At 71.7% G+C, this 57,671-nt stretch carries 48 protein-coding genes (1 of these 48 running past the window's edge); 32 read left to right on the top strand and 16 right to left on the bottom strand.

The features are described from left to right. Positions 1-42 precede the first annotated feature (42 nt). Together HHX31_RS22690 and HHX31_RS22685 are read right to left on the bottom strand one after the other, a co-directional pair. Positions 43-1,641: a GMC family oxidoreductase gene (locus HHX31_RS22690; protein ID WP_169950342.1), complete on the bottom strand. Its 1,599-nt coding sequence runs from the start codon at positions 1,639-1,641 to the stop codon at positions 43-45. A gap of 39 nt (positions 1,642-1,680) precedes the next feature. Beyond that, positions 1,681-2,160 carry a hypothetical protein gene (locus HHX31_RS22685; protein WP_169950341.1) on the bottom strand — a complete coding sequence of 160 codons (480 nt, stop codon included), beginning with the start codon at positions 2,158-2,160 and terminating at the stop codon, positions 1,681-1,683. 146 nt (positions 2,161-2,306) lie between these two features. Between HHX31_RS22685 and HHX31_RS22680 the strand changes: the two genes are divergently transcribed. From HHX31_RS22680 to HHX31_RS22650, 7 genes are all read left to right on the top strand, one after another. After that, on the top strand, positions 2,307-4,301 hold the full coding sequence (locus HHX31_RS22680) for an N-6 DNA methylase (protein WP_311932171.1): 1,995 nt from the start codon (positions 2,307-2,309) through the stop codon (positions 4,299-4,301). A gap of 11 nt (positions 4,302-4,312) precedes the next feature. After that, positions 4,313-4,672, top strand: a complete 360-nt coding sequence (locus HHX31_RS22675) for a nucleotide pyrophosphohydrolase (protein WP_311932170.1) — start codon at positions 4,313-4,315, stop codon at positions 4,670-4,672. A gap of 94 nt (positions 4,673-4,766) precedes the next feature. After that, on the top strand, positions 4,767-6,071 hold the full coding sequence (locus HHX31_RS22670; protein WP_169950339.1) for a YibE/F family protein: 1,305 nt from the start codon (positions 4,767-4,769) through the stop codon (positions 6,069-6,071). Positions 6,072-6,302: 231 nt separating this feature from the next. Further along, positions 6,303-7,079, top strand: a complete 777-nt coding sequence (gene erm / locus HHX31_RS22665; RefSeq protein WP_169950338.1) for a 23S ribosomal RNA methyltransferase Erm — start codon at positions 6,303-6,305, stop codon at positions 7,077-7,079. A gap of 268 nt (positions 7,080-7,347) precedes the next feature. Further along, the gene (locus HHX31_RS22660; protein WP_169950337.1) at positions 7,348-8,406 is read left to right on the top strand and encodes a hypothetical protein; all 1,059 of its coding nucleotides are present in this window, start codon (positions 7,348-7,350) and stop codon (positions 8,404-8,406) included. Between the two features lie 102 nt (positions 8,407-8,508). Then, entirely contained in the window at positions 8,509-9,450 is a 942-nt protein-coding gene (locus HHX31_RS22655; RefSeq protein ID WP_169950336.1) for a hypothetical protein, read from the top strand. 143 nt (positions 9,451-9,593) lie between these two features. After that, positions 9,594-10,136 (top strand): MOSC domain-containing protein, encoded by a 543-nt coding sequence (locus HHX31_RS22650; RefSeq protein ID WP_169950335.1) that lies wholly within the window; start codon positions 9,594-9,596, stop codon positions 10,134-10,136. 184 nt (positions 10,137-10,320) lie between these two features. Here the strand turns inward: HHX31_RS22650 and HHX31_RS22645 are convergent, their stop codons facing one another. The 6 genes from HHX31_RS22645 to HHX31_RS22620 all read right to left on the bottom strand — a co-directional run bounded on the left by HHX31_RS22645 (position 10,321) and on the right by HHX31_RS22620 (position 16,703). Further along, entirely contained in the window at positions 10,321-10,671 is a 351-nt protein-coding gene (locus HHX31_RS22645; protein ID WP_169950334.1) for a hypothetical protein, read from the bottom strand. A gap of 24 nt (positions 10,672-10,695) precedes the next feature. Beyond that, a complete protein-coding gene (locus HHX31_RS22640) occupies positions 10,696-11,376 on the bottom strand; it encodes a uracil-DNA glycosylase (protein ID WP_169950333.1) in 681 nt (226 codons plus the stop codon). A gap of 187 nt (positions 11,377-11,563) precedes the next feature. Continuing rightward, positions 11,564-12,451, bottom strand: coding sequence for a carbohydrate ABC transporter permease (locus tag HHX31_RS22635; protein WP_169950332.1), 888 nt, complete (start codon positions 12,449-12,451; stop codon positions 11,564-11,566). Next, positions 12,448-14,094, bottom strand: a complete 1,647-nt coding sequence (locus HHX31_RS22630) for an ABC transporter permease subunit (RefSeq protein WP_311932169.1) — start codon at positions 14,092-14,094, stop codon at positions 12,448-12,450. Before HHX31_RS22630 ends, HHX31_RS22635 begins: the two co-directional genes overlap by 4 nt. 12 nt (positions 14,095-14,106) lie before the next feature. Continuing rightward, complete coding sequence (locus tag HHX31_RS22625; protein ID WP_169950331.1) at positions 14,107-15,438, bottom strand: ABC transporter substrate-binding protein; 1,332 nt, start codon at positions 15,436-15,438, stop codon at positions 14,107-14,109. A 2-nt stretch (positions 15,439-15,440) separates the two neighbouring features. After that, a complete protein-coding gene (locus HHX31_RS22620) occupies positions 15,441-16,703 on the bottom strand; it encodes an ABC transporter substrate-binding protein (RefSeq protein WP_169950330.1) in 1,263 nt (420 codons plus the stop codon). A 136-nt stretch (positions 16,704-16,839) separates the two neighbouring features. On the opposite strand from HHX31_RS22620, the gene HHX31_RS22615 reads away from it, so the two are divergent. The 3 genes from HHX31_RS22615 (at position 16,840) to HHX31_RS22605 (ending at position 20,781) form a co-directional block, all read left to right on the top strand. Further along, the gene (locus tag HHX31_RS22615; protein WP_169950329.1) at positions 16,840-17,346 is read left to right on the top strand and encodes a PadR family transcriptional regulator; all 507 of its coding nucleotides are present in this window, start codon (positions 16,840-16,842) and stop codon (positions 17,344-17,346) included. Between the two features lie 198 nt (positions 17,347-17,544). Beyond that, a complete protein-coding gene (locus tag HHX31_RS22610; RefSeq protein ID WP_169950328.1) occupies positions 17,545-18,291 on the top strand; it encodes an ABC transporter ATP-binding protein in 747 nt (248 codons plus the stop codon). A gap of 222 nt (positions 18,292-18,513) precedes the next feature. Continuing rightward, positions 18,514-20,781 (top strand): FtsX-like permease family protein, encoded by a 2,268-nt coding sequence (locus tag HHX31_RS22605; protein ID WP_169950327.1) that lies wholly within the window; start codon positions 18,514-18,516, stop codon positions 20,779-20,781. 121 nt (positions 20,782-20,902) lie between these two features. Here HHX31_RS22605 and treS read toward each other — a convergent pair whose 3' ends face one another. The 3 genes from treS to HHX31_RS22590 form a co-directional block, all read right to left on the bottom strand. Then, positions 20,903-22,636 carry a maltose alpha-D-glucosyltransferase gene (gene treS / locus HHX31_RS22600; protein ID WP_169950326.1) on the bottom strand — a complete coding sequence of 578 codons (1,734 nt, stop codon included), beginning with the start codon at positions 22,634-22,636 and terminating at the stop codon, positions 20,903-20,905. A 263-nt stretch (positions 22,637-22,899) separates the two neighbouring features. Next, entirely contained in the window at positions 22,900-24,591 is a 1,692-nt protein-coding gene (locus tag HHX31_RS22595; protein WP_169950325.1) for an asparagine synthetase B family protein, read from the bottom strand. A gap of 182 nt (positions 24,592-24,773) precedes the next feature. Further along, positions 24,774-25,964: an ATP-binding protein gene (locus HHX31_RS22590; protein ID WP_249346297.1), complete on the bottom strand. Its 1,191-nt coding sequence runs from the start codon at positions 25,962-25,964 to the stop codon at positions 24,774-24,776. Between the two features lie 346 nt (positions 25,965-26,310). Between HHX31_RS22590 and HHX31_RS22585 the strand changes: the two genes are divergently transcribed. Further along, entirely contained in the window at positions 26,311-28,332 is a 2,022-nt protein-coding gene (locus tag HHX31_RS22585; RefSeq protein ID WP_169950323.1) for a glycosyltransferase, read from the top strand. Between the two features lie 10 nt (positions 28,333-28,342). Here the strand turns inward: HHX31_RS22585 and HHX31_RS22580 are convergent, their stop codons facing one another. Next, positions 28,343-29,272, bottom strand: coding sequence for a zinc-binding dehydrogenase (locus tag HHX31_RS22580; protein WP_169950322.1), 930 nt, complete (start codon positions 29,270-29,272; stop codon positions 28,343-28,345). 117 nt (positions 29,273-29,389) lie between these two features. Here HHX31_RS22580 and HHX31_RS22575 point away from each other — a divergent pair, with 117 nt between their 5' ends. The 4 genes from HHX31_RS22575 (at position 29,390) to HHX31_RS22560 (ending at position 33,626) form a co-directional block, all read left to right on the top strand. Then, the gene (locus HHX31_RS22575) at positions 29,390-30,058 is read left to right on the top strand and encodes a TetR/AcrR family transcriptional regulator (RefSeq protein WP_211590174.1); all 669 of its coding nucleotides are present in this window, start codon (positions 29,390-29,392) and stop codon (positions 30,056-30,058) included. After that, a complete protein-coding gene (locus HHX31_RS22570) occupies positions 30,010-30,747 on the top strand; it encodes a DALR anticodon-binding domain-containing protein (protein ID WP_311932168.1) in 738 nt (245 codons plus the stop codon). The genes HHX31_RS22575 and HHX31_RS22570 overlap by 49 nt, the downstream gene beginning before the upstream one ends. A 128-nt stretch (positions 30,748-30,875) precedes the next feature. Next, the gene (lysA, locus tag HHX31_RS22565; protein ID WP_169950321.1) at positions 30,876-32,276 is read left to right on the top strand and encodes a diaminopimelate decarboxylase; all 1,401 of its coding nucleotides are present in this window, start codon (positions 30,876-30,878) and stop codon (positions 32,274-32,276) included. 42 nt (positions 32,277-32,318) lie between these two features. Continuing rightward, on the top strand, positions 32,319-33,626 hold the full coding sequence (locus tag HHX31_RS22560; protein WP_169950320.1) for a homoserine dehydrogenase: 1,308 nt from the start codon (positions 32,319-32,321) through the stop codon (positions 33,624-33,626). A 90-nt stretch (positions 33,627-33,716) separates the two neighbouring features. Here HHX31_RS22560 and HHX31_RS22555 read toward each other — a convergent pair whose 3' ends face one another. Beyond that, on the bottom strand, positions 33,717-34,844 hold the full coding sequence (locus HHX31_RS22555) for a Virginiamycin B lyase (protein ID WP_169950319.1): 1,128 nt from the start codon (positions 34,842-34,844) through the stop codon (positions 33,717-33,719). A gap of 225 nt (positions 34,845-35,069) precedes the next feature. After that, entirely contained in the window at positions 35,070-35,804 is a 735-nt protein-coding gene (locus tag HHX31_RS22550) for a hypothetical protein (RefSeq protein ID WP_169950318.1), read from the bottom strand. A 270-nt stretch (positions 35,805-36,074) separates the two neighbouring features. On the opposite strand from HHX31_RS22550, the gene HHX31_RS22545 reads away from it, so the two are divergent. Both HHX31_RS22545 and HHX31_RS22540 read left to right on the top strand, forming a co-directional pair. After that, entirely contained in the window at positions 36,075-36,671 is a 597-nt protein-coding gene (locus HHX31_RS22545) for a hypothetical protein (protein ID WP_249346296.1), read from the top strand. After that, positions 36,664-37,686: a peptidase gene (locus HHX31_RS22540; protein WP_169950317.1), complete on the top strand. Its 1,023-nt coding sequence runs from the start codon at positions 36,664-36,666 to the stop codon at positions 37,684-37,686. Before HHX31_RS22545 ends, HHX31_RS22540 begins: the two co-directional genes overlap by 8 nt. Positions 37,687-37,723: 37 nt before the next feature. Here HHX31_RS22540 and HHX31_RS22535 read toward each other — a convergent pair whose 3' ends face one another. Beyond that, a complete protein-coding gene (locus HHX31_RS22535; RefSeq protein ID WP_169950316.1) occupies positions 37,724-38,017 on the bottom strand; it encodes a hypothetical protein in 294 nt (97 codons plus the stop codon). Between the two features lie 89 nt (positions 38,018-38,106). On the opposite strand from HHX31_RS22535, the gene HHX31_RS22530 reads away from it, so the two are divergent. The 4 genes from HHX31_RS22530 to HHX31_RS22515 all read left to right on the top strand — a co-directional run bounded on the left by HHX31_RS22530 (position 38,107) and on the right by HHX31_RS22515 (position 43,363). Beyond that, positions 38,107-39,591, top strand: coding sequence for a glycosyltransferase family 39 protein (locus HHX31_RS22530; protein ID WP_169950315.1), 1,485 nt, complete (start codon positions 38,107-38,109; stop codon positions 39,589-39,591). 23 nt (positions 39,592-39,614) lie between these two features. Next, entirely contained in the window at positions 39,615-40,478 is an 864-nt protein-coding gene (locus HHX31_RS22525; protein ID WP_169950314.1) for a polysaccharide deacetylase family protein, read from the top strand. Positions 40,479-40,589: 111 nt separating this feature from the next. Continuing rightward, the gene (locus HHX31_RS22520; protein ID WP_311932167.1) at positions 40,590-41,705 is read left to right on the top strand and encodes a glycosyltransferase family 2 protein; all 1,116 of its coding nucleotides are present in this window, start codon (positions 40,590-40,592) and stop codon (positions 41,703-41,705) included. Continuing rightward, positions 41,702-43,363 (top strand): glycosyltransferase family 2 protein, encoded by a 1,662-nt coding sequence (locus tag HHX31_RS22515; RefSeq protein WP_169950313.1) that lies wholly within the window; start codon positions 41,702-41,704, stop codon positions 43,361-43,363. Before HHX31_RS22520 ends, HHX31_RS22515 begins: the two co-directional genes overlap by 4 nt. A 90-nt stretch (positions 43,364-43,453) precedes the next feature. Here HHX31_RS22515 and HHX31_RS22510 read toward each other — a convergent pair whose 3' ends face one another. Continuing rightward, a complete protein-coding gene (locus tag HHX31_RS22510; protein WP_249346292.1) occupies positions 43,454-44,974 on the bottom strand; it encodes a glycosyltransferase family 2 protein in 1,521 nt (506 codons plus the stop codon). 187 nt (positions 44,975-45,161) lie between these two features. Between HHX31_RS22510 and thrC the strand changes: the two genes are divergently transcribed. The 11 genes from thrC to HHX31_RS22455 form a co-directional block, all read left to right on the top strand. Next, entirely contained in the window at positions 45,162-46,220 is a 1,059-nt protein-coding gene (gene thrC / locus HHX31_RS22505; protein ID WP_169950312.1) for a threonine synthase, read from the top strand. A 73-nt stretch (positions 46,221-46,293) separates the two neighbouring features. Then, positions 46,294-47,187 carry a homoserine kinase gene (gene thrB, locus HHX31_RS22500; protein WP_311932175.1) on the top strand — a complete coding sequence of 298 codons (894 nt, stop codon included), beginning with the start codon at positions 46,294-46,296 and terminating at the stop codon, positions 47,185-47,187. Positions 47,188-47,600: 413 nt separating this feature from the next. After that, the gene (gene rho / locus HHX31_RS22495) at positions 47,601-49,616 is read left to right on the top strand and encodes a transcription termination factor Rho (protein WP_169950310.1); all 2,016 of its coding nucleotides are present in this window, start codon (positions 47,601-47,603) and stop codon (positions 49,614-49,616) included. Between the two features lie 275 nt (positions 49,617-49,891). Continuing rightward, complete coding sequence (gene rpmE / locus HHX31_RS22490; RefSeq protein WP_169950309.1) at positions 49,892-50,110, top strand: 50S ribosomal protein L31; 219 nt, start codon at positions 49,892-49,894, stop codon at positions 50,108-50,110. A 105-nt stretch (positions 50,111-50,215) separates the two neighbouring features. Further along, positions 50,216-51,262 carry a peptide chain release factor 1 gene (gene prfA / locus HHX31_RS22485; RefSeq protein ID WP_169950308.1) on the top strand — a complete coding sequence of 349 codons (1,047 nt, stop codon included), beginning with the start codon at positions 50,216-50,218 and terminating at the stop codon, positions 51,260-51,262. A 144-nt stretch (positions 51,263-51,406) separates the two neighbouring features. Then, a complete protein-coding gene (gene prmC / locus HHX31_RS22480) occupies positions 51,407-52,261 on the top strand; it encodes a peptide chain release factor N(5)-glutamine methyltransferase (protein ID WP_169950307.1) in 855 nt (284 codons plus the stop codon). 66 nt (positions 52,262-52,327) lie between these two features. Next, positions 52,328-52,975, top strand: coding sequence for an L-threonylcarbamoyladenylate synthase (locus HHX31_RS22475; protein ID WP_169950306.1), 648 nt, complete (start codon positions 52,328-52,330; stop codon positions 52,973-52,975). A gap of 145 nt (positions 52,976-53,120) precedes the next feature. Further along, positions 53,121-56,132 (top strand): hypothetical protein, encoded by a 3,012-nt coding sequence (locus HHX31_RS22470; protein WP_169950305.1) that lies wholly within the window; start codon positions 53,121-53,123, stop codon positions 56,130-56,132. 2 nt (positions 56,133-56,134) lie between these two features. Next, positions 56,135-56,287 (top strand): hypothetical protein, encoded by a 153-nt coding sequence (locus tag HHX31_RS22465; RefSeq protein WP_169950304.1) that lies wholly within the window; start codon positions 56,135-56,137, stop codon positions 56,285-56,287. Then, positions 56,284-56,673, top strand: a complete 390-nt coding sequence (locus tag HHX31_RS22460; RefSeq protein ID WP_169950303.1) for a hypothetical protein — start codon at positions 56,284-56,286, stop codon at positions 56,671-56,673. The genes HHX31_RS22465 and HHX31_RS22460 overlap by 4 nt, the downstream gene beginning before the upstream one ends. A 417-nt stretch (positions 56,674-57,090) precedes the next feature. Further along, positions 57,091-57,671, top strand: partial view of an MraY family glycosyltransferase gene (locus HHX31_RS22455; protein WP_311932166.1) — the beginning only. The gene runs 796 nt beyond the window's last position; 581 of the gene's 1,377 nt are visible here — the first part of the coding sequence; it begins with the start codon at positions 57,091-57,093; its stop codon lies beyond the right edge, outside the window.

Here is a 57,671-nt window from a genome sequence, read left to right as displayed (position 1 = left end):
CTGAGCCGATGCCCCAAGTCCCCAAGGCGCGGCGTTGAGAGGTCAGGTCGCGCCGCGGATCAGGTCGGCGGCGTGCCAGGCCATCGCCATGATGGGGCCGTTCAGATTGCCCGAGATCATGGTGGGCAGCACCGAGCAGTCGACGATCCGCAGGTTGTCGAGGCCCCGTACGCGCAGTCGCGAGTCGACCACGTCGTCGTCGTGCGGTCCCATGGCGCAGGTGCCCATCGCGTGGTAGCCGCAGTAGCCGCCGCCGAGCGCCGCGTCGATGATCTCCTTGTCGGAGTCCACCTGGGGACCGGGGAACGTCTCGGAAGCCAGCCGTCCCGCGATCGGGTCCTGGGCGAAGTACTCCCGCATGCGGCGGAACAGGTCGACGCCCACGCGCCGGTCGTGCTTGGAGCCGAAGTAGTTGGGCTCGATGCGCAGCGGCGCCTCCGGGTCGGCGGAGGTGATGGCCACGCTGCCCTCCGCGGTCGGGCGGAGGATCTCGGCGACGACCGAGACGCCGGGCTGCCGCTCGACCGTGACCGTCTCGCCCGCCCGGTACGTCGCGACCGACCACGGCCCCATCAGGAGCTGGGCGTCCGGCCGGTCCAGCTCGGGCCGGGTCTTGAGGAAGGCGATCACGTCGTAGGCCGGCGCGGCGAGCGGGCCCCTGCGGTTCATCAGGTAGCGCAGCGCGGTGACGCCCTGCCGCAGCGGCGTGGACAGCATGCGGTTGTAGCCGAGGTCGTCCTTCAGGCGGAACTTCAACGCCAGGCACCGGTGCTCGCGCATGCGGGCGCCGACCATCGGCCGGTCAAGCCGGACCTCCACTCCGGCCGCCCGCAGCACCTCCGCGGGGCCGATGCCGGACGACTGCAGCAGTTTCGGCGTGCCCAGGCTGCCCAGGGAGAGGACGACCTCCCGGGCCGCGCGGTATTCGACCACGGCGCCGCCGGCGTCCCGGGCGGTGACCCCGGTGACCTTGTCGCCGTCGAACAGCAGCCCGGTCACCGTCGTGCCGGTCACGACGGTGAGGTTGGGCCGGTCGCGTACGGGGTGCAGGAAGGCCCGGGCCGCGCTGAACCGCCGCCCGTCCTTGATGGTCGCCATCGCGTGGCCGACGCGTTCGCCGTCGGACTCGTTGACGTCCGGCATCGCGGTCAGGCCGAGCGCCGCGCCGGATGCGATCATCTCGTCGCAGAGGGGATCGGGGTCGCGCGGAGGGGACACGTGCAGCGGCCCGCCCGCCCCGCGGGTCGCCGTGGCGCCCAGGGCGTTGTCCTCCATCGCCCGGAAGATCGGCAGAATCGTGTCCCAGCCCCAGCCCGGGTTGCCGAGCCGTACGAGTTCGTCGTAGTCGGCGCGGTGGCCGCGGTTGTACACCATGCCGTTGATGGAGCTCGATCCGCCGAGGACCCTGCCGCGCGGCCAGATCTCGGCCTGCGCGTCCGGACCGAACGGCTGGGTCCGGTAGTGCCAGACCTTCCGCGGATCGTCGAAGAGCTTCCCGAATCCCTTGGGCACGTGGTAGAGGGGGTGCCGGTCGGCGGTGCCCGCCTCGACCAGCAGCACGCGGACGGCCGGATCCTCCGACAGCCGGTTGGCGAGGACGCATCCGGCCGACCCGGCTCCGATCACCAAATAGTCGATCATGCCCTCATCTTGCCCACGCCGCTCCGGCGGGGGTAGGCCTCAGGCGGCCTGGGCGACGGGCAGTTCGAAGGTGACCGTGTCGGGGACCGCGGTGTAGAGCCGCCAGCTCAGGCAGGCGCGCTGGCAGGCGACGGTGACGTGCAGCCCGCAGTCCGCCAGCCAGAGGGCCAGACCGGCGAAGTAGCCGTCGCCGGACCCGATAACCGCCCGTTCGAACCGCAGGTCCACCCGCGTCGTACGGGCCGCCTCGTCGAGGGCGTGGTCGGCGCCGTCCGGTCCCGAGCGGGCCAGCAACTGCACCCCGCGCAGCGCGATGCCCACGGAGACGAGCGCGTTGTGGTTGACCGCCACGATGAACTGGTCCAGCGGGCCGACCGGCACCGTCCGCTGGTAGGCGTTCATGACTCTTCGCACGTCGTGGGTCGTCGGGAGGGCGGTCCCCGTCAGGTTCTCGATGTCCAGGAGATGGATCGCGCGACCGCGTCGCAGCGACCTGAGGCGCGTGGTGGGGGTGCTCACGATCCTGGCTCCCTTCCATGCCGACTCCTGGCGTCCATTAGAGCATGTGTTGACGCAATCAACCAGTACTTGCCGCGTCGTTGCCCGTGTCCGATGCATCGGATATGGTCCGGTCTGATCGGACAACTGGCGGAAGGCGGAGCGGCGTGCTGCGAGATGTACCGGTCACCGCGGCGGACATCGCCCGCCTGGCCGGCGTGGGACGCGCCGCGGTCAGCAACTGGCGGCGCCGGCACGACGACTTTCCCGAGCCCGTGGGGGGCACCTCGACCAGCCCGGTGTTCTCGCTCGCGGAGGTCCGGGAGTGGCTGCGCGGCCATGCCGAGGACAGGGAACTTCCCGCGGACGAGTGGCTCTGGCAGGATCTGCGCGCCACCGTCGAGGACGACGACCTCGCCGACCTGATCGCCGATCTCGGGGCCTTCCTGGTGTACGTACGGCACGAGGGCGGCGACTGGGACGCGCTCTCCGCCGCCGACGACGAGACGGTCGCGCGGGAGCTCCCGGCCCGGGTGCGGGCGACGTGCGTGAAGACCGCGGGTGCGGAGGCGTTTCCCGAGACCGTTCCGGTGACCCGGCTGCCGCTCGTCCGCTCGATCGCCCGCCTGGCCGCCGAGCGCGGCGCCAGGGACACCTTCGAGTTCCTGCGCGAGCGGTACTTCGAGGTGCACACGCGGCGCGTCTACTCCACCCCGGTCGAGATCGTCACACTCACGCTCGACCTCGTGGGCGACGGGTTCGGCTCGTTGCTCGACCCGGCCTGCGGTTCCGGCCGCATCCTCGGCCGCGCGCTGGAGCGCTCGCCCGGGGCCCGGCTGCTCGGCCAGGACGTCGATCCCGTCGCCGCCAGGCTCACCGCCGTACGGCTCGCGCTGCGCTGCGACAACGCCAGGATCAGGGCGGGAGACTCGCTGCGCGCGGACGCGTTCCCCGGCGAGTTCGTGGACGCGGTGGTGTGCAACCCGCCGTTCAACGACCGCAACTGGGGATACGAGGAGCTGGCGGCCGATCCCCGATGGGAGTACGGCCTGCCGCCGCGGGTGGAGCCCGAGCTGGCCTGGGTGCAGCACGCGCTCGCGCACCTGGCGCCCGGCGGCGTGGCCGTGCTCCTCATGCCCCCGGCGGTGGCCAGCCGCAGATCGGGCCGGCGGATCAGGTCCCAGCTGCTGCGCCGCGGCGCGCTGCGCGCGGTCATCGCGCTTCCGCAGGGCAGCATCCCCAACGTCGCGGTCGGCCTGACGCTGTGGATCCTGTGCCAGCCGGGCGAGGGGGGCACGCCCAGCCACGTGCTGATGGTCGACACCTCCGGCAGCCCCGACGACTACGCGCGGATGGCCGTCGAGGCGTGGCGCGAGTTCGGCGCGGGGCGAGAGCTGGACGAGCCGGGCGTCAGCAGATCGGTCCCGCTCGTCGACCTGCTCGACGAGGACGTGGATCTCACCCCGGCACGGCACCTGTCCACGGCGGCCGACGACCTGTCGCAGGAGCGTATCGCCGGAGCCCGCTCCCGTCTCGCCGGGCTGCTCGGGACCGTCACCGGGATGATGCCCGTGCCGGGGAGGCCGCCGCTTGACGAGCTCACCCTGGTCCCGCTGCCCGAGCTGGTGCGGCGCGGCATGCTGGTCCTGGAACAACAGACGCCCGCAAGACCGGGGCAGGGGCCGCCGCTGGAGGCGCCGGTGCTCACCGTCGAGGACGTGCTCGAAGGCCGCTTCGCCACGGGCACTCCCGAGTGCGCCGGGGCGAAGCGGATCGTCACACGGCCCGGCGACGTCGTGGTGCCCCAGGTCGCGGCCGTCCCGGTCGCGCGGGTGCTGGCGAAGGGCGACGCGCTGCTCGGCCCTCACCTGTCGCTGCTACGGCCCGACCCCGGGGCGCTCGACCCCGACTTCCTGGCCGGTTTTCTCTGCGCGTCCATCAACGTGCGTCACTACAGCTCCATGTCGTCGCGCTATCGGGTGGACGTACGGCGTGCGGAGGTGCCGCTGCTGCCGATGGAGGAGCAACGCCGGTACGGCGAGGCGTTCCGGCGGCTCGCCGAGTTCCGGACGGCCCTGCGCGAGGCGGCGGCGCTCGGCGAGGACCTGGTCAGGCTGCTGGCCGATGGTCTCACCCATGGAACGGTGGGACCGGCCGAGTAGGGTCGGGTGCCGTGAGCGGTGAACTGGACCACCTGGCCGCCCGGCTGCGCGAGTTCGTACGCGCGCGTGACTGGGAGAGGTTCCACACGCCCAAGAACCTGGCGATGGCCCTCGCCGGGGAGGCGGGGGAGCTGGTGGCCGAGTTCCAGTGGCTGACGCCCGAGGAGTCACGCGATCTCGACGAGGAGGCCCTGCGCAGGGTCCGCGCCGAGATCGGGGACGTGATGCTGTATCTGGTCAGGCTGGCCGACGCGCTGGGCGTCGACCTCGCGGAGGCCGCCAACGCCAAGCTGGACGACAGCGAGCGCCGGTACGACCCCGAGACCTATCGCGGCTCCGCCAGAAAGGCTCCGCCCCTGAAACCCGGGTGACCGCGAGGCCGTCACCGGGCCGTATCCGAGGTCAGGGCCGCCCGCCCGGCGCTTTACCATCGGCACGACCCGACGCGAGGAGACGTACGTCCACATGGGCGCCAACCACAGTCACGCCACGGCGGCTCCGCACACGCCCGTCCCGCGCAGGACCGTGGTGGCGACGCTGGCCGTCATCGTCCCCGTCGCCCTGGTGACGGTGGCCGCGCTGATCTGGCTGTGGCCGGGCGGCGCCCGGCCGGACGGTTCGTCCTCGCCCTCCCTGCGGCAGGTCGAGGGGACGGTCACCGAGATCGCGGCCAAGCCGTGCCCGTCCTCGCCGGATGAGCAGGCCGCCGCGGCGGGCTCCGCTACCTGCGGGGACGTCCGCGTCAGGATCACCGGCGGGCCCGACGAGGGCCGGACCGTCACCACCGAGCTGCCCACCGGCCCCGGCGCGCAGCGGTTCGCGGTCGGTGACGACGTCGTGCTGGTGCACCTGCCGGACGGCGCGCTCGACGCGCCGGAGTATCTGCTGTCGGACCACGACAGGTCCACGCCGCTGTGGCTGTTCGTCGCCGCGTTCGCCCTGGCGGTCGTCGCCTTCGGGCGCTGGCGGGGGCTGACCGCGCTGGTCGGGCTGGCCGTGACCTTCGTCCTGCTGCTGACGTTCGTCGTCCCCGCGATCCTCGCCGGCGAGGATCCCACCCTGGTCGCCGTCACCGGCGCCGCCGCGATCATGCTGGCGGTCCTGTACCTCACCCACGGCTTCACGGTCACGACGTCGATGGCGGTGCTCGGCACGCTGGTCAGCCTGGCGCTCACCGGTCTGCTGTCCGCGTTCGCCATCGAGGTCGCGCACCTCACGGGGGTCACCGACGACAGCTCGTTCCTGCTGAACGGCAACTATCGGATCAACGGGCAGGGCCTGCTGCTCGCGGGGATCATCATCGGCGCACTCGGCGTGCTCGACGACGTCACGGTGACCCAGGCGGCCACCGTACGGGAGCTGGCCGTGGCCAACCCCGGATACGACTTCGGGCGGCTCTACCGGGCCGCCGCCCGCGTCGGACGGGCCCACATCGCCTCCGTGATCAACACGATCGTCCTCGCGTACGCCGGGGCGGCGCTGCCCCTGCTGTTGCTGTTCAGCGTCGGCGACCAGCCGCTCGGAGACGTGCTGCGCAACCCCGTCCTCGCCCAGGAGATCATCCGCAGCGTCGTCGGCACCCTAGGACTCATCGCGGCCGTCCCCGTGACCACCGCGCTGGCCGCCCTGGCGGCCCCCCGGCGGCGCTCGGGGGAGAAGCCGGCGGGGCGCCGCCGACGGGGCGCGACAGCTTGGGACGAGCCGGACGATTCCCCCGAGGGCTACTGGCCCGCCGGGTTCGGGACGGAAAGGGATCGGCCCGTCCGATAGAACGAGGTGCGCCGCCGATCGGAGCGGCCGGGCGCTGGAACAAAATGGCTTGCGGCCGGCGCGGTCGGCTTCGCTAGGGTGATCTCCATGTGCTGCTTCGCATGCTTCATAAGGATCCGCCGCTCGTAGCGGCGGATCCTTCCTCTTGTACGGCTCCGCCGCCATCGGTGTCCTCGCCGGTGCGGCGCTTCGCGTTGCCCGGCTCCGATCGCGCACTCGCGGAGCACTTCCATGGTTCATCAGAGCGGACGGCACGAGCTCGGCCAGAACTTCCTCGTCGACCGCACGGTCATCGCTCGCATCGGGGAACTGGTCGCGGAGACGACCGGGCCGATCGTCGAGGTCGGCGCGGGGGACGGGGCGCTGACGTTCCCCCTGAGCAGGTACGGCAGGCCGCTGACGGCGGTCGAGGTCGATCCCGGCAGGGCGCGCCATCTGGCGCGGTGTGTCCCGGCGAACGTCACCGTCGTCAACGCCGACATCCTGCGGTTCCGGTTGCCCCGGCATCCTCACGTGGTCGTCGGGAACCTGCCGTTCCATCTCACGACCTCGATCATGCGGCGGCTCCTCGCGGCGCCGGGGTGGAGGACGGCGGTGCTGCTGGTCCAGTGGGAGGTCGCCAGGCGGCGGGCCGGCGTCGGCGGCGCCAGCATGCTGACCGCCGCCTGGTGGCCGTGGTACGCGTTCGAGGTGCACGCGCGCGTGCCCGCCCGCTCGTTCCGGCCCGCCCCCTCGGTCGACGGCGGCCTGATCACCATGACGCGCAGGGACGAACCCCTGGTCGCCGAGCGAGGGCCGTACCAGGATCTCGTGCGCCGGGTCTTCACGGGGCGCGGGCGCGGCCTCGCGGAGATCGTCGAACGCACGGGATATCTGGACCGCCAGGCCGTACGCGCCTGGGCGCGTGACGCGCGGGTGAGGCCGCACGCGCTGCCCAAGGACCTGACCGCCGGGCAGTGGGCGTCCCTCTGGCGGGAAGGGGCAGGGCGCCGGCGGCCGGGCCAATGACGGTGTCCTTCTCGCCGCATCCGGCCGCCTTGGACGGGGATGGGGGGCACGGCCTGTGGATCGCGGTGGGGCAATGCGGGATTTCGCCGGTTATGCCGGGTTGCTATTCCACAGAGCGGTATTCGGGTGCGACGGGCGGCCCTTGGTGCGCGCAGGCTGTGGCCCTGCGGCAGTGCGAGGAGCGACAGGTGCGGGGCCTGCTGCTCCCCCGGCACTTCCCGCGGCCGCTTCGGCGGTATCAGGTGCAGCACGTCGCGGAGGAGGAGCCATGCGAATCACCTATCCCGTGCCCGCCCAGACCTCGTCGGTCTTCGTCGTCGTCACGGACAGAGCGCCGACCGATCTCTCGTCGATCGTCCCCTGGCGGATGGGGCCGCCCCACCGGCGCGCCGCCAGGGACGCGCTCGGCACGCCCCGGCTGAGGATCGAGGCGTTCCGGTCGGCGCGGTCCCCATGGCGGCGCATGGACCTGAGCGCCGAGGACCTCAAACGGGTGAGAAGGGCTCGTCACCACGTGGTGGTGACGAGCACCGCCCCCACAGCGGAGCAACCCGAGGCCGCGCAGGTCGCGCGGGCGGCCGCGCGCGGGATCGCCGAGGCGTATCACGGCGCGTTGTACGACCCGCTGACCGGTGCGGCTGTCTACCACTGCACCGACTGTCCGGGGGAGCGGCGGGACTTCCATCTCGGCGACGACTGGCTGGGCTGGAGGGTGTCCTGCGCGGAGGGGGAGCCCTGCGGCCTCGGCGCCGCCGCACCCGAGGGAGCGGGCGGCGAGGCCGACGGTGGCTGCTCGTGTCTTGTGACGACCTCGCGTGGCCTGCGGCGCTTCGGCCTGCCGGAGATCACGCTGACCGGCCTCGCCTGCGCGCACAGCCTGTGCTCGGTGACCGTTCTGCGTACCGTGGCCGAGGCGCTGCTGCCCGGCCACCTCGCCTGGTTGTCCAGCGGGATCCGGTCGCCCCGCCGCGGCGTGGCCCGCCGCCTCCGCGTCGCGGGGACGGAGTACGCCGTGCTGTCCGGCGGAGCGGACCCGCGGAGCGCTCCGGTCCGCATGGCGGGTGCTGAGCCGGGGTTTCCGCCCGGCGCGCCGGAGGCGTTCCGCGAGCGGTTCGAGGCGGTGGGGGCGGGCTCGCCGGCTCCGGAGAGCCGACGCGGGGCAGGCGCCGCGGGCGGCGGCTCCCTGCCCGGCGTGCCGCACGGGGAGGGGGCGTTTCTGCGGGTGCGTCTCACGCCTGAGGCCGCCGCGCGGTCCTGCCTCAGGCTCCGCCTGCCGGGCGGTCACGGCGGAAACCCCCACCACACCCCCGGCCTGCTGGTCGCATGATCGCGCGGGGAGTGCGCCTGGGCGCGGCCAGCGGGCCGATGACCCGGCGGGGCCGGGCTCGGGGAGGGGAACATCCCGGTATGCGTCAGACGTCTGTGGAGTGTGACTCCTTTTAGTGCTGTCGACGACGAGATCCGGGACGCGCGGGAGCGCGCCAGGCGCCGGGACCGGCTCACCCGGCAGCGCGCCACTCTCCTCACGCAGATAGAGGACGTCCGCGGCGTGCTCGCGGATCTGGAGCGGCAGCTCGCCAAGGAGGACCACGACGTCGCCAAGCTGGAGCAGGGCGGCTTCGCCGCCTTCCTGGCGGGCCTGACCGGCGGCAAGGAGGAGCGCCTCGCGCGGGAACGGGCCGAGGCGGCGGCCGTCCGCCAGCGGGTCACCGGTCAGCGCACCCGCCTGGAGTGGCTCACCGGCGATCTGAGGACCACCGACCAGGCGCTCGCGGAGCTCGGCGACCCGCAGCACGAGCTGGAGGCGCTGCTCGCCCGCAAGGAGCGGATGCTCGTCGAGTCGGGCGATCCACGCGGGCGGGAGCTGGCCGACATCGCCGCCCGGCTGGCGGACGTCAGCGCCGACCTGCGCGAGCACCAGGAGGCGCAGCAGGCCGGGACGGCCGCCGGACAGGCGGTCGGCTACGTCCTGCGGCACCTGGGCGGCGCTCGTGGCGCCTCGACCTGGGACATGTTCAGCGGCGGCGGCTTCGCCGACATGGTCGAGCACGGGCACCTGCGCCAGGCCGACGAGGCGGCCTGGCACGCGCAGGGTGCGCTCGACCGGTTCTCCCGCGAGCTGGCCGACATCGGCGTCCACGCCGCGCCCCAGTTGCCGAAGGTGGACACCCGCTGGTTCGCCGACGTCTTCTTCGACAACATCGTCACCGATGCCATCAAGCACCAGCGGATCGCCCGCACGGGGGAGGCCGTCCGCGAGGTGGCCGAGTGGGTCGCGGCGATGGTCGGCCGGCTTTCCGCCCGCTGCGGTGAGCTCACCCATCAGCAGGAGTCCCTCGCCCGGAGGCGCGAGGAGCTCCTCGGCTCCTGAGCGAACCCGCTTTGCTGTCGCGTCGACCGCCTCGCCGCCCTCGTGCGGCGATCGGAGCCGTCGCACCATGTGGCCGCCGCATCGTGTGCCGCTGCATCGCGTGGCCGCCGCACCATGAGGCCTTCGCACCATGAGGAGGAGACGTGACGAGCAGAGTGACCGCGGTGAGCCGCAGCGCCACCCACACCTTCAGCAAGGCTCCGCTGGAGTCCATCCGGCTGCTGACCGGCCTGGGCGTGGAGGGGGACGCCCACGCGGGGGTGACCGTGAAGCACAGGTCGCGGGTCGCCCGCGATCCCGGTCAGCCGAACCTGCGGCAGGTGCACCTGATCCACGCGGAGTTGCACGACGAGTTGCGCGAGGCGGGCTTCGCCGTACGGGCGGGGGACATGGGGGAGAACGTCACCACCAGGGGTGTCGATCTGCTGGCTTTGTCCACCGGGACCCGGCTGCACCTCGGTGAGACGGCCGTCGTCGAGGTGACGGGCCTTCGCAACCCCTGCCTGCAGATCGACGGCTTCCAGGACGGGCTGCTGAAGGCCGTGCTTGGCCGGGACGACCACGGCGAAGTCGTCCGCAAGGCCGGGATCATGGGGATAGTCCTCGCGGATGGCGAGGTCCGGCCCGGTGACCCGATCCGTGTCGAGCCGCCGGCCGGACCCCACCACCCGCTGCGGGTGGTGTGAGCCCAGGAGACCGGCGGCTCAGCGGATGCGGCGAGGCGGTCGACATGTCCCTGGCCGCGTTCGAGGCAGCACCGCTCGTCCGTGCCGGGATCCCCGAACCGGGTGACGTGTCCGGGAGCGGCGGGCCGGAAACCGCCGAAGAGGATCATCGGTCCGGCCCGATGCCCTCTCTCGGGCGCGAGCCTCAGTGGATGTGGCCCGGCTCGTCGTGGTCGTGGTCGTCCTCGTCTTCGTCCTCCAGGACCCCGTCCGACGGCTCGACTCCGAGCATCGCCTCCCGGGGCTCGATCTCGGTGACGTGCTCGACGAGGCCGAGCACGTGGTCCGGCTCGATCAGCCACTGCAGGGCCGTCGCGCCTGTCTTGTCGGAGTTGACCAGCTCGATCTGCTCCTGCCGTTCGGCATCGTCCAGTTCGGCCTCGGGGTCGCGGATCTCGGCGAGCGCCGCAGCCTGCAGCGCGTCGACGTCGAGGACCTCGACCACCAGGTCGACGGTGAGCCGCAGATAGCGACCGGTGTCCGTTCCATCGCTCATGGTGGTGATCCTATCGGCTAGCCGTTACGGCAGTTTCCACTCGACCGGCGTCCCGCCCTGCTGTTCCAGCAGCGCGTTCGCCCGGCTGAACGGACGAGAGCCGAAGAATCCGCTGCGCGCGGACAGCGGGCTGGGGTGGGCGGACTCGATGCACGGCACGTCCCCGAGCATGGGCCGCAGGTTGCGGGCGTCGCGGCCCCACAGGATCGCCACGAGCGGTCCACCACGCGCGGCCAGCGCCTTGATGGCCTGCTCGGTCACCTCTTCCCACCCCTTGCCCCGGTGAGAGGCCGGCTTGCCCGGCATCACCGTCAGCACCCTGTTGAGCAGCAGCACGCCCTGCTCGGTCCAAGGGGTGAGGTCGCCGTTCGAGGGCGGCGTGGGATGGCCGAGGTCGGCCATGTACTCCTTGAAGATGTTGACCAGGCTGCCCGGCAGCGGCCGTACGTCGGGGGCCACGGAGAAGCTCAGGCCGACGGGATGGCCGGGGGTGGGGTAGGGGTCCTGGCCGACGATCAGCACCCGGACCTCGCTCAGCGGCTGGCTGAACGCACGGAGCACGTTGTTGCCCGCCGGGAGGTACTGGCGGCCTTCCGCGATCTCCTGCCTGAGGAAGTCGCCCATGGCGGCGATCCGCCCGGCCACGGGTGCGAGGGCCTCGGCCCATCCGGCTTCCACGAGTTCGTGCAACGGACGTCCTGACATGTCCGCGGACTCTATCGGCTTTTCCGCCCCCGTACGGCCCGGCGGGGGAAAGATCGGATGCCCGCTTACCCCCGTAAAGCGGGCATCCGACGTCCTCTCGGCACCGTCTGCCACAGACGGGACATTTCCCGTGGTGGCCGCGGTGATGCGGGAGACCCCGGAACGATGGTCCGGGGTCTCCTGGCCGTCACTTCACCGAGCCCGCGAGCAGGCCCTGCACGAAGTAACGCTGGAAGGCGAAGAACAGCACCAGCGGGATGATGAGCGACAGGAACGCGCCAGGCGCGAGGATGTCCACGTTGGTGCCGAACTGTCGCATCTGGGATTGCAGCGCCTTCGTCATCGGCTGGTTGTCGGTGTCGGCGAACACCAGCGCGACGAGCAGGTCGTTCCACACCCACAGGAACTGGAAGATCCCGAGTGACGCGATCGCGGGCTTGGCCAGCGGGAACACCACCGTGGCGAAGATCCGCCACTCCGGCGCGCCGTCCATCCGCGCCGCCTCAAGCAGCTCGCGCGGGATGCCCACGAAGAAGTTGCGCAGCAGGAAGATGGCGAACGGCAGGCCGAACGCCACGTGGAACAGCACCACCCCGACGATCGAGCCGAAGATCCCGAGGAATCCGTACATCTTGGCAATGGGGATCAGCGCGATCTGCACCGGGACGACCAGCAGGGCGATGACCACCAGGAACACCGTGTCCCTGCCGGGGAACTCGATCCAGGCGAACGCGTACCCCGCCATGGCCGCGATGCCGATGACCAGCAGGGTCGCGGGCACCGTGATCAGCACCGTGTTCCAGAACGACGAGCTGAAGCCCGACGCGAGGAGGTTCGAGTAGTTCTCGAACGTGATCTGCGCCGGCTTGGTGAGCAGCGTCCACCAGCCGGAGGAGTTGTTCTCCGTCTCGCCGCGCAGCGACACCACCAGCAGGCCCAGGGTCGGGAGCAGCCAGAACAGCGCGATGAGGATCATGAAGATCTGCACCACACCGCTGCCGAGGCGGTCGGTCACCCGCGTGATCAGGCCGCGGGAGACCGGCCGCGCGTGCCGGGGTTCGGCCAGGGTCGTCATCCCTCGTCCCTCCTGAACCGGCGGATGTTGAAGATCATGAACGGCACCACCAGGAGGAGCAGGAAGATGGACAACGCGCTACCCATGCCCTGGTTGCCTCCGCCGCCGAACGAGACGCGCCACATCTCCAGCGCGATCACGTTGGCCTGGGGCTGCACGGACCCGGGGGCGATGATGAACACCAGGTCGAAGACCTTGAGCACATTGATGATCATGGTGACGAAGACGACGAGCAGCACCGGCGACAGCAGCGGCACGGTGATCTTGCGGAACACCTGCCACTCGGTCGCGCCGTCGATCCGGGCCGCCTCCAGGGCGTCGCGGGGGATCGCCGACAGTCCGGCCGCGATCAGCACCATCGCGAACCCGGCCCACACCCAGATGTACGCGCCGATGATCGCGGGGGTGATCAGCGACGGGCCGAGCCAGGTCAGGCCGTTGAACGCCGCCGTGAAGTTGTCCTGCGGCAGCCGTACCTCGTAGGAGCCGGCGGGCAGGCCGGAGAAGCGGAAGGTGCCGTCGGCGGCGGTCTCGGTCGTCGCCTTGACCGCGCCCCCGGAGACCGCCTCGACCGTGATGCCGGCCAGACCCTTCTCCTGCGGGTCGATCTGGTTGAGCGTGCCACCGCCGCCGCGGACCACGTCGAGCCAGACCGTGCCGCTCAGGCCGTCGCCGCCGGGCGCGGCCTTGGCGGGCGCGGCGTCCTTCACCACGTCCTGGCCGAGGCCGACGAGCGGGATGAGCACCGGCGTGCCCGGCTGGGCCTGCTGCCGCGTCACCACCGCGCCGTCTCGCAGCACCGCGGGCGCCTGGTCGTTCTCCCGGGGCCGGGCGCCGGGATAACCGGCGCTGGAGGAGAACGCGTCGTGGACGGTGGTGATGACGGCGTTGGCGACGCCCTTGTCCGGGTCCTGCTCGTAGACGAGGCGGAAGATGACTCCGGCCGCGAGCAGGGAGACGGCCATCGGCATGAAGAGCACGAGCTTGAACGCGGTGGACCACCGGATGCGTTCGGTGAGCACCGCGAAGATCAGGCCGAGCGCGGTGACGATGACCGGGGCCACCACGACCCAGATGATGTTGTTCCTGATCGTGGTGAGCGTCGAGGAGTCGGTGAAGATCGACAGGTAGTTGCTCAGTCCGACGAAGCGGTCGCCGGTGGCGTCGTAGAGGCTGCGCCAGATCGAGTAGATGACCGGGTAGATCATCCACGCGGCCATCAGCAGGATGGCGGGCAGCAGGAACAGCACCGCCAGCCTCGGCGACGGGGTGAGCCGTACGGGCGCCTTCGCCGTGCCATCCGCCGTGCCACCGGCTGTGGCCGCGGGCGCGACCGCGCCGGGCGGCGCCGCCGTCGGGTATCCGGCCGCCACCGGGCCGGCGGGCGGTTCGTCCGCGGTCGCCACCGTGTCGGCCGCGGCGGGTTCCGAGGCGGTCGCCTTTGAGACGGCGGGCTCTGAGGCGGCGGGTTCCGGGGCGACGGGCTCAGGGTCCGCCTCGGCGGAGGAGTCCGGTGAGCCGGTGGAGTCGCCGGCTGCCGAGGGGGCGAGGGAAGGATCCGCAGGGGTTTCGCGCGGGCCGGAGGAGGGCCCGGCGGCGGAGTCGCCGCCGGGGACCTGCGGGCCGTTCAACCGTTCGGTCACGGCCGTCTTCCTTTACTTGAAGGCCTTGGCGGCGTCCGCCTCGAGCTTCTCCTGCGCGCCCTTCACGTCGGAGGGGTTGCGGAGGAAGTCCTGCAGCTGCTTCCACTCGCCCTTGCCGTCCGTGCCGCCGAAGGCGCTGGGCGCCAGGTCGGATATGTCGTACCGCACCGACTCACCGGCCGAGATGATCGTCTGAGCGAGCTGCTTGGTCAGGTCGTCGGGGTAGTTGTCGGGCGAGACGTTGCGGTTGGGGGACAGGTAGCCCGGCTGCTTGGCCCAGACCTCGCCGCCCTCCTTGGAAGCCAGGTACTCCAGCAGGGCCTGCGCGCCCTTGGACTCCTTCATCGCCACCGCGACGTCGCCGCCGAGGACGACCGGGGCGGTGTCGCCCGCCTTCGGGAAGGGCATGATCTGCGCCTCTTCGCCGACCTTGGCGCCCGACTGGCCGACGGACGCGGCGACGAAGTCGGCCTCGATGACCATCGCGGCCTTCTTCTGGCCGTACACCTGGGTGACACAGGTCGGGAAGTCGGTCTGCAGCGCGCCGGACGAGCCGCCGAGCATGAGCTCCTTCTTGCCGAAGATCTGGGCCATCTTCTCCAGGGCGGTCTTGACCGAGTCGTCGGTCCAGGGGATCTCGTGCTTGGCGAGCTTGTCGTAGTTCTCCGGGCCCGCGGTGGAGAGGTAGACGTTCTCGAACAGGTCGGTCAGCGTCCAGCCGGAGGCGCCGCACAGCGCGAACGGCGCGACGCCCGAGTCCGACAGCGTCTGGGCGCTCTTGATCAGGTCGTCCCAGGTCGCCGCGGGCTGCACCCCGGCGTCGTCGAAGGCCGACTGGCGGTACCAGACCAGCGACTTGTGCGCCGCCTTGACGAGCACGCCGTACACCTGGCCCTTGGCCGAGCCGAGCTCCTTCCAGTACGGCGTGTAGTTCTGGTCGATCTGCGCCTGCACCTCGGCGGACAGCGGCTTGAGCGCGTTCTCGTCGGCGTACTGCTGCACGAGGCCCGGCTGGGGGAGGATCGCGACGTCCGGCGGGTTGCCGCCCTGGATGCGGGGGCCGAGGTAGGCGCCGGTGTCCTCACCGGTGGAGGCGTAGGTGACCTTCGCGCCCGTCTTCTCCTCGAACGCCTTGAGCACCTTCTCGAAGTTGGTCTGCTCGTCGCCGGTCCACTTCGCGGCGACCTCGATCTTCTCGCCCTCCAGCGGCTTGGCGCCGCCGGCGGCCGAGGCGCTGCCCTGGGCCGCCGGCTCGCTGCCGGTGCCGGAGCCGGAGTCGCTGCCGCACGCGGCGGCCGCGGCGAGGGCGAGGCAGGCGACCATGATCGGGGGGAGTTTGCGCATATCTAGCCTCCGGGCTGGATGACCTCGCCGAGCCCTTGTTTGAGGTCGGCGACGGTTTCGTCTACGGGTGTGGCGAGAGTGAGCGCGCCGGAAACGGCGCTGGAGATCAGCAGGCTGACCTGGTTGTAGTCGGCCGTGACCGGCCTCGGCCGGGCCGACATGATGGCCTCCTTGAGCACGGGCAGGTACGGGAACCGTTCGATGAGCTCGGGGTCGTCGTACAGGTCCGCCCATACCGGGGGGAACGAGCCTTCGGTGAGCACGAGGCGCTCGTTGTCCCGTCCGGTGAAGTAGCGGATGAAGTCGAGTGCCGACTTCTGCCGCTTCGAGAAGGCGCTGATGGCGAGGTTGTAGCCGCCCAGCGAACTGGATCCGGGCCCGTTCAGGCCCGGCAGCCGGGTCACCGAGAACTTCCCGGCCAGTTTCGAGTGGGCGGCGGGTCCGTACGCGTGGGGCCAGTTGCGGGCGAACAGCAGCCGCCCCTCCTGGAACGCGAGCCGGGACTCCTCCTCCTTGTACGTCAGCGCCTCGCGGGGGATCCACCCCTCCTTGACGCCGCCGACCAGGAAGCCGAGCGCGGCCCGCGCGCTGCCGAGGTCCAGCGTGACCGTGCGGGCGTCCGGGCTGAGGATCGACCCGCCCGCCGACTGGACGGCCTCGGCGAAGTTGACGGTCAGCCCCTCGTACGGCAGGAACTGTCCGGCATATCCTCCGATGCGATACTTCGCGCTCAGGCGCGTGGCCTGCTCGCGCAACTCCGCCCAGGTCTTGGGCGGCTTCAGGTGCTCCTTCTTCAGGATGTCCGACCGGTAGTAGAGCAGGCCGGCGTTGCTGGTGTAAGGCGCGGCCCACAGCCTGTCGCGGTAGATGGCGGTGTCCGCGACGCCCTTGAGCAGCTTGTCCAGGGGGAACAGGCTGCGGTCGAGCGGCGCTATCCAACCGGCGTCGGCGAACTCGGCCGTCCACATCACGTCGAGCGCGAGCACGTCGTACACGTCGTTGCGCGCCTGCAGGTTGGCCACCATCTGGGCGCGCTGCTCGTCCGCCGCCTCGGGCAGTTCGAGCAGCGACACCGGTTCGTCCGGGTGTGCCTGGTTCCACCGGTCCAGCAGTGGGCGGAGGTAGGCGGTGGTGTCCCTGCCGATCGCCAGTGTGATCGGCCCGGTGCCGTCGCTGCCCACGGCGGAGTCGGTGCCGGTGTCCGCGAGCCCCGTGCACCCGGCCACCAGGAAGGTGGCCAGGACGACGAGAACTCGGCGAACCATGTGGCCTCCGTATGAAGAGGTGGTTACATACGTGTTAGGTAAGTGCATGCATGTTATGCATAGCGATAATGTGAGCGTCAACGGATTGGCTCGTAACGCTCCGATAACTGCTCGATACGGCTTGGGGGGTGGGCGCGTGCGGCAGTCGCTGCTGGCGCTCCTTGCGAAGGAACCTGCCCATGGATACGAGCTGAAACAGGCGCTGGAGACGATCTTCGGCAGCGCGTATCCGTCGCCCAACATCGGACAGATCTACGTGACCCTGGGCCGGCTGGAGAAGGACGGCTTCGTCCGCTCGGTCGACGTCGAGCAGGCCAACCGGCCGAACAAGAAGGTCTACTACATCACCGCCACCGGCCGGGAGGCGCTGGAGACCTGGGTGGAGGAGCCCACCGAGGGTCCCCGGGTGCGCGACGAGTTCTTCATGAAGCTCGTGCTGGCCCCGATGACCGGCTTGTCCGACCGAATGGCTTTGATGAACCGGCAGCGACGGCATTACCTTGCGCTCATGAGAGACCTCCGCGAGCTGGCCGATCAGACCGATCCGGCCAACCGCGTCGCGCTGCTGCTCATCGAGGGGGCCATGCTCCACCTCCAGGCCGACCTCGACTGGCTCGAACGCTGCCAGGAGGACCTGCCGTGATCTTGCAGTTAATCGCAGAAAGGGCCATACGCAGGCCCTTCGACGGGCGTGATCTTGCAGTTTGTCGCAGGAGGGCCGCGTGACCAGGCTCTCCAGCTTCCGTGATCTTGCGATAAATCAGGCCCGTGGCCTCCGACCTGCGACGACGTCGTACGTGATCTTGCAGGCCGGAACGAACGCGGGAGCGAGGTGGGCGGGGTGACGGACACGCCCGTCGTCCGGGCGGTCAACCTGGTCAAGATCTATCAAACCGGCGCGCTGCCCGTGCCGGCCGTACGCGGTGCCGACCTGACCGTCGACGCGGGGGAGTTCGTCGCGATCATGGGCCCGTCCGGATCGGGCAAGTCGACACTGATCCACATGCTCGGTGGTTTGGACACCCGTACCAGCGGCGAGATCTGGCTGGACGGCAGGCGGGCGGACACGCTCTCGGAGAGCGGATGGGCGGTGCTCCGCCGGGAGAAGATCGGCTTCGTCTTCCAGTTCTTCAACCTGGTCGCCAGCATGACCGTGGCCGACAACGTCGAGTTGCCCGCGTTGCTGGGCGGCGCACCGCCGCGGCAGGCCAGGGAACGGCGCGAGTACCTCCTCGGCGAGCTCGGCCTCGCCGATCGCGCCGACGCGTCGCCGGCGCAGCTCAGCGGTGGCGAGCAGCAGCGGGTCGCGCTGGCGCGCGCGCTCGCCAACCAGCCCCGGCTGCTGCTGGCCGACGAGCCGACCGGCAACCTCGACAGCCGCAACACCCGTGACGTGCTCCGCCTGCTCGGCAAGGTGCACACGCAGGGCCAGACGATCGTGCTGGTCACCCACGATGCCCGCGTGGCGAGCATGGCCGACCGGGTCGTCAGCCTGCTCGACGGCCAGATCGTCGACGACGGCGCCATCCCGAAGTCGCGCCGCCGTCCGGCGGGCGGGGTGGGGGACGTCGTCGAACTCAGGAGCTGACCCGGTGCGCCACCAGGGATCGTCCACGCCTCCGGCCCATTTGCATGATCACCGCGTACGCGGCCTCCGGCCGGCCCTAAACTGCAAGATCATGAAGTGGGGCGTCGCTGGTCGCGTGCCCTCGTTGCGACAAACTGCAAGATCACGCCAGGTCGCCCCGCAGGTCACCGCAGCTCCGTGCGACAAACTGCAAGATCACGCGGGGAGAGTGGTGAGGGGGGCATGACGAGGGTCGCCGAGCTGCGTTGGGTCCGGGCGGACCTGCGGGCACGCCGGGGACAGGCCGCGCTCACGGTCCTCGCCGTTGCGGGGATCGTCACCGCACTGATCGTCGCCGCCACGCTGCTGGAGGACGGCACCAACCCCTGGCGCGGCCTGTTCGCGCGCAGCAACAGTGCGCACATCTGGATCCACAGCAAGGACGTCCCCGACGTGTCCGCGCTGCGCGGCCTGAACGGCGTGACCGACGTCGCGGGGCCTTACCGCAGCGCGCCCGCCACGCTCGTCACCCGTGGCCGCAGGGTGCCGATCACCCTGCAGGAGACCCCCGCGGCCCTTCCCGCTGTCGCCCGCCCGCTCCTGCGCGAGGGCCGCTGGCTCGACGTGCGCACCCCGAACGCCGTGGTCCTCGAGCGGTCGTTCGCCCGGGCCTTCGGCCTGCGGCCGGGCAGCCCGTTCAGCGTCACAGGACTGAACGGCGCGACCCACGAGCTGACCGTGGCCGGGCTGGCGGAGAGCGGCGACCAGGGCTTCTACCCGGAGTGGACCCCTGGCCTGGCCTGGACGCTCGCGCGTACGCTCGACGTCGTCGAGCCCGCGCAGGGCCGCACCGAGACCGTGACCGGCCTGCGGCTGGCCGACGCCGCCGCCACCGACCTCGTCGTCCAGAGGGCCGTCTTCACGCTGCGCAACCAGGTGCAACGGGTCACGACCTGGCGCGAGGTGCGGGCCTCGATGGAGCTGGACAACCGGCTGCTCGGCCTGCTGCTCGCGCTGTTCGGCGGCGCCGGCCTGGTCGCCGCCGCGCTCGCGCTCGCCAACGCCGCCGGCGGCCGGGTGCTGATGCAGTTGCGCGACATCGCCACGCTCAAGTCGCTCGGCTTCACCCGGGGTCAGGTGGTCCGGATGCTCGTGGTCGAGCACGGCACGCTCGGGCTGCTCGGCATCGCCGCCGGAGCCGTCGCCGCCCGCCTGATCACGGCGTACGCCATGGGGGAGACGGTCGTCGTGCCGCTGTCGGCCGGCCCTCTCACCGCGATCATCGCGGGCACGTCGCTGACCGTGCTGGCCGCGGTCCTGATCCCCGCGTGGCGCGGCGGGCGCACCCCGCCGATTCCGGCCGCCCCCGCGGCGCCGCCGCGCGGCCACCTGTCCCGGCTGGCCAGGGTCGCCCTGCTCGTACGGCTGCCGCCCGCGCTCGTCCTCGGCGCCAGGGACGCCTTCACCCGCAGGACGCCGGCCGCGCTCACGGTCTGCGGCGTCGCCATCCCGATGATGATGATCACGATCGGGCTCGGCTGCTGGGCGACCCTGGACGACTTCGTCCGCCATCCCGAGAGGGTGGGCCAGGCGGCGGCCCTGTCCCTGCGGCCGGCCGAGCTGACCGCCGAGGAGGCGCGCCAGCGCGCGATGGCCGATCCGGACGTGGTCGCGGCTTACCCGGGAGCCGAGCTCGACGCGCTCGTCCCCTGGCAGACGAGGACCGTGCGGACCAGGGCGCTGGGCCTGTCCTCCGATCCGTACCCATTCCCGGTGGTGGAGGGCCGGATGTTCGCCGAGCGGGGCGAGGCCGTGGCCGGGCAGGGACTGCTCGACCTCCTCGGCGCACGGATCGGTGACCGCGTCCGGGTGACGATCGGGGGAACCCCGCTGATCGTACGGATCGTGGGCCGGGCGATCGAACCGGAGCAGGACGGCGAGGTGCTGTCGTTCGGGGTGGACAGCCTGGCGACCAAGGACGCGTTGCCGCCCCAGTTCTACGCCCTGGTGCTGCGGCCCGGCGCCGACCCGGGCCAGGTGCGCGCCCGGCTGCAGGGGCAGGGGCTCGACGTGGCCCAGGCCGTGAACCCGGCCGACCGGCTGGCGGTCATCCGGGTGGTGATCGTCGCGCTGGTCGCCGTGCTGGCCCTGATCGGGCTGGCCAGCCTGCTGACGGCAAGCGCTCTCGGGCTGCGCGACCATGTCCTCGACCTGGCGGTGCTCAAGGCGATGGGCCTGACGCCGCGCCAGGTGATGGCGACGCTGGTCACCGCCACCGGTCTGCCCGCCGCGGTGGGGGTCGTGCTGGGAGCGGCGGCGGGGGCGTCCTGCTCCCGGTGGCTGATCGACCTGGAGGGCCGCGGCAGCGGCGTCGGCGCGGGCATCGGTCAGGCCCCGACGCCTGGCATGCTCGCCGCGACGATCGTGAGCGCGATCGGGGCCGCTCTGCTGGTGGCGCTGATCCCGGCCAGGCGGGCGGCGCGGGCGCGGCTGCCGGTCACCGCTCGCTGAGGGAACGGCGAACTGTCAGAAACCGCCCAACCCCGGGCCGGCCCTGTCGGCCGGGGGGCACGGCGGGGACGACAGAGGCACGGCACCCCGCCCAAGGGCGTCCGAGGGCGGGGGCGTGACGTCAGGACGACGGCCGCAGCGACAGCCAGTAGAAGCCGTAGCCCGGCAGCGTGAGCAGGTAGGGCAGGTCGCCCACGACCGGGAAGGGGACGCCGCCGCGGCACTCGACCGGCGTGACCCCGGCGAAGCGCCGCAGGTCGAGCTCGACCGGCTGGGCGAAGCGCGACAGGTTGTTGACGCACAGCACCACGTCGTCGTCCTCCTCCCGCAGGAAGGACAGCACGCTGGGGTTCGGCGACCACAGCTCGGTGTAGTCGCCGGTGCCGAAGATCGGGTGTTCCCGCCTGATCTGCAGCATCCGCCGGGTGAAGTGCAGCAGCGACGACTCGCTCTTGATCTGGGCCTCGACGTTGACCGCCTGGTAGCCGTACACCGGGTCCATGACCACCGGCAGGTACAGCCGGCCGGGGTCGGCGTCGGAGAACCCGGCGTTGCGGTCCGGGGTCCACTGCATCGGCGTGCGGACCGCGTCGCGGTCCTCCAGCCAGATGTTGTCGCCCATGCCGATCTCGTCGCCGTAGTACATGACCGGCGAGCCCGGCATGCTGAGCAGCAGCGCGGTGAACAGCTCGATCTGGTCCCTGTCGTTCTCCAGCAGGGGGGCCAGGCGTCGCCGGATGCCGAGGTAGGCGCGCATGCGCGGGTCCTTGGCGTACTCGGCGTGCATGTAGTCGCGCTCTTCCTCCGTCACGGTCTCGAGCGTCAGCTCGTCGTGGTTGCGGAGGAAGATGCCCCACTGAGCGCTTTCCGGCAGCTTGGGGGTCCGCGACATGATCTCGGAGATCGGCTCGCGGCTCTGCCGGCGCACGGCCATGAAGATGCGCGGCATCAGCGGGAAGTGGAAGGCCATGTGGCATTCGTCGCCGCCCTTGGTGGCGTCGCCGAAGTATTCGACCACGTCCTCCGGCCAGCCGTTGGCCTCGGCGAGCAGAACCCGGTCGGGGTAGAGCCGGTCCACGTCCGCGCGGATCTTCTTGAGGTAGTCGTGCGTCTCGGGCAGCCCGGCGCAGGAGGTGCCCTCGCGCTCGAACAGGTACGGCACGGCGTCGAGCCGGAAGCCGTCGACGCCCAGGTCGAGCCAGAAGCGGATGATCTCCATCATCGCGTCCCGGACGGCCGGGTTGTCATAGTTCAGGTCGGGCTGGTGGTGGAAGAACCGGTGCCAGTAGTACTGCTTGCGCACCGGGTCGTACGTCCAGTTCGACTCCTCGGTGCCCACGAAGACGATCGGGACGCCAGAGTATTTGTCCGGGTCGTCGGACCAGACGTAGAAGTCTCCGTACGGACCGTCCGGGTCCTGCCGGGAGGCCTGGAACCACGGGTGCTGGTCGCTGGTGTGGTTCATGACCAGGTCGGTGATGACCCGCAGGCCGCGCTCGTGCGCCGCCTCGATCAGCGCGACGAAGTCGCCGAGGTCGCCGAACTCCGGAAGGATCTTGAGGTAGTCGGAGATGTCATAGCCGCCGTCCTTCAGGGGGGACTGGTAGAGCGGCAGCAGCCAGAGGCAGTCGACCCCGAGCCACTTGAGGTAGTCGAGCTTCTCGATCAGCCCGCGCAGGTCGCCGGTGCCGTCGTCGTTCGAGTCCTTGAACCCGCGGACGAGCACCTCGTAGAAGACCGCGCGCTTGTACCAGCGGGGGTCCTGCGAGGTGAAGTCCGTGATCTCCGGGAGATCGCCGGTGGAGGTCCCGAGCGGCCCTGAGGCGGAGTCAGGGCAGGGCGCAGCAGCGTTCATCTGATTCTCGCTTGAGATGAGAAGGGGGCGCGTGGTCAGGTCACACCCGAGCTTTGAAGCTCACGCCATGATGTGGGGCTCTATTTGACCAAAAATACACCGAAAGCCGCCTGACCGAAAAGGCTGACAAGGGTCTGACATGGACTTTTTACCTGTTTCTAAATGATCACGTACGGCTACCGCACAGGCGCGCAGCCGGACCGTGCGGGCCGACCTCCGGACGGCCCGCTCAGGCGCGGTGCCATGACCTGGGCGGCCCGCCCTTACGGCGCCGTCCGCACCGGTGTCCACGGCGGGGTGAGGTCGCCGAGATCACCCTCGTAGTCGGCCAGCCAGGCCCCGAACGCCACCAGGGCACGCAGCCAGAACCGCGAGTTCCACGACCCGAAGGCGGTCAGCGCGTCCGGCCCGCCGGCGATCGCGTCCAGCATCTGGGGCGACATCAGTCCGGGGATCCGTGCGGCCCTCACCAGCATCCGGTGGTTCCACTCGCGGGCCACCGGCCCGTTCGAGCGCAGCGGCACCCGGCGGTTCGGCATGAGCGGGGTGTTGGTCGAGGGCAGCGCCGCCACGCGGGGGTTGGCGGCCCGCAGGACCTCCCGGTAGAACTTCCCGCCCTCCTTGCGGACGACCGGCACCGACAGCGCCGCGTCGAAGAACTCCGGGTGCAGGAACGGGAAGACCGGGGTCGCCTCCGGGCCGACGAGGTTGACCGGGGACCGGGCGATGCCCCGCACGGTCCGGGTGTGCAGCACGCTCAGCGGCAGTTCGGCCCGGTGCCCGTGCAGCATGGAGGTCGCCCGGGTGAACGCCGTACGGACCCGGTCGTCCATCCACGCGGCGGCGGCCTCGCCGAGCACGGGGATGTGGGCGTCGCCGGTCGCCAGCGCCTTCAGCAGCGCCTCGCGGCGTGACGCGCCGGTGCCCGCGCCGACGGCGTCGGCCGTGATCAGGAAGTTCTTCATCAGCGGGCCGCCCGCCAGGCCGTCCACCAGTGCCCGGCCCGCGCCGTGCACCTCGCGGGCGAAGGGGGAGTACCACGCGTGGTGGCTGGTGAGGAACTCCAGGCGCCGGGCCGCCCACAGCGCCTCCTGCGGGTAGGCGGCCGGGTCCTGCGGCATGATCCGGTGCGGAATGCCCAGCTCGCGGGTGATGTAGCGGGCGAAGTCGATGTCGTTGTCCAGCCCGTCGTCGGGGCTGGTGGTCCACGACTCGACGTCCATCCTCCTGGCCACCGCCACGCTGGCCAGGAGTCGCGAGTCGTACCCGCCGCTCACCGGGACCAGCACCCGCTCGTACGGCTTGAGCGCGTCGTGCAGCAGCGCGACCAGATCGCCGCCGGTGACGCCCCGGTCGACCGGCTCCTCCCGCACCCAGCGCGGGGCCCGCCGGTCGGCCCGCAGCCTGCGCTCGCGCCGCGACCAGGTCAGCGCGGTCGCGCCGGGCAGACGCCGGATCTGGCGGTAGGGCGTGTCCTCCAGCAGCGGATAGGTCAGCGTGAGGATCGCCGCCCACGCATCCCAGTTCACCTCGTACGGCCGCCGGGCCAGCGCGAGCAGCGGCTCGATCAGCGAGGAGAAGTAGACGGCGTCGCCGTCCTGGAGGTAGTAGACGTCGACCAGGCCGAGGCCGCCCGTGTGCAGGCTCACCGCGTCGGGCTCGTCCACCAGGCCCGGGGTCTCGTACGTCTCCGCGACCCGCAGCCAGGCGTTCGCCCGGGGCTCGCCCCCGGTCTCGGGCCGCCGGCCGCCCCACGCGTACGCGGTCGTCCGCTCACCCGTGGCGTACGGCGCCAGCGGAGCCGACGTGAGCAGCGCGGCCTCAGGGGCGCTGTGCACGGACTGGACGGCCGGCCCCGACCGCGCCAGCAGGTCGAGAGTGGCCTGCTCGAAGGGCCCGACGGCCCCGCAGACGTACGGCCTGGCCTGGAATCGCGGCCACTCACCCTTGCGCACGGTTTGCCCTCCCTTGAACCGCAGCCGAGTCTACGGACCTCGGGCAGGCCGGGGGACCGGAGTCCGCCACAGCGGCCGGCAAGAGCGTCGGCGGATGCCGGTGTGTCACACGCCGGCGATTACGTGGGCGCTGTCGGGCTGCGGTGGGTTAATCGGGGCGGCGTACGCAGCGGGGCGAGGCGTCAGACCTGCCATAGGGCGCTGACAGGCATGGCGCGCAGTCGCGGGCCGAAGGGGAGGGTCTGGGTGCCTGTGTAGAGGACGATGCCGGCCACGAAGTCGTCGCCCAGGCGGTCGGCAAGGTGACGCAGGCCGCGGAAGTCGTCGCCGCGGACCGTGGAGGAAGCCTTGACCTCGACGCCGACGACACGGCCCTGCCGGTTCTCCAGCACCGCGTCGACCTCGACCTTGTCCTTGGTCCGGTAGTGGAAGAGTTCCACGCGCTCGTCCGACCAGGTGAGCTGGCGGGCGAGTTCCATGAGGACGAAGCCCTCCAGCAACGGTCCGAACTGGCCGTCGGGCCTTACCAGGCTCCTCGCGTCGGCGCCCACCAGGTTGGCGGCCACGCCCGAGTCGACGAAGGCCACCTTGGGGGTGCCAACCGCGCGGTTGCTGAGGTTGCGTGACCAGGCGGGGACGCGCTTGACCAGGAATACTTCTTCGAGCAGGCCGAGGTAACGGTTCGCGGTGCTGCGGGACACTCCGATGTCCGCCCCGAGCGCACCGGTCACGAGCAACTGTCCCGACCGGGCGGCCAACGACCGCACCAGGGCTCGCATCTCGGCCGTCCGCTCGATGTCAGACAACTGACTCACGTCTCGCGCGATCAGGTCCGAGACGTACGAGTCGAAGAAACGCTCACGTCTGCGAGGGTTCGTGCGGGCCACCGCCTCCGGAAATCCCCCGCGGACTACCCGCTCGGCGTAGTCCGCCCGCGACAACGAGGACGTGTGATGGAGGCTCGCGCCTTCGGCGAAGATCGCGTCCACGAACCCGTCCGCGGTGTCGTCGATCTCTCCTTGGGAGAAGGGCCACAGCTCGATCGTCTCCATGCGGCCCGGCAACGCGTCGGGGAGGGCCCGCAGGCCGAGCACTCGCGCCGATCCAGTGAGCAGGAACCGCCCCGGCCGGGGATCGGTATCCACCTGTTCCTTGATGGACAGCATCAGTTCGGGTACGCGCTGGATCTCGTCGATCACCATTAGGTCAGGGAACCCCACGAAGCCTGCGGGGTCCTCCTGCGCGGCTTGACGGACGACCGGAGTGTCCAGGTTGCGCCACTCGGCCGTCCGTTCCTTGGCGAGGAGGCGCACAAGGGTGCTCTTGCCGCTCTGGCGGGCACCGTTGATCAGCACGACACGGGTGTCGCTCAAGGCGTCTGCGGCAGGTCTTTCCGCATGTCTTGGGACCACCCGGCCGAGAGGGGTCTGCGAAGGGTTTTTCACCAGCTCAGGATGGCATGCCGACCTGTTCTCGTGGGACAGCGGCCGCATGATCGGTGGCCGTTTGGTCGCTCGTGTCGTGGCCGTTTAGCCGCTGGCGTTGCGGTCGTTTGGTCGCTGGACTCTCGGCTATTTGGTCGCGGGGTCCGTGGACGGCCGGTCGCCAGGGGATGGGGCGGAGGAGGTGGACGAGGTCTCGGCTCTGCCTGAGAGCGATCAGGGCGTTCTGCGAATATTGTGACTCTGGTCCTGAAGGTCTACCGCGGAGTCACCCCCTATGAGCGAGGTAAGCGAGCCGGCAGCCGGACAGCCCGAGTGGAGTGACCCGGCGGCGCTGCGGCAGGCGCTGGCGGAGGCGGTGGAGCGGGCCTCCGGCGCGGCGGAGCTCGCCCGGCTGATCACGGACTACCAGCGGCGGCTGGAGGAGGTGGCCCGCTCGGAGGCCGAGGCGCTGACGAAGATGCGTGAGGCCGAGGCGCGGCTGAAGACGGCCGAGCGGCAGAACGCGCAGCTCGCCAAGCAACTCGCGGAGCAGAAGTACCAGACCGAGGTCGCCAACTGGAAGCTCGCCTCGCTTCAGGAGAGCCGGTGGAGCAAACTCGGCGACGCGATCCACAGCAAGAAGCCCGGCACGGTGGCCAGGACGCTCAAGGCGCCGGTCAGGAAGCGCCCCGCGCCCAAGCGCTCGGAATTCAAGCCGGAGATCCCCGCCGTCCCTGAGGTGAAGGCGGCGCCCGCCGCGCCCGAGCCCAGGCCCCCGCAGGTCTCCGCGCCGCTCGCCGAGTCGTTCGTGGTCCCCAAGGGCCCGACGGCCCGGCCGTACATGACGGTCGCCGCGATCGTGGACCGGCAGACCGAGGCGCTGCTGCGGTACGAGTGGCGGCTGGTGACCAACTTCGGCCCCGACAACTGGGAGGCCATGCTCGACCAGCAGCAGCCGCACGTGCTGTTCGTCGAGTCCGTACGGCCCGGCCCCCGGCAGGGCAACGGCGGGCGCTGGCTGGAGGCGCTGGCCGGGGAGACGCGGGCGCTGCGCGACCTGGTGGCGGCCTGCCACAAGCGGGGGATCAAGACGGTCTTCTGGCATTCGGGCGGCGCGGTGTCGCGGGCGGTGCCGGCGGCCGAGCACTTCGAGTACGTGCTGGCGACCACCGAGGCCCGGGCCCGCGAGTGGCGCTCTGCACTGCGGCACGACCGGGTCGGCGTGCTCCCGCTGGCGATCCAGCCCCGGGTGCACAACCCCATCCCCGCCGACGGCGGCAGGACCGGGGAGATCGTCACGCTCGGCACGGTCACCCCGCCCGCGGGCGGCGCCGCCTGGCAGCCGCTGGCCGGCCAGGACGACGACAAGACGTCGTACGACGACGTGCTGACGGCCTACCGGCGGCCGGCCCTGGTGATCGCGGGATCCGACGCGGAGCCGAGGGTGATAGGGGAGGTCGCGGCCTGCGGCACCCCGGTGCTCCAGGTGCGGGCCGGGGCCAAGGGCGAGGAGGTCCTCGCGGCGGCCGAGGTCCTCATGGCCGATGCGGGACGGCTGGCCAGGGAGGCCCATCTCGCCTGGCGGGCCGGCACGAGCGTCACCCCGCTGCTCGACCCGATCCTCGACACCCTCGGCGTGCCGAGCGTACGGAACAGCGGCGTCATCTCGGCGATCACCGCCGTCTCCGGCCCGGCCGAGCTGGACCGCCTGCTCGCCCACGTCACCCGTCAGGTGGAACGGCCCGGCCAGCTCGTGATCGTGGCGGACGGCCTGGACGCCGGGCTGGTGGACAAGACGGTCCGCCAGGCGTGCCCGGCCCTCGACGTCGTGGTCCGCGCCACGGAGGAGCCGGTCACGCGAGGCGCCGCCCTCGACCGTGCGATCAGGCTCGCCGACGGCGACTACGTGGCCGTGCTCGACGCCAGGGACCTGTACGGCGAGCACTACCTGGCCGACCTCGTCCGCCACTTCGCCTCCACCGACGCCGAGGTGCTGGGGAAGGCGTCGTTCTACGCACACCTGCCGGCGACCGGCGCGACGCTGCTGCGGCAGCCGGAGGCCGAGCACCGGTTCCTGCCCGAGGTGGCCGGCGGCACCGTCCTGGCCCGCCGCCAGGTCCTCACGGAGCTCGGCTTCGCCGACGTCTCCGAGGAGTGGGGCGAGGTCCTGATGCGGCAGTGCCGTACGGACGGGGTGCGGGTCTACTCGGCCGACCGCTACTCCTACGTCTGCGTCCGCGACTCGGCCGAGGGCGCGCTGCTCGGCTCGGCGCGCCTGGAGGGCTACGTCCCGGCCGAGCCTCTCGCTCTGCTCTGAGCCACCGGCCTCACCGGAGGTCGAGCACGGCCTTGCCGTGGAGGCGGCGGTCGAGGAGGAGCGCCACCGCCTCCTGCGCCTTCTCCCAGCCGCCGCGCCAGGAGATCCCCGGATCGAGACGGCCGGATGCGACCTGCCCGGCGAGCCAGGTGAAGTCGGCAGCGAGCCCGCCGCAGGCGAGCAGGAAGAACGTGACCACCGAACGGTCGTGACGGCCCTGGTCGCCGGAGAACGCGCCGAACGGGAAGGTCTCCGGCTCGCCGGTCACATGTCCCACGGCCACCAGGGTGCCGCCCTCGGCCAGCCTGTCGTACGCCTCCACAAGGGTGGGCCCGCCCACGATGTCGAGCACGCCGTGCACCGGGTCGCCGAGGGCGGACGGCCGGTCGACCACCTCGTGCGCGCCGAGCGCCCGCAGGCCGTCGCCGTGCGCCCCGGGATCGCCGGTGGACGCGATCACGTGGGCCCCGCCGAGCCGGGCCAGCTGCACGGCGTACCTGCCGACCCCGCCGGTGGCGCCGGTGACCAGCACCCTCCTGCCGAGGATGGGGCCGAGCCGGTGCAGGGCGCGCAGCGCGCTGCCGGCGGCCACCGGGATCGTGCTGATCGCGCCGAGGTCGGCGTTCGCCGGAAGCGTTCCGATGTGAGAGGTGTCCACGGCGCGGTACTCCGCCCACGCCCCGTCGACGCCTAGCGTCACCACGGGGGTTCCCGCGGCGGGGCCGGACCCGTCGGCGGCGGCCCGTTCGACCACCCCGGCCGCGTCCCATCCCGGTACGGCGCCGTCGGGTGCGTTCTCGATGCCGAACCTGACCTCGCCGTAGTTGAGCGAGGTCGCGGTCACCCGGACCAGCGCCTGATGCGGGGCGGGCTCGGGGTCCGGAGCCTCGCCGAGCCTCAGGCCGGCGGGCGCGGACCTGTCGACGAGCAGAGCGCGCATGAGTCGTCCCTTCACGAAAAGTGCCACTCGGTGGCAGAAGCGTTGCGGCCACTCACTATGCCACTCAGTGGCATTTGCCTTCAAGGGGCAGCTTGCGGCGAGGCTAGACTGGCCGCGATGACCATCACCGCCGTTCCGGCCGACGAGCTCCCGCTGCGTGAGCGCAAGAAGCTGCGCACCCGCCGGGCGCTGGTCGACGCGGCCCTGGAACTGTTCACCGAGCGGGGTTTCGAGGAGACGACCCTCGACGACCTCTGCGCGGCGGTGGAGGTCTCCAAGCGCACCTTCTTCCGCAACTTCGGTAGCAAGGAAGATGTCGCGCTGACGCCCTCCCAGGACATGTGGGCGGCGTTCCTCGACGAACTGGAGCGGTGCGAGCCCGGCTCCGGACGCCCTGTCATCGAACTGGCGCAGGACTGCCTGCTCGTCGCCGTCGGCCGGATGACCGGCGACGGCTGGGCGCGCCAGGTTCGGCTCGGCGAGCGGCTGGCCGCGCGGATCCCCTCGGTGGGGGCGTACGGCCTGCACTTCTGCGACCGAACCACCCGTGAGGCGCTCGCGATCCTGCGCCGCCGTTTCGATCTGGGCGACGCGGACGACCTGCGGGCGAGACTCGTGCTCGACATGCTCATCGCGGCCTGGCACGCCGCTCTGGAGTCCTGGACGTCCATGCCGGGCGAGCCCGGGGCCGCGGACCTGGCCGCGCGCCTGCGAGAGGCGTTCGCCGCGATCCCCGGGTGCCTCACGCTGACCGCCGCGCCCAGGGACGCCCCGGCCTCGCCATGATCATGGAGGCGCTGCGCGCCGTGCTCGGCGCGCCGCCCGTGCCGCAGGGGTCGTGGGAGCGGGAGGCGCTGTTCGCCTCCACCGCCGCGCTGCGGGCGACTGCGCAGCCCCCGGCCGAGGTGGCGGAGCGGCTCGCGGCACGGCTGCGCGCGGCGCCCGGGGTCCGGCGGGTGGACGTCCGGCCGAACGGCTTCCTCGTCATCGGCGTCGCCACCCCGGGTGAGATCGTGGAGGACGTCCTGGCCGCCCCGGCCGCCGTGCCCCCGGCCCGGGAGGCCCCCACGCCGCCGTGGCCGGACTTCCCCCGTACGTGGGACAACCCAGGTTTCGCCGTGCGGTACGCGTACGTGAGGGCGGGAGCCGTACGGCGATGGGCCCGCGATCTCGGCGTGCCGACCGGCACGGCGGCGCGGCCCGAACTGCTCGACGGCCCGTACGACCGGGCCGTGCTGCGGGTCCTGGCCGAACTGCCGAGCAGGAGGGAGAGCCGTGATCCCGGCTGGGCGGTCTACCTGGAGCGGCTCGCCGAGGCCTACCACACGGCCGTCGAGCGCGCGTGCCCGATTCCCAGGGGCGACGAGGCGCCGTCGGAGGTCCACACGGCCCGGGTACGGATGGGGGAGGCGGTGCGCCGGGTTCTCGGCGAAGGGCTGGTGGAGCTCGGCGTCGCCCCGCCGGGCAGAATCTGAACCAAATCGGCCGATCGCCGAAAGCTATGCCGTAATCGACCTGCGGATCTGAATATCTTCCTTTAAGGCTGTCTCGCAGGTTGAACAGCGGGCGCGAGTGAATCGCAGGGTCGGCTAGCCTCGTTCGGGTGAGTCGATTCGCCCACCCAGCCGGCGACCTGCACGCCGCCTCAACGATCGTCGCCGCCGGACACTCCGATGAGCGTCCGCCGCACGTGCCCGCCGATCTCAACGCGCTCGAACCGGCCATCTGGCCGCGAACGTCCGGCAGGGCCGACGGCGCCGTCACGATCGGCGGAATCGACGTGCGCGACCTGGCGAAGGAGTTCGGCACTCCTCTGTACGTCGTCGACGAGGAGGACTTCCGCTCACGCTGCCGTGAATACCGGTCCGCGTTCCACGACGGCGAGGTCCACTACGCCGCCAAGGCGTTCCTGTGCCGGGAGGTCGCCCGCTGGATCGACCAGGAGGGTCTCGGCCTCGACGTCTGCAGCGCGGGCGAGCTCGCCGTGGCGCTGAGCGTGGGCTTCCCGCCCGAGCGGATCACGATGCACGGCAACAACAAGTCGCTGGCCGAGCTGGACAAGGCGGTCCAGGTCGGCGTGGGCCACATCGTGATCGACTCCTACGAGGAGATCGCCCGTCTCGGTTTCCTCGCTGACAAGCACGGCGTGCGGCCGAAGGTGATGATCCGGGTGACCGTGGGCGTCGAGGCGCACACCCACGAGTTCATCGCGACCGCTCACGACGACCAGAAGTTCGGCCTGTCGCTGAGCAGCGGCGCCGCCGCGGAGGCGGTGCGGCGCATCCTCGCGCTGCCGCAGCTCGAACTGGTCGGCCTGCACTCCCACATCGGGTCGCAGATCACGGACACCGGCGGCTTCGAGGTCGCGGCCCGCCGCCTGGCCCGGCTGCTGGTCGAGATCAAGGAGGAGCACGGCGTCGTGCTCCCTGAGCTGGACCTCGGCGGCGGGTACGGCATTCCGTACGTGGCGGGCGACGAGAGCCTGGACGTCAAGGTCATCGCCGACGGCCTGCGGGAGATCGTCACGAAGGTGTGCGAGTCGGCCGCGCTGCCCGTGCCGCGCCTCACGGTCGAGCCCGGCCGCTCGATCGCCGGGGTGTCCGGCGTGACCCTGTACGAGGCCGGTACCGTCAAGGACGTGGAGGGCCTGCGCACCTACGTGAGCGTCGACGGCGGCATGAGCGACAACATCCGCACCGCCCTGTACGGCGCCGACTACACGGCCGTGCTCGCCTCCCGCGTGAGCCAGGCGGCGCCGATGCTGTCGCGCCTGGTCGGCAAGCACTGCGAGAGTGGCGACATGGTGGTGCGCGACCTGTACCTGCCGGGCGACCTCGCCCCCGGCGACCTGATCGCCGTCGCGGGCACCGGCGCCTACTGCCGGTCGCTGTCCAACAACTACAACTATCTGCCCAGGCCCGCCGTCGTCGCGGTGTCCGACGGCCGTGCGCGGGTCATCATCCGCGGGGAGACCGAGGACGACCTGCTCAGGGGGCAGCTGTGACCGGCCGCTCCGGACCGTCCGGCGGCGAAGCGAGGAGGGGTCGTGAGTAAAGCCAAACCGGCGCTCAGGGTCGCGCTGCTGGGCTGCGGCGTCGTCGGATCGCAGGTCGTGCGCCTGCTGCACGAGCAGGCCGACGACCTGGCCGCCCGCGTCGGCGCCCCGCTGGAGCTGGCCGGTGTGGCCGTGCGCAGGCTCGGGCGCAAGCGGGACGCCGACATGGACCCCGCGCTGCTCACGACCGACGCGGAGGCACTGGTCACCAGGGACGACGTGGACATCGTCGTCGAGGTGATCGGCGGCATCGAGCCCGCCAGGTCGCTGATCCTCGCCGCGATGGCGCGCGGCAAGTCCGTGGTGAGCGCCAACAAGGCGCTGCTCGCGGAGGACGGCGCGACGATCCACCGTGCCGCCCGCGAGAACGGCGCCGACCTGTACTTCGAGGCGAGCGTCGCCGGGGCGATCCCGCTGCTGCGCCCGCTGCGCGAGTCGCTGGCCGGTGACCGGGTGCGCCGCGTGCTGGGCATCGTCAACGGCACCACCAACTACATCCTCGACAAGATGGACTCCACCGGCGCGTCGTTCAACGACGCGCTGGAGGAGGCGCAGGCGCTCGGGTACGCAGAGGCCGACCCGACGGCCGACGTCGAGGGTTTCGACGCCGCGGCCAAGGCGGCGATCCTGGCCGGCATCGCCTTCCACAGCCGGGTGACCGCCGCCGACGTGCACCGCGAGGGCATCACGGAGATCACCGCGGCCGACGTCGCCTCGGCCAAGGGAATGGGGTACGTCATCAAGCTGCTGGCCATCTGCGCCCGCTCCGACGACGGCCGGTCGGTCGGGGTGCGCGTGCATCCCGCGATGATCCCGAGGACGCACCCCCTGGCCGGGGTGCGCGAGGCGTACAACGCGGTGTTCGTGGAGGCCGAGTCGGCCGGGCGGCTGATGTTCTACGGCGCGGGCGCGGGCGGCGCGCCCACGGCCAGCGCCGTGCTGGGTGACATCGTCGCCGTGGCGCGCAACCGTCTCGCCGGCACCCGCGGGCCCGAGGAGTCGACGTACGCCGACCTCGCGGTCCACCCGATGGGCGACAGCGTCACCCGCTACCACGTGTCGCTGGACGTCGCGGACAAGCCCGGTGTGCTCGCCCGGGTCGCCGACATCTTCGCCAGGCACGACGTGTCGATCCAGACGGTGCGCCAGGAGGGCCGGGGGGACGACGCCCAGCTCGTGCTGGTGACCCACCGGGCGAGCGACGCCGCCCTGTCGGACACGATCAAGGAGCTGCGCGACCTGAACATCGTCCGCGCGGTGGCGAGCGTCATGCGGGTCGAGGGCGACGACGCGCCCTGAGAGGCCCTTAGAGGCACTGAGAGGCCGTGAGACCGGCACGGGCCGTCGCCGTAAGCGGCGGCGGCCCGTGCCGGTGACCGGGGCGGCCGGTCAGAGAGTGACTTTGGCGATCTTTGAGATGTAGTTCTCCGTCACATAGAGGTTGCCGTCCGATCCGGTGGCGATCTCGAACGGCCCGGCGAGAACCGTCGGCATGTAGTGCTCGATGACATACCCGTTGACGCTGACGCTGGTCGCCGAGTTGCCGAGTTGCTCGGTCACCCACAGCCTGCCGTCGGGTCCGTTGGTGATGCCCCATGGGAATGCGTCGATGTTGTGCACCGGGTATTCGGTGAAGTCGCCGTCGGTGGTGACGTTGCTGACCTTCCCGTTGCTGTCGGCGTACCAGAGGTTGTCGTCCGGCCCGGTGACGATCCCTATGGGCATCGCCCCCGTGGAGGGGATGGTGTATTCCGTGAAGGTGCCCGAGGTGGTGATCTGCCCGATCTTGCCGGTGAACGACTCGGTGAACCACAGGTTGCCGTCGGGCCCTGTCGTGATCTGGATCGGATAGGCGTCACTCGTCGGCAGTGCGAACTCGGTGACGACACCGGCGGGGGTGATCCGGCCGATCTTGTTGCCGGCCGTCTCCACGAACCACAGGTTGCCGTCGGGTCCGGTGGTGATGCCCCAGGGGTAGGACCCCGCGGTGGGCACTGCGTACTCGGTGAAGACGCCGGAAGCGGTGATCCGGCCGATCTTGTCCGCTGCCGACTCGGTGAACCACAGGGCCCCGTCCGGTCCGGTGGTGATCTGTCCCGGTTCGGAGTCGTCCGTCGGCACGGTGAACTCGGTGAAGTCGCCGTCGGTGGTGAGGCGGCCGATCTTGTTGGCGTAGCTCTCGGTGAACCAGAGGGCGCCGTCCGGGCCCGAGGTGATGCCGATGGGCGAGGACGGAAGGGTGGGGGTCAGCTGCTCCGTGACCACCGGGACCAGCAGGTCCTCCTGGGCGCTGGACGGCTTGGCGGGCGGGCGGGGACGGTGGACGGGACACCGCATGTGCCGGTGCTCCGGCATCCGCTTCAGCTTCTGGCAGATCTGCACCCACGGCGGCAGCGGCTTCGGGCGCTCGAACGGCGCGGCGGCGGCGGGCAGGCCGGTGAACAGCGGCGCGGCGGTCGCCACCGCCAGTGCCAGCATGGCGAGCGGGCGGCGGACGTTTCGTGCGGAGCGTCGCATGGTTTCCCTTCGGCGATGGAGGAGAACGAGAGGCCGGGCGCGGCCGCGCACGTGACGACGTCGGACGGCGCGCCCTCCGTTGGCCTGGCGACCTCGAACCAGCGACAGCGGTCCCGCGGGCTCGACCCGGCGGGCTCACTATGGCGGACCCGCCTCCGCCCTCGCCGGTCCGCCGCGTCCGTGGCGGGTCACGAGACTCTCAACCGCAGGATGGATCGAGGATGATCAGGCCACCGAATGGGTGACGGTCCCGGTGTAGAGTCCGGCGGCGGCGTTGGCGGGGACGGTGACGACCAACGTGGGCTGCCAACTCGTGGACATCGGCACTCCCGTCTGCTTGCGCCCGCTGAAGGCGACCACCGGCGAGCTGAGGGGCACCCGGTCGACGGCGGTGCGCTGGCCGGGAGTGCGGGTTCCTGTGCCGGACGACGCGGTCGGCATACCTGACCAGTAGGCCACGTTCGCGGCCGTGATCGTCTGCGCGGGTGTCCCGCTGCCGGTGGTGAAGTTCGTGGCGGACACGGTCGCCGTCCACGGAGGCACTCCGTTCCGGCTGTCCACGACGGTGACCGTGCCCATAAAGGCGGTGATCGTGCCGCCCCGGGGGCCGCCGCCGAGGTCCACCGAGCCGGGCACGGTGATCGTCAGCGGATCGGCCAGCAGGGCGACCATCGGCTCGCTCGCCACGTCGGTCCCGTCCTCCCGGCCGTCATCGGCCGCGGTCGTGCCGGTCCCCGAGGCGGCCATCGGTTCGCTCGCCACGTCGGTCCCGGCCTGGTCGGCGGCGGCCGTTCCGGCCCGCCACGAGCCCGGGTCGCGCGTGGCCGCAGGCTCCCGCCCGTCGTCCGGACTCCACCGCACGTGTGCTGCCCCGAGGCCGGGCATGGAGGGCGGAGTGACAGGCGGGGCGATCGACCCCGCCAGTGTCACCGACACGATCGCGCCCAAACCGACCCGCATGGATGGCCCTTCCCGCCGCGGTGCCGCGCGGCCGATCGAGTCTGTGAAACGACCCACGGCAGGCTAGACCGCCGAAAGTGCCCGCGACCTGTCGCCACGCCGTGGCGAGCCGTAACCATGGGCGTCGGCCCGCTCGTCCCCGCCGGGCGTCATCTGATCACAAAGGGTGCGCAGACACCGTCCGTACGACCGTGTCGCGCGCCGGGGACCGGCCAGGATGTCACCGACCGGGCCCGCACGGGGCATCGCATCCATGGAGGAGATCGGAACATGGGCAACAGGAGTGTCGCGGCGTCGTCGGCGGCTGTCGCAGGACTGGCGCTGGTGACGGCGTTGACGGGGGCCTCGACGGCGTCGCCGGCGTTGGCCGACCAGTGTCCCGCCTCCACCACCTGTCCCACGACCGTCACCTTCTCCGTCACCGCGCCGGGCGCGCTTACGATCACCGTGCCCGACGGTCCTGTCAGCATCGGCAGCGGCGCGCCCTCGGCCCAGATCAGCGGCCAACTCGGCCCGATCACGGTGGCCGACCAGCGCGCGGCGCTCACCGCGACGTGGGTGGCCACCGTGTCCGCGGCGTCCGGGGGCTTCACCACCGGCGGCGGCACCGCGGCGGAGACCGTGCCCAACAGCGCCGTCCTCTACTGGTCAGGCCCGGCGACGGCCACCACCGGCACCGGCACGTTCGTGCCCGGGCAGTTGGACGCGGCGGCCGCCCAGTCGCTCGACGTTTCCCGTACGGCGTTCAGCAAGACGAGCGGCTCCGGCGTCAACTCCGCGACGTGGGACCCGACCCTCGTCGTCAACGTGCCCGCCCAGGCGGTGGCCGGCACCTACACAGGCACGGTGAACCACTCCGTTGCCTGACCGCTCAGCCCGCAGGATCATCGCCGCCGGCCTGCTCGCGATCGCCGCGGCCGTCGCCCACGCAGCGGCCGTCGTGCCGGCGGCGGCCGACGGCGACGCGCGCCGCCCCGGCAGGTTCGGCATCCGCCTGCTTGAGATTCCGGAGAACCGCCTGGACGACCCCCGCTCCTACGCGTTCATCGTCGACCACGTGAACCCGGGCACCACCTTCACCCGGCGTCTCGAGGTCTTCAGCACGTCGTCGCGGCGGCAGCACGTGAGCCTGTACCCCGCCGCGGCCCGGGTGGGCGACGCGGGGTTCACCTTCGCCCCCGCCCGCACCGCCAACGAGCTGACCTCCTGGATCACGCTCGACCGGTCGGCGGTGGACCTGCCGCCGCACGGCCGCGTCCCGGTGACGGCCACCGTCGCGGTGCCGGCCGCGGCCGTCAAGGGCGAGCGGTACGCCGTCATCTGGGCGGAGATCTCCTCGGCCTCGCCGGGCCCTGCGGGCAACGTGGCGCTGGTCAACCGGGTGGGCATCCGCACCTATCTCGACGTGGGCCCGGGCGGTGAACCGCCGACGCGCTTCCGGATCGGCGAGGTGACCGCCGGGCGCACCGAGGACGGACAGCCGCGGCTGGTGGCCGAGGTCGGCAACACGGGGGAGCGCGCCGTCGACCTGGAGGGTGAGGTGCGACTGTCGGACGGGCCGAGCGCGCTCAGCGCCGGGCCCTTCCGCGGAACCCGCATCGCCACGCTGCCTCCCGGCGGACACGGCCAGGTGGCCGTGCCGCTTGGCCGCGACCTGCCCGCGGGGCCCTGGCGGTTCCGGCTCACCCTGCGCAGCGGCCTCGTCACCCGTACGGCGACCGGCACGATCACCTTCCCCACGGCGGGTGAACGGGCGGCGAGGACCGACCCGAGCGTGCCTGTCCTGGTCGCCGTCGCCGTCGCGGGCCTCGCGGCCATGGTCCTCCTGGTCGTGAACCTGCGCCGGTTCCGCCGCCGCCCCCTGGACGGGGAAGCCGCCTGACCCGTACGAGGACCGATGCCGGGCGAGGGGCGGGGGGTCAGCGCTCCGCCAGCGCCTTCCTGACCGCCTCCAGCGCCTCCTCCTCGGAGGTCCCGAGCCTGCGGACCGCCCCCGCGAACTCCTCGGCCGCCTCGCGTAGGCGTAGCAGACCGCGCTCGGCGGCGAGGTCGGTGATCGTCGCCGCGCGGCCCCGGCGCAACTCGACCAGGCCCTCGTCGCTGGAAAAGGCCCGGCTCGTGTCCTTCCGCGAGGGCTGCGTACGGTGAAGCGCATCGGCGCGCGGCGCGCGCCGATGGAGGCGAGGGCTCGATCCGATAACGTCCGCGATCAATACGCGCGTCGTTCCCGCGAGCCCTGCCTAGAGTCACCCAAGTGGTCGCGTCGGTGGGGGGAAGTGTGGTTACGGGCGAGGCTGTCCGGATGTCCGGCCGGAGGACGGACGCGGAAGCGAAGGACTGGCCCCGCTGGACGCCGTTGCTCGCGGGCCTGCTGACCGCCTGCGTCGCCATCTCCGGCACCACTGCGTCGCTGTCCGGCGACGAGGTGGCCACCTACAGCGCCGCGGTGGCCCGGCCGCTGAGCGGCCTGCTGGAGTTGACGCGGCACATCGACGGCCATTTCCTGCCCTACTACCTGCTCGTCCACGTGTGGTCGTTCCTTGGGGAGGCCGAGTGGTGGCTGCGCCTGCCCTCGGCCTTGGCCGCCGGTGTGGCGGCCGGTTTCCTGGCCGATCTCGGCCGCAGGCTGGCCGGCCCGCGCGCGGGGGTGCTGGCCGCGGCGCTGTTCGCCGTCCTGCCGTCGGTGTCCTACCACGGCGCGAACGCCAGGCCGTACGCGTTCGCGGCGGCGGCGGCCGTCGTGTCCGCCTGGGCGTTGCACCGCGTGGCCGAGGCGCCCACCGGGTCCCGCGTCCGTTGGTACGCGGTGTCCGTGGCCCTGCTCGGCTGCACGCACCTGTTCTCCGTCCTGGTGCTCCCGGCCCAGTTGCTCGCCGCCCTGCTCGCCCTGCCCCGCCGGACGTTCCTGACCAGGATCGTCCCCGCGACGGCCGTGGGCTGCGTCCCGGTCGCGGTCCTCGCCCTGGTGGGCTGGGGCGAGCGCCACGCGATCAGCTGGATCCAGCCGCACGGGCCCGACGTGCTGCTCAAGTTCCCCAAGCACGCGGCGGGCTCAGAACTCGCCGGGCCCGCGCTGTTCGCGCTCGCCGTCGTGGGGGTGGTGATCCTGCTGCGCAGGTCAGTCCCCTGGGGGGCGCTCGCCGCGGGCTGGCTCGTCCTCCCGCCGGTGCTGCTGCTCGCCGTCGACATGCTGGTGACCCCGGCGTACGTGGACCGCTACGTGTTCGTCGCGGCGCCCGCGCTGGCGCTCGGCGGGGCGGTGGCCCTGGCGTCCGTCCGCCGGGCCGCCCGTCCCGCCGTGCTGGTCGCCGTGCCCGTCGTCCTGGCGGTCGCGCTGCTGGGGCTTCCCGCGCAGGCCGACTACCGGCAGCGCAACGGCCACTACGACGACTTCCCCGCCGCGGTCGGCGTGATCCAGGCGCGGCAACGGCCAGGCGACGCCATCGTGTACGGCCAGAGCCGGCTGCGCTCCGGGTTCGTCTACTACGGTCGCGCGGACCTGCCCGACGACGTGCTGCTCAGGGGGCGGGGCCCGGCCTTCGAGTTCGCCGAGCGCGCCGACCTCGCCGAGGCCCTCGACGGACGCCGCCGCGTCTGGGTGGTCTGGCGCGGGACCAAGCAGGCCGGCCTGACCGGCAAGAAGATCCCCCGGGTGGCCGCCGTGCGCGCCGCCGGATACCGCCTCGCGACGGCCTGGCACTCCGCGGAACTGCCGGGCCTCACGGTCGCGCTGTTCCAACGCCCCATCGCAACACCTGACGGCAAAGTTCCTCCCAACAGCAAGTAAGGTTTTCCTCTATGCGACTTACGGTGAAGAGACTCGTACCGCTCTGTCTCGTCGCCGCGGCGTCGGTCGCGGGGCTCCAGAATCCGGCCGCCGGAACGGCCGGCGAGAGCGTCTCCGCGCATGCGGCCTCCGCCCAGACCGCGCAACGTGAGGCGCGCGCGGCCAGGGTGCCGACCGTGATCCTCACCTTCGACGACGGCACCGCCGACCACCTCGCCGCCGCCAGGACGCTGCGAAAGCGCGGCCTGAAGGGCACTTTCTACGTCAACAGCGGGCGCCTCGGCACCAGCGGTCACCTGAGCGTCGCCGCGCTGCGCGCCATCGCCCGCGAGGGCCACGAGATCGGCGGCCACACCCTCACTCATCCGTACCTGTCGGAGGAGTTCGAGGCCGTGCAGCAGAGGGAGATCTGCGACGACAGGCGGGCGCTGCTGAAGCTGGGCTTCGCCGTGCGGTCGTTCGCCTACCCGTTCGGTGACTACAGCGACGCGACCAAGCTGCTGGCGATGCGGTGCGGCTACACGACCGCGCGCGGGATCAACGGCCTGCACCGGCCCGACAGTTGCCGATCCTGTCCCGTCACCGAGAAGATCCCGCCCGCGGATCTCGCCGACGTGCGCGCCACCAGCCAGACCGGCCTGCCGCGTACGGCACGCACGCTGCGGGAGTTCGTCACCCGCGCCCAGCGCCAGGGCGGCCGCGGCCTGGTGGTCTTCGTGTTCCACGAGATCAAGGACAACCCCCGGGACAGGTACGCGACGTCGCCCAAGGAGTTCAACGCCTTCATCGACTGGGTGGCCAAGGAGCGGAAGGCCAAGAAGATCGACGTGAAGAGGCTGGGCGACATCGTCGGAGGACGGGTGTGGCCCGTCCCAGAAGACATGTGATCCCCGCCGGATCTCCGAAGGCTCGGGTTGACCCGCGGTGGTCACAGGAATCCACAAGGTTCGGCTGATAGAAGTCCATAGCCTTGAAAACGGACGCGCGGGAGGAACGCCGTGACGGTGACGACGGACATGTGCTCGCCGTACGGCTTCACGCGCCGTCCCACCGAGGAGACCGGCACGCTGTCCTGGAGCGGCGGCCGGTGGACGGTGGGTGACCGGCCGCTGGCCGCCCCGCTCCAGGACGGCGACGTCGCCCCCCTCCGGCCGCTGCGCGGGCTGCGGGTGGAGTGGCCGGCCGAGCCCGCCGCAGGGGCGTTCGGCACGGTGGCCGGGCTGGCCGCCGCGGGAGTGCCGCTGACATGCGAAGACCCGCCGGGGTGGGTGCGCGAGGCCGATCCCGTGCTCGCCCGCCTGACCGCCGCTTGGACCCCCGAGGACGACGACCGCAGGCCCGAGTCGGTCGTCGACCTGCGCAGGGAGGAGCACAGCGTGCGCCTGCGCAGGCACGCGCTGCGGGCCGCGGGCGTCGGCACGGGCCTCGCCCCGGTGACCGTCGTCATGGCCACGAGACGGCCCCACTACGTCGGCGACGCGCTGCGGCAGCTCGCCCGCCAGCGCGGGGTGGACATCGAGGTCGTCGTCGCGCTGCACGGCTTCCCCGCCGAGCGGGTACGGCAGGCCGTCGAGGAGTTCCCCCGCCCCGTCACGGTGATCGAGGCCGAGCCGGGCGCGCCGCTCGGGACCGTGCTCAACCAGGCGGCGGCGCGGGCGTCCACCGGCATCGTCGCCAAGTGGGACGACGACGACTGGTACGGCCCCGAGCACCTCGCCGACCTGCTGCTGGCGATGGCCTACTCGGGGGCGGAGCTGGTCGGGACCGCGCCGGAGTTCTTCTACCTCCAGCCGCTCCACGCCACGATCCGCCGCCTGGACTACGGCAGCGAGATGTGGGCCGATCACGTCGCGGGCGGCACGATCCTGGTCGGACGCGACCTCTTCGAGGAGGTCGGCGGTTTCGGGCCGGTGAGCCGCGGGGAGGACGCGCACCTCCTGCGCGCGGTGGAGGCGGCCGGCGGCCGGATCTACCGCACTCATGGTCTGGGCTATGTGCTGCGGCGGTCCCTCAGCGCCGACCACACCTGGAACCTTCCTCTTGCCCACTTTCTGCGAGTCGCGACGAACCAATGGCGCGGCTTTCGCCCGAGTGTGATGCTGGAATCACCATGACGCCACGTATCAGGGGAAACGACTACACCGTCCTCCAGCCGCCCGCCCTAGGGTCGTCGTGGACGCCCCGCCTGCGCGTCAGCGTGGTGATCCCCGCGTACGCCGACCAGGCCAAGCTCGACCTCACGCTCGCCGGGCTGTCCAGGCAGACGTACCCGGCCGACCTGCTCGAAGTCATCGTGGTCGACAACGGCAGCGAGCCGCCCCTGCGCCTCCCGGAGATCCGGCCGCGCCACACGCGGCTGCTGGTCTGCGAGACGCCGGGCCGGGCCAGGGCCCGCAACACCGGGCTGGCCGCCGCGACGGGCGACGTCATCCACTGGATGGACTCCGACGTCGTCCCCGAGCCGGAAGAGGTGGAGGCGCACATGCGCTGGCACCACCTCGCGCCCTACCTGTCGGTCACCTCCTACCTGCGCTTCACCACCGTCCCGCTGCCCGATCCCGCGGACGTCGCGGGCGTCGGCGAACTGGCGAAGCTCTTCGAGCCCGCGGAGCCGCACGCGTGGATCGAGGACCTGGTGCGGCGGTCGGAGGGCCTGACCCGCTCGCCCCGGCCGTTCAGCATCCACATCGGCGGCGCGTCGTCGGTCTCCGCGCTGCTGTTCGAGCGGGCCGGGGCGATGGACCCCGACATGATCCTCGGTCAGGACACCGAGATGGGCTACCGGCTCGCGCAGGCGGGCGCCGTCTTCATCCCCGACCCGCAGGCCAGGGCCTATCACCTCGGTCCTTCGATGCGCATGCGCGACAGCGGGCCGATCAGCCGCGTGAGCCACGCCCTGGTCACCGACCGCGTCCCCGGCTACCGGTGGCTGCGCACCCACCCCGCCCGCCAGTGGAAGGTGCCGCAGGTGGAGGTCCTCGTGGACGCCACCGCGGGGTCGTACGACGACGTCAGGGCGACGGTGGACGGCGCGCTGGCCGGCACGGTGACCGACCTCGCCGTCGTGCTGACCGGTCCGTGGGACGAGCTCGCGCCCGAGCAGCGCGCGCCACTCAATGACCCGCGCCTCGACCTCGTGCTGCTGCGCGCCCACTACACCCACGAGGGCCGCGTACGGCTCGCCACGGCGGAGTCCGACACCCTCTCGCCCTACCGCCTGCGTCTGCCGCCGGGCTGGGTGCCGGGCGAGGACAGCATCGGCGAACTGCTCGGGATGGCGCGCGAACGGGAACTCGGGCTGGTGAGCGTGCTCCTGTCCGAGGGGCAGGAAGGCGTCATCGCCGCGCGCCTGGAGCGCACCGAGGCGTATTCCCGCGCCGCTCTCGTCGTCGCCGAGGGCGAGGACGCCGACGACGCCGTGGACGAGATGTTCGGCACCCACTGGGCCGATGGCGAGAGCCACGGTTTCCGCGCCGCCGCGGAGGCCCCGGCGTATATGAACCCCCGCACCGCCTACCGCAAGCGGGTGGAGGCGCAGGCCGAGGTCGAACGGCTGACGAAGGAGGTCGAGCGGCTGCGCGGCCAGGTGACGAGATGGCGGGACGAGGCGGCGAAGTGGCGCAAGTCCGCCGTCGAGTTCCGCCGGGAGATCGGCACCCTGCGGCGGCAGGTATCGACGCTGCGCGGGCAGGTCTCCACGCTGCGCCGCGCCCAGGGTCTGCGCGGCATCGCCCGCGGCCTCAGACGGCCCTTCACGTTCAAGAAGTCCTGACCGGCCTGTCCCGGTCCTGACCGGCCTGTCCCGGTCCTGACCGGCCTGTCCCGGCCTTCCCGGTCCTGTCGGTCTTCCCGGTCCTCCCGGTCAGGAACGGCGGAACAGGCCACGGCGGCGCGGCGTCTCCGCCTCCTCGGGCTGTGGCGGTGCCGCCGCCGGCCGAGTGGTCCGCGGCGCGGCGGCGACGGCCGGTTTCGCCGCCGGCGCCGGGCTCTGGTCGAACTCGCTCGCCGCGGCGTGCCGTACGCCGTGCGTCTGGGCGATCACGTCAGCCCGGTCCTCGCCCGGCCGGGCGAGCAGGAGGGCCCGCGCGGCGGCCTCGGTCCGCTCCAGGGTGGCGGTGCCTCCTGCGGGCAGCCGCACGACCAGCAGGCCGATCCGCTCCTCCAGCATGGCCTTGACCGCACGCTCCAGCAGCGCGGGCGGGGGAGGGGCGTCGACGGGCGCGGTGTAGCGGAAGGGCACCGGCGCCGCCGTCGGCGCGGCCCGCTCCGCGAACCGCACCCGCGTGTCGTGCCCGAACGCCGCCCGCACCAGGGCGAGGTCGAACGCCTCGGTGCCCGGCGCCCATCGGCGTCCTTCGTCGAGCAGCCCCCACGGACCGGTCAGCGTCACCACGACGTCGGTGAGGGCGCCGCGCAGCACCGCGTCGACCGCCGCGACGACGCTCCGCTCACCGGCCCCCGTCACGTCGAAGACCACCTCGACGTACGGCACGAGCCAGCGCCTGCCCGGCTCCTTGCGCAGGTCACGGCGGAGCGGGACCCGGTGCGCCAGGTGGGTCTCGACGAGCCGGACGATCGACCTGCCGTGCTCGCCGCGCTGCGCGGGCAGGCCGAGGTGCACGGCGCGGGCCGCGGAGTCGGGGACGAACACCGCCCCCGCCTGGGCGAGCCGGTAGGCGAACTCGGTGTCCTGGCCGCGCACCACCTCGGGATCGAAGCCGCGGACCTCGTCGAGCAGGGCCCGCCGCAGCGACACCGTCGGCCCGGTGCACACCTGGTAGGGGTTCTTGCTGGCCCGCAGGCCGTCGAGACGCCGGATGGTCTCCTCGGTCGAGCTGGACACCAGCGCCGAGGGGTCGAACAGGTCCTCGGGCGAGCCCTGCCGTACGGCGTCGCGCACCTGCTCGGGGGTGAGCGGGCGCTCCTCGGCGAACTTCTTGCCGCCGATCGTGACGACGTAGTCGGTGAGGTGCTGCCAGCGGAACAGCGCCTCCAGGTGCTCGCGCGAGATCACCATGTCGGCGTCGAGCCGCTGGACGATCTCGCCCTCGGCCGCGGCGATCCCGGCGTTCATCGCGTGCCCGGCGCCCCATCCGCCGTCCGGGGCCGCGACGATCCGCGTGTTCTCGGGGCGCAGTTCCGGCAGGCGCAGGGGCGGATCGCTGCGGTCGTCGACCACGATCACCTCGGTGAGGTGCGCGGGATAGGTCTGCGCGGACAGCGCGGCCAGCGTCAGGTCGAGCCGGGACTGCCCGCCGTGGGCGGGGATGACGACACTCGCGCTGAGCGTGGGGGTCCAGCCGCCGAGGGGCGGCGGAGTGAGCGGAGAGTAGTCGTTGTGGCGGATCCTCGGCCGGGGCTCATCGCCCGTCAGGTGGGCCAATCCTCGTCCTTGTCAGCGATGGTCAACAGGCGGCTCCACCCTAGCGAAACCAGGCGACATTTCCCTAAGGTGGCGCCCACTATGTCCATTTGGTGGACGACGGAGTCCGCACGTCAGACGGTTGGCCGTAGACTCGGTGACCGATACCCCTGGTGACACGCGCGTGCGCGCGTGGGAGGAGCGACCGATGTTCAGGGCTTGGCGTGGCCTGATCGAGGAGTACCGCGACCGTCTTCCGGTCTCCACGACGACGCCCGTGGTGACCCTGCTCGAGGGCGGCACGCCGCTCGTCCCCGCCAGGCGGGTGTCCGAGATCACGGGCTGTGACGTCTATCTCAAGGTCGAAGGGCTCAACCCGACCGGCAGCTTCAAGGACCGCGGCATGACCGTGGCGATCAGCAAGGCCGTCGAGGAGGGCGCCCAGGCGGTCATCTGCGCGTCCACGGGCAACACCAGCGCCTCCGCCGCCGCCTACGCCGTACGCGCCGGGCTGACCTGCGCCGTCCTCGTGCCGCGCGGGAAGATCGCCATGGGCAAGCTCGCCCAGGCGCTGGTGCACGGCGCCAAGCTGCTCCAGGTCGAGGGCTCGTTCGACGACTGCCTGGAGATGACCAGGAAGCTCGCGGAGACGTACCCGATCGCGCTGGTCAACTCCGTCAACCCGCACCGCCTGCAGGGTCAGAAGACGGCGGCCTTCGAGATCGTCGACGCGCTCGGCGACGCGCCCGACGTCCACTGCATCCCGGTCGGCAACGCCGGCAACATCTCGGCCTACTGGATGGGCTACAAGGAGTACGCCGACGACGGTGTGGCCACAACCCGGCCGCGAATGCTGGGATTCCAGGCGAGCGGCGCGGCGCCGCTGGTCGGCGGCAGCCCGGTGACCCACCCGCAGACGATCGCCACGGCGATCAGGATCGGCAACCCCGCCTCGTGGCGGCTCGCCGAGGCCGCGCGCGACGAGTCGGGCGGGGACATCCAGGCCGTGACCGACCGCCAGATCGCCGCGGCGTACAAGCTGCTCGCGCAGGAGGAAGGCGTGTTCGTCGAGCTCGCCTCCGCCGCGAGTGTCGCGGGCCTGCTCCAGACGCACGAGCAGGGTCTGCTCGCGCCGGGGCAGCGGGTCGTGTGCACCGTGACGGGCAACGGCCTGAAGGATCCCGACTGGGCCATCTCCGGCGCTCCCTCGCCGGTGACGATCCCGATCGACGCCTACGCCGCCGCGGCCGCGCTCGGACTGGCCTGACCGGCCATCTCGTTCCCGCCCATCAAAGGGTTCAGGTGAAGAATTGACGGACAGTCGTGGCGTTGTCGTGCGCGTGCCGGCGACGAGCGCCAACCTCGGCCCCGGCTTCGACAGCCTCGGCCTCGCGCTCGACCTGTACGACGAGGTCGAGGCCGAGCTGACGGGATCCGGGGTGCGGATCACCGTGGAGGGCCAGGGCGCCGGTGAGCTGGACGAGGGCGAGGGCCACCTCGTCGTCAGGACCATGCGCGCCGCGTTCGACCGCATGGGGGTCGCCCAGCCGGACGGAATCGCGCTGCGCTGCCACAACCGCATTCCGCACGCGCGAGGGCTCGGCTCGTCGTCCGCCGCGATCTGCGCGGGCATTCTCGCCGCCCGCGCGCTCGCGCGCGGGCGCGACGCGGGCGACCTGTCGGACACCGAGGTGTTCGCGCTGGCCACAGAGCTGGAGGGGCATCCCGACAACGTGGCGCCGTGCCTCGCGGGCGGACTCACCATCGCCTGGACGGACCAGTCCGGGACGGCGAGTATGGTGAAACTGAGTCCGCACGAGGACATCCGGCCGGTGGTGTTGATCCCGGATTTCCGGTTGTCCACGGAGGAGGCTCGGGGGCTGCTGCCGAAGGACGTGCCACATTCGGACGCGGCGGCCAACGCGGGGCGGGCGGCTCTGCTCGTCGCGGCGCTCACCTGGAGGCCGGAACCGGATCTCCTGCTCGCCGCCACCGAAGACCGTCTGCACCAGGGGTACCGCGCGCCCGCGATGCCGCGTACCGCCGAACTGGTACGTCGGCTCCGCGAAGCCGGGGTGCCCGCCGTCGTCTCGGGGGCCGGTCCTACGGTTCTCGCGTTGACGACACGGGACACCAAGGATTTGATCGCACCAGAAGTGGGTAATGACTGGCACATCCAGCCAATGAACGTCGACCCACTTGGTGCGTTCGTTCGGTTTCCCGAGACACGCTGATGCTTCTTCGACCTTCAGGGAATAGCTGTGCGCGCTGGTGATGTTAGGCTGATAGCCGCACCAGGTGCCCCCGTGTTGGGTGCGTGCTTGTCATTCGCACATCGCTGCACTTCGCCTCGCGTCCTTCGACGCGGGCAGGGCGATTTCCCCGGAACCGTTTCCTCCAGTCGGCACACCTTCGGGTGGCATGGCCGGGGGCAACGCTCTCGGAGACATGCGCGTTCGAACCACCAAGACATCTGGTCGGTGGCGGCAATCCGGGGGATCGCCCCCGGGCACCTACCGCTCGCGAATCCCGAGAGTCATCGACACATGAGATTCGCGAAGCCCGACCCGGTCTGTCCCGCCGGGTCGCATCACCGGGACGCCTGGACGCACGATTCTGGCGCCCGACCCCTGGGAAGGACCCTTAGTTGAGCGACACCACCGAACTCCTCTCCGACGGCCAGGCCGCCGGCGACACCCCCACTTCCGCCCCGGCCCGTACGCGACGTCGCTCCGGCACCGGCCTGGCCGGGATGGTGCTCCCCGAGCTCCAGGCCCTGGCGACCAGCCTCGGCATCACCGGGACCGGACGGATGCGCAAGAGCCAGCTCATCGCGGCCATCCAGGAGAAGCAGGGCGGATCGGGAGAGACCGCAGCCGAGCCGAAGGCCGTCGCGGAAGCGCCCGCCGTCGCGGAGCGCCCCGCCCGTGGCCGCAGGGAACGTTCCCGCGCCGCAGCGGCGCCGGCGCCCGAGGCCGCGCCCGTCACGCCCGCCGCCGAGCCCGCCGTCGTGGCCCGCGAGGAGCGTCCCGTGGTCGAGGCCGCGCCCGTCGTGTCCGCCGAGGCCGCGCAGAACGGCGTCGCCGCCGTCGCCGAGCCGCAGGCCGAGGCCGCCGCGTCCGAGACCCGCGCCGAGCGGCCGGAGCGCGGAGACCGCCGCGAGCGCCGTACGCGCGGTGAGCGGGGTGAGCGGGGTGAGCGGGGCCGCGAGCGCGACGGCCGTGACCAGCGTGGCGACCAGCGCGGTGACCAGCGTGGCGACCAGCGCGCCGCCGACGCGGGGGACGGCGGCCAGGGCCGTCGTGACCAGCAGGGCCGCGGTGACAGCCGCGCCGACGGACGAGACGGCCGAGATGGCCGCGACGGGCGTGACCGTGACGGCCGCGACGGCCGTACGGACACCCGCGCCGACGGCAAGGGCGACCAGCAGGGCGACGACAGCCGCGGGCGCCGTGGCCGTTTCCGCGAGCGCGGACGCCGCGGGCGTGACCGCTTCGAGAGCAACGAGCCGGTGATCAGCGAGGACGACGTCCTGATCCCGATCGCGGGCATCCTCGACATCCTCGACAACTACGCCTTCGTGCGGACCAGCGGCTACCTGCCCGGCGCGAACGACGTGTACGTCTCCCTCGCCCAGATCCGCCGCAACGGCCTGCGCAAGGGCGACGTCATCACCGGCGCCGTGCGGCAGCCGAGGGACGGCGAGCGGCGCGAGAAGTTCAACGCCCTCGTCCGCCTCGACACCGTCAACGGGATGGACCCGGAGCAGGCCCGTCAGCGGCCCGACTTCAACAAGCTCACGCCGCTCTACCCGCAGGAGCGCCTGCGCCTGGAGACCGAGCCGAACGTCCTGACCACGCGGATCATCGACCTCGTCTCGCCGATCGGCAAGGGGCAGCGCGGCCTGATCGTGTCGCCGCCCAAGGCGGGCAAGACCATGGTGCTCCAGGCGATCGCCAACGCGATCACGCGCAACAACCCCGAGTGCCACCTGATGGTCGTGCTCGTGGACGAGCGTCCCGAAGAGGTCACCGACATGCAGCGGTCGGTCAAGGGCGAGGTCATCCACTCGACCTTCGACCGCCCGGCCGAGGACCACACGACCGTCGCCGAGCTCGCCATCGAGCGGGCCAAGCGGCTGGTGGAGCTGGGGCACGACGTCGTCGTCCTGCTCGACTCGATCACCCGTCTCGGACGCGCCTACAACCTGGCGGCGCCCGCGAGCGGCCGCATCCTGTCCGGTGGTGTCGACTCGACGGCGCTCTACCCGCCGAAGCGGTTCTTCGGCGCCGCCCGCAACATCGAGAACGGCGGCTCGCTGACGATCCTCGCCACGGCTCTCGTCGAGACCGGCTCCAAGATGGACGAGGTCATCTTCGAGGAGTTCAAGGGCACCGGCAACATGGAGCTCAAGCTCAACCGGTCGCTGGCGGACAAGCGCATCTTCCCGGCGGTGGACGTGGACGCGTCCGGCACCCGTAAGGAAGAGATCCTCATGGCGAAGGACGAGCTGTCCATCGTCTGGAAGCTCCGCCGGGTCCTGCACGCCCTGGACATGCAGCAGGCGCTGGAGCTCCTTCTCGAGAAGATGAAGGAGACCAAGTCCAACGCCGAGTTCCTGCTCCAGGTGCAGAAGACCACCGTGAGCAGCGACCGCGACTGACGCCCGTACGGCCGGCATTCGCTCGACCGGCGCCCCGGACGGCCACGCCGTCCGGGGCGCCGCCGTTTCCTCCAAAGGCGGCCCGCGTGGCAGCCGCGACCAGCGCGTTCTCCCCGGGGAATAGCGCATGGCCTGGGATGGTTGGAGGATCTGGCACACTGGTAGCCGAACCGCAGCGGTACCGGTTCCCGCGCCGCGCATCATGGTGTGCCGATGCGCGCAGGCCGTGACAGACGGAGCGACCCGGCGACCGCGCCTAGCGATAGGACTGAGACATGAAGCCCGACATCCACCCGGAGTACGTGGTCACCAATGTGACCTGCACCTGTGGAAACTCCTTCACCACCCGTAGCACGGCGAAGAACGGCGTGATCCACGCCGACGTCTGCTCCGCCTGCCACCCGTTCTACACGGGCAAGCAGAAGATCCTCGACACCGGTGGCCGGGTGGCGCGCTTCGAGAAGCGCTTCGGCAAGAAGGCCCAGAGCAAGTAGCTCCTCCGGCACGCCGGCTCGGGGGCGCCCCTCTTGGGGCGTCTCCGGGTCGGCGTTCTTGGTGATTACGGCCTTTACCGAGGAGCTTGAGCAAAGGAGTGTGCGGTGAACCTCGACGAGATCATGAGTGAGTACGCGGATCTGGAACTGCGGCTCGCCGACCCCGCCGTGCACGCCGACCAGAGCAAGGCGCGGACGTACGGCAAGCGCTACGCCGTGCTCACGCCGATCGTCACGACGTACCGGGAGCTCGAAGGCGTACGGCAGGACCTCGCGGCCGCGCGCGAACTCGCGGCGGAGGACCCGGCGTTCGCGGAGGAGGCGGCCGAGATGGAGGGCCGCATCCCGGTGCTGGAGGAGAAGCTCACCCGGCTGCTGGTGCCGCGCGACCCCAACGACGACAAGGACGTCATCATGGAGATCAAGGCGGGCGAGGGCGGCCAGGAGTCCGCGCTGTTCGCCGGAGATCTTCTGCGGATGTACCTCAGGTACGCCGAGCGGATCGGCTACAAGACGGAGATCATCGACGCGCAGCACTCCGACCTCGGCGGCTACAAGGACGTCACCGTCGCCATCAAGGGCAGGGACGGCGTCTGGTCGCGGCTCAAGTTCGAGGGCGGCGTGCACCGCGTGCAGCGGGTGCCGGTGACCGAGTCGCAGGGCCGCATCCACACCTCCGCCGCCGGAGTGCTCGTCTATCCGGAGGCCGAGGACGTCGACGTCCAGATCGACCCCAACGACCTGCGCATCGACGTGTTCCGCTCCAGCGGCCCCGGCGGGCAGAGCGTCAACACGACCGACTCGGCCGTGCGGATCACGCACCTGCCGACCGGTGTCGTCGTCTCCTGCCAGAACGAGAAGAGCCAGCTCCAGAACAAGGAGTCGGCGCTGCGCATCCTGCGCGCCAGGCTCCTCGCGATCGCGCAGGAGGAGGCCGACGCCGCGGCGATGGCCGAGCGCAAGTCGCAGGTGCGCACGGTCGACCGCTCGGAGCGGATCCGCACCTACAACTTCCCGGAGAACCGCATTTCGGATCACCGTGTGGGCTTCAAGGCCTACAACCTGGATCAAGTCCTGGACGGCGATCTCGACGCGGTGATACAGGCTTTGCTCGACGCGGAACTCGCGGAGAAGCTGGCCGCTCATTCATGAGCCGATCGCGAGCCTGATGAGGGGACGATGGGAGAAGCGGTGATGGACGTGGGTCCGCAGACGAGCGTGGGGCCTTCCGGCCGCCCACCCGCCCAGGACCGGGTTTCCCCACGCCACGCCGCGACGACCGCGCCTTAAGAGACCATGACCTTCCTGCTTGACGAAATCGCCCTCGCCACCGCCCGGCTCGCCGAGGCGGGAGTGCCGTCACCGCGTACGGACGCCGAGGAGATCGCGGCCTTCGTGCACGGCGTCCCGCGCGGCATGCTGCACACGGTCAAGGACGCCGACTTCGACGCGCGGTTCTGGGAGGGCGTCGCCCGGCGCGAGGCGCGCGAACCCCTGCAGCACATCACCGGCCGGGCCTATTTCCGCTACCTCTCGCTGGAGGTGGGCCCGGGCGTGTTCGTGCCCAGGCCGGAGACCGAGGTGGTGGCGGGCTGGGCGATCGACCGGCTCCGCGAGATGGACGTCACCTCACCCGTCGTGGTCGACCTCGGCACCGGTTCCGGGGCCATCGCGCTGTCGATCGCGCAGGAGGTCGCGCTGGCGCAGGTGCACGCCGTCGAGATCGACCCCGTGGCGTACGGCTGGGCCAGGCGCAACATCCTCGAACACGGCCAGGGCCGCACCACCCTGCACCCGGAGGACCTGGCCGACTGCCTGCCCGAGCTGAACGGCCAGGTGGACCTGGTCATCTCCAACCCGCCGTACATTCCGCCTGGAGCGATCCCACGCGACCCCGAGGTGCGCGACTACGATCCCTCCCGGGCTCTGTACGGGTCGGGTGAGGACGGCTTGGACGAGGTGCGGGCCGTCGAGCGCACGGCGCGGCGGCTGCTGCGGCCGGGCGGGTTCGCCGTGGTCGAGCACGCCGACCAGCAGGGCAACGCCGTGTACTGGCTTTTCTCCGAGGAGAACGGCTGGCGCGACGTGCGGTTGCGCCAGGACCTGACCGGCAGGGACCGGTTCGTCACGGCGCGGCTGACCCAGGATTGAACTCGAACGTCCGGCGAACGGCCAGATGGCGGCGGAGCCGGGCGGAACACGTGGAAGGATGGCTTCGTGAGCCGACGGTTTGACTGTGCCGACGAGATCGAGCGGATGACCGGACTGGCGGAGGCGACCGCGGCGGTACGGCGGGGCGAGCTCGTGGTGCTGCCCACCGACACCGTCTACGGGATCGGCGCCGACGCCTTCACCCCCTCCGGCGTCACCGCCCTGCTGGAGGCGAAGGGTCGCGGCAGGGACATGCCCGTGCCCGTCCTCGTGGGCACCGTACGCGCCGCCAACGCGCTCGTGGAGAGCCTCGGGACGTACGGCCAGGACCTGGTGGACGCCTTCTGGCCTGGGCCGCTCACGCTCATTCTCAGGGCCAACCGGTCGCTGTCGTGGGACCTCGGTGACACGAAGGGGACGGTCGCCGTCCGCATGCCGCTGCACCAGGTCGCGCTGGATCTCCTCAAGGAGACGGGCCCGATGGCGGTCTCCAGCGCCAACCGGTCCGGCAACCCGCCCGCCACCACGGCCGACGAGGCACAGGAGCAGCTCGGGGACTCGGTGGAGGTGTACCTCGACGGCGGTCGCTGCGACGACAACGTGCCGTCCACGATCGTCGACCTGACCACCGCGGTGCCCCGGGTGCTGCGCAAGGGCGCGATCCCGATCGACAAGATCCGGAACGTCGTCGGGTACCTCGCGACCGAGGAGTGACCGGGCGCCGAGCGTGCGTCTCATGATGTGAGACGACCTGGTGGGCTCTGACCAGGGTCATCGATGCCGTCTGGCTATCGGGCTTCTTTACTGACGTCGCCCCGGCTACCGTGAAGTGCGCCGATATCTCTGTGGAGGCGCGCCCATGGCCAAGCTCGACGGGATGGATCCGAAGCTCGTCCGTGAGTTGCTGTCGGAGGTTCAGCAGGCCGCCCGGCAGATGGACGGCATCGAGGCCCGGGTGGCCCAGCTGACGCGTACAGCCGGTGTCTCCGTGCACGTGACCCATCGGCCGTCCCAGGTCGCCGACGCGTGCTCGACCATGGTCAAGGACGTCACCAACCGTGTGGTTCTGCTGGAGAAGAAGGAGAAACAGCAGAGCGCGGGCAAGACGCCCACGGCCAACGCCTCGTTCACCGAGGAGAGGGACACCACCGCGCCCGCGGACGACCCGGTGCGGCCCGGCGCGCAGGACGACAAGAGCGGTGCCAAGCCCGACCACAAGCCCGACGCCAAGTCCGACCACAAGGCGGATCACAAGTCCGACGCGAAGACGGACGACCACAAGGCCGACGGCAAGGCGGACAGCAAGTCCGAGGGTAAGTCCGAAGGCAAGTCGGAAAGTAAGCCGGAAGGCAAGTCCGAGGGCAAGGCGGCGCACGACAAGCAGGACGCGCCCCGCGCGTCCTCGCACGGGAGCGCTTCTGGCGAGTCCGGCGCGGCGGGGAAGGGCGAGACCTCCCATCGGGCGCACAGCGCCACGGACGGCACGGCCCGGGCGAACGGCGGCGGAAGCCACGGTGTCGCCGAGGGGGAACTCGCAGCCAAGCCCCGCGGCACCGTCGAGGGATCTCTGGCGCAGATGCCCGCCTCGACGCACAACCCCGCACACACCGCCGACGACGGTGGTACGGCGACGCGCGCGGGTGCTGGAGCGGGTGCGGGAGCGGCCCAGGACACGGGCGTCCGCCAGGTGCAGCAGCCCACCGGCCAGGGCCAGCCGGTCGGCGAGGGCCAACCCACCGGCCAGGTTCAGCCCACCGGCCAGGGCCAGCCGGTCGGCGGGAGTCCGATCGCCGGCCAGGACGAGCCCCTCGGCATCGGCCAGGATCGGGGCGCGGGCCAGACGACACAGCCGGTCGGCGCAGATCAGGGCGCAGACCAGGGCGCAGGTCAGGGTGTGGGGCAGGACCAGGGCGCGGCCCAGGGGCAGAGTCCGGCTCAGGCGCAGGGCGCGGCCGAGGCGCAGCAGCCGGTCGGCGACGGCGGTGGCGCCGCTCAGAACCAGACCGGTGGACAGCATCAGCCAGTTGCCCAGGGGCAGGACCAGAGTTCCGCACAAGGCGCGCCGGTCGGGTCCAAGGCGGCGGGGGAGCAGCCCGCCAACGGCGGCAACGCGGGGCAGTTCTACGACACCCCCGGCAAGGATCACCCGGACGACATCGACCCCGCCGGCCGGCATGTGGCCGTCGTCGACGGCGTCAAGGTCGTCAGCACCCCGATGAACCAGCCCAGCGCCGATTACGTCCAGCCGACGGATGCCGCGGGAGCGGACGTACGGCCGGTGAGCGAGGGCGGCGCGCATCCGGACGGGCCCCCCGGGTTGGTGCCGCCCGCCGAGCCGACCAATCCCGCCGCGAAGCAGCCTCCCCAACCGGGCCTCGCGCCGGGAGACCCCATGGGCGCCTATGTCGGCACCCCCGCCGACAACCTTTCCGCCGAGCCGTACGGCCCGGGCGACCAGAACGCCGCGCAGGGCACACCAGCCGGAAACAACGCGGTGACCGCGAGTGCCGGTGGTCACGCGTACCCCGGTGACACGGTGGCGAGCGGTTCGGGGGTCACCCCGGCGCAACCTGTGGCGACGACCGAAGCGACCGTTGCGAACCCGGCGGGCCCCGGGGTTCCGTCCCATGCCGGGACCGGTGATGCGAGCGGCGCGACGACTGCGACAGGTGTGACCGGACCGACCGGTGCCGCGGCCGGTGCGACGCCGCCGGTGGACACTGCCGGCGTCGGCGGGGCGGGGCAGGCCACGACCACAGCGGCAACGCCCACGGGCACCGTCCACCCCACCGGCACCGTCAACCCCACCGGAACTGTCCACCCCACGGGCATGGTCGCCCCTGCCACGGGGGCCGTGTCCCCGGCGGTGACCGCCGGTGCGGCCGACGGGGCGCCCGCGACATCTGCAACACCTGCGGCCCCCGGTGGAACGGGTACGGCGACGGGCGCCTTGCACGCGGTGGACGGTCTCGGGACCGGGCAGGCCGCTGATGCGACAGGCACGGCGACAGGCAACCTGAACGCGGCCGGTACACCGGTGGGCGGGTCAGGCCACGTGGCCGGGACAGTGGGAGCCGCAGCCGCGACGGGCACCGGTGGCGATGCCGCGACGGGCCACACCGGGACGAACGTTGCAGGCGACAGGGCCGACGGCGCGACCGGCGCGAACGGGCGCGTGTGCGACAACGACGCCGTCACGGGTACGACCGGGCCGGCCCGGGAGGACTCCGGCATGCGTGCCCCGAGCGCTCACACCCCGGACGCGCATGGCACGGCCTCGAATGGCACGGGCTCGAATGGTTCGGGCTCGAACGGCTCGGCGCACGGGCCGGGCACGCATGGCGCTGGGACGCACGGCGCTGGCACACACGGCGCCGGGACGCACAATTCTGGGACGCACGGCGGCGGAGCCCACCATGCCCCGGGTGCTCACGGCCCAGGCGCTCACAGCGCGGACGCGCACGGCTCGGCGCACGGGCCTGGAACCCATGGCGGTGGAGGTCATGCTCCGGGCGCTCATGCTCCTGGCGCTCATGCTCAGGGCACGCATGGCGCGGGCTTCCACGGGGCGGCCGATGGCAGGGCGGGGGCTCCGGACACGGGCCAGGCGCCCGATCCCCGATCGTTCGCCGCCGCGCAGCCCGGAGACGCGCTCACCTACCCCGCCCGCCAATCCGGTGACGAGGCCGTGCCGCGCATGCCGGTGGACCACCATCGGGACATCGGGCCCGTGGACATGCCGGACGTCCGCGTCCCGATCCCGGAGAAGGAGTGGGATGAGGGCGACTGGGCGGACAGGAAGGTCCAGCCCGACGGGCCCGCCGACGGCGTCGAGGTTGTCGAGATCCGTATGCCGGGTCCGGAGAAGTGAGCATGAGAGCACGAGCGACACCGTCCGGGCGGGGCGCGGTGCGGGGTGACCTGCCGAGGGACACCGGTGCGCACCCCGCCGGCATCCCCGCCGTGGCGCACGCGACGACCCATGCCGGCGCTCTCGCCGGATTCGCACAGGAGGCGCGATCGTGAGCTTTGTCGACCCGCCGGCGCCCACTCCGCTGCAGCCTGGGGAAACCCCGCCCGCGCCGTCGAGCACCGACCTGCTCTCTCCCGGCGGGCAGCCGACGGGGTGGGTGTTCAACCCGGAATACCAGAAGCTCGTGGACCTGTGGCTACAGGTGGTCCCGCTGATGGACCAGCTCACCAAGTCCCTGGACAAGCCGTACGAGATGGCGCGGAGCAGGGACGTGTGGGACGCTCCGGTCGCCGGCCGGTACGTCCAGGACATCGGCGAATGGCGCAGCCGGCTCGGCATGTACCGCCAGGCGGTGCTGACGGCCATCAGTGATCAGGCGGCCGACACGCCGCGCTGGATTCCGAGCAGGACGGGTGCACCGCACGCCTTCACGTCCTGACGCGCTGCACGTGCCGTCCGCACCGCGCTGACCTCGGTGCTGCCCGGCACGTACGCCGTACGCGACAGAGGGCCGGCCACGCCGAGCGGATCGGCGCGGACCGGGTCAGACACAAGCCGGCCAGACACAGGTCGGCCAGACACAAGCCGGCGCCGCGACCGTCACGTCCGGGACCGTCACGTCCGGGACCAGCGGGCGCGCCCTCTGCCGTGACCCCTGTGGGGACATGTTCGGGAGGAGATGACGGAGACCGGGTCTCCCGTCGCCGGGGCCATCCGGCAGTCCGGTGCGATAACGTCGATCCTCGAACGGGTAAAGGGGCTGACCGCGACGCATCCGGGATATCCCCGTTAGGGATAGGGCGATCTATGTCTTTTGCCCGTCACAACTGATCCGCCTATCCAGGAAACTAGGTCCGTGCGCGAATATCTCCTCTTGGCGCTCGTGGCGGCTGCGGTGACGTACCTGCTGGTGCCGCCGGTCAGGGCGTTCGCGCTGCGCATCGGCGCGGCGCCCGAGGTGCGGGAGCGGGACGTGCACACGGTGCCCACTCCACGGCTGGGCGGGCTCGCGATGTTCGGCGGGATGGCGGCGGCCCTGCTGGTGGCGACGAAACTGCCCTATGTCGGCGGCGCGTTCGGCAGCGGCCAGACGGGAAAGACGGTGGTCGCCCTCCTCGCCGCCGGCGGCCTGATCGTCCTCGTCGGATTCCTGGACGACTGGCTCGGCATGGACGCGCTGGTCAAGCTTGGCGGCCAGATCGCGGCGGGTGGCTTGCTCGTCTATTTCGGGATGTACCTGCAGTTCCTGCCCATGCCGCAGTCTATGGGCGGTTCCCAGGCCCTCGACACCACCCTGCGCACGATCCTCACCATCATGATCGTCGTCGTCGTGATCAACGCGGTGAACTTCGTCGACGGTCTGGACGGCCTGGCCGCGGGCATCGTCGGGATCGCCGCGATGGCGACCTTCGCCTACTCGATCGTGCTACAGCAGAC

The organism is Microbispora sp. H11081 (assembly GCF_012999535.1).
Lineage (GTDB): Bacteria > Actinomycetota > Actinomycetes > Streptosporangiales > Streptosporangiaceae > Microbispora.
This window is presented reverse-complemented; position numbering and strand designations above follow the sequence as displayed.

Bases quoted from the DNA above. Each gene is read 5' to 3' on its own strand.
- HHX31_RS22555 (WP_169950319.1), bottom strand. From the start codon at position 34,844: ATGCGACGCTCCGCACGAAACGTCCGCCGCCCGCTCGCCATGCTGGCA.
- HHX31_RS22635 (WP_169950332.1), bottom strand. From the start codon at position 12,451: ATGACGACCCTGGCCGAACCCCGGCACGCGCGGCCGGTCTCCCGCGGC.
- HHX31_RS22580 (WP_169950322.1), bottom strand. From the start codon at position 29,272: ATGCGCGCTCTGCTCGTCGACAGGTCCGCGCCCGCCGGCCTGAGGCTC.
- erm (WP_169950338.1), top strand. From the start codon at position 6,303: ATGGTTCATCAGAGCGGACGGCACGAGCTCGGCCAGAACTTCCTCGTC.
- HHX31_RS22670 (WP_169950339.1), top strand. From the start codon at position 4,767: ATGGGCGCCAACCACAGTCACGCCACGGCGGCTCCGCACACGCCCGTC.
- treS (WP_169950326.1), bottom strand. From the start codon at position 22,636: ATGAACGCTGCTGCGCCCTGCCCTGACTCCGCCTCAGGGCCGCTCGGG.
- HHX31_RS22515 (WP_169950313.1), top strand. From the start codon at position 41,702: ATGACGCCACGTATCAGGGGAAACGACTACACCGTCCTCCAGCCGCCC.
- HHX31_RS22470 (WP_169950305.1), top strand. From the start codon at position 53,121: ATGGCCAAGCTCGACGGGATGGATCCGAAGCTCGTCCGTGAGTTGCTG.
- HHX31_RS22465 (WP_169950304.1), top strand. From the start codon at position 56,135: ATGAGAGCACGAGCGACACCGTCCGGGCGGGGCGCGGTGCGGGGTGAC.
- HHX31_RS22645 (WP_169950334.1), bottom strand. From the start codon at position 10,671: ATGAGCGATGGAACGGACACCGGTCGCTATCTGCGGCTCACCGTCGAC.
- HHX31_RS22620 (WP_169950330.1), bottom strand. From the start codon at position 16,703: ATGGTTCGCCGAGTTCTCGTCGTCCTGGCCACCTTCCTGGTGGCCGGG.
- thrC (WP_169950312.1), top strand. From the start codon at position 45,162: ATGTTCAGGGCTTGGCGTGGCCTGATCGAGGAGTACCGCGACCGTCTT.
- HHX31_RS22625 (WP_169950331.1), bottom strand. From the start codon at position 15,438: ATGCGCAAACTCCCCCCGATCATGGTCGCCTGCCTCGCCCTCGCCGCG.
- HHX31_RS22585 (WP_169950323.1), top strand. From the start codon at position 26,311: ATGAGCGAGGTAAGCGAGCCGGCAGCCGGACAGCCCGAGTGGAGTGAC.
- HHX31_RS22690 (WP_169950342.1), bottom strand. From the start codon at position 1,641: ATGATCGACTATTTGGTGATCGGAGCCGGGTCGGCCGGATGCGTCCTC.
- HHX31_RS22550 (WP_169950318.1), bottom strand. From the start codon at position 35,804: ATGCGGGTCGGTTTGGGCGCGATCGTGTCGGTGACACTGGCGGGGTCG.
- HHX31_RS22605 (WP_169950327.1), top strand. From the start codon at position 18,514: ATGACGAGGGTCGCCGAGCTGCGTTGGGTCCGGGCGGACCTGCGGGCA.
- HHX31_RS22575 (WP_211590174.1), top strand. From the start codon at position 29,390: ATGACCATCACCGCCGTTCCGGCCGACGAGCTCCCGCTGCGTGAGCGC.
- HHX31_RS22530 (WP_169950315.1), top strand. From the start codon at position 38,107: ATGTCCGGCCGGAGGACGGACGCGGAAGCGAAGGACTGGCCCCGCTGG.
- HHX31_RS22545 (WP_249346296.1), top strand. From the start codon at position 36,075: ATGGGCAACAGGAGTGTCGCGGCGTCGTCGGCGGCTGTCGCAGGACTG.
- rpmE (WP_169950309.1), top strand. From the start codon at position 49,892: ATGAAGCCCGACATCCACCCGGAGTACGTGGTCACCAATGTGACCTGC.
- prmC (WP_169950307.1), top strand. From the start codon at position 51,407: ATGACCTTCCTGCTTGACGAAATCGCCCTCGCCACCGCCCGGCTCGCC.
- HHX31_RS22660 (WP_169950337.1), top strand. From the start codon at position 7,348: ATGCGAATCACCTATCCCGTGCCCGCCCAGACCTCGTCGGTCTTCGTC.
- HHX31_RS22640 (WP_169950333.1), bottom strand. From the start codon at position 11,376: ATGTCAGGACGTCCGTTGCACGAACTCGTGGAAGCCGGATGGGCCGAG.